We start from the raw sequence: 57,671 nt of genomic DNA, 5'->3' as shown, positions 1-57,671 counted from the left end.
TTTCAACTGATGGTGGCACCGGTTCGGGGATGAGTCCGTTATTGATTGATTTGTTATTGGACCACCTGCCGGGAGTTAAGGTTGGGGCAATCGCGGTTGTACCTGACCGAAACGTATTAGCAGGAAATCGAATCAACGCCGCTGAATGCATCGAAGAAATTTCCAAAATAGACTCACTTTCCTCAGTATTTCTTGTCGACAATGATCAAATGCGAAAATTAAATCCACAATCCAGTAAACATCAAATCTATCTTTCCTCCAACCAACAGGTCATCGAAGCCATCAATCATATTTTGCAGGTCACGAAAAAAAGTTCTTTTTATGGCAACTTTGATGAAACGGATCTCATGAACATTTTGGCCACAAGAGGGGTGACTATGATCGCCTCAACTGCCATTACTGATGCCAAAACTACTGCAGATGTAGCCGGCAAGATTCAACAATCATGGCAAAACTCGATATTTTGTCCGGTGGAGTCCCCCGGTGTTATTCGTGCAGGCTTAATTTATGAAGGTCCCGAAAAAATGGCAAAGCTTATTAATGTCCCCAGTGTTTTTGAACAGGTGGGGGAGCCGTTGGAGTTATTTGAAGGAACGTATATTTCCGAAGCAGATCCGACGGTTACCACCATTTTAGCAGGACTGCCATTCCCGAGCCGGAGGATGTTGACTTTAGAGGAATCCCTTGAGAAAAATAAAGACCGGCTGCAAAATTTAGTCAGCAAAGAGTTTACACAAACGTATGAATCACGGATATCCTGGGCTTCCAGTCTCAAAGCAAGACCGCCGGAACGAAAGCCAGGAAGCATTTCCGCCAAGTTATCCAAATACCAAAAATAAACATCAGGGTCAGCCCTTCCGATGAAGGACTGACCCTTTATGTTTTAAAAGAGTAATTTCCGCTTTCCAATTGGCGGAAAGCGTGCTTCAATTGGCGACAGACACCATTCAATTGGCGGAAAGCGTGCTTTAATTGGCGACAGACACCATCCAATTGGCGGAAAGCGTACACCAATTGGCGACTGACATGATCCAATTGGCGAAAGGTGTACGCCAATTGCGGCGGGAATGTTGTCCGTCCCCACCTATCGTTCTTTTTTATCCAGTCTTTTCCACTAAACAAGGACCAGTCCTTGTTTTATTGAATCGCTGGAAATTTAATTTTAACTGTGAATTCCTCATTTTTATAAACAAAATCTAAAAAGCCGTGGTGCTTGTCAACCGCTTCCTGAATGATTTTTGTCCCGAGACCCTCATGACCTTCTCCTTTTGTTGTCTTTCCATAAGTTTGAAACAATCCATCCAAGATGGAAGTCGGAATTGGCAAGCTGTTATTTTGGCAAATGAGTACATACAACCCGCTCCGTTTGTAAAACTGCAGTGTGATCAAAGCTGATCCCTTATGCTTTTTTTGCCAGGATTCACTGGCATCAATGCTGTTGGACAGTAGATTTCCCAGCAGCTTGACCATCTCGGGATCCGGGAACGGCAAAGTCGAGATTGGCAGGTCAAAGTCATAGACAACGGCAACTCCGGCTGTTTGGGCACGGCGGTACATTTGATGTAATATCCCGGCGACGACTCCTCGTTCTCCTTTAATGGAAAGATTGGTTTCCTTATAGTCATCGACTAATTCATCGAGGTATGCTTTAGCCTCATCAGGATGCCTGTTTTCAAGCATGAAGTGAATCGCGGAAACATGCTTGAGAAAATCATGGCGCTCACTGCGGACCATTCGAAACGTTTCATTCAATTGCGCTGTTTGCTCTTTGTATAAATTATTTTCTTGAACCAAGGCAGCGAGCTTCCGAGCCATCCCCAGCCTTACCCACTCAATCCCGATAAAGACGATAAACAGTGCCAGATCAGTCAATGAAGGCTGTGAATTCAGATAAATTGCGACAAGCAGCAGTTGGATGGCAAAGAGGCTGGCGTTCCACTTTACTCCCAAAATAGAAATAGGAGCGATTATTTTTTTGTAAAAGTAAAAGAGGATGGAAAAAACAAGTAAACCTGTTACATAGATTGGTATATTCCATGGCAGCAAAAGCGTGATCCTGTAAAGATGGACCAAACCTAGAATGGCTAATGCTCCCCAATATAACACGATTGGCTTCAAAGTCTTCCCGCCTTTAAAAATAATTTTCTTGTAAAAATTCGACCTTTTCCTTTGTAATCATCGCCTGCTCCTCAATTCCCTCGAATGTGACGATATAGGAATTTTTGGCGTAAAGGGAAAAGTTTTTGACAAAATGGATATTAATAATGAACGAACGGTGCGAGCGGATGAAATCGCGTTCCCTTAACTCACCTTCCAGTTCATTGAGAGTTTGATAGGTTTTGATTGCACCTGACTTGGTATAAATCGTCGAAGAACGTCCGGATCTTTCGATGAAAATAATATCTTTCTTTTGAATAATATGGATATCGTTTTTTTGCTTAATATAAAGCCTGCCGGCAATTTCTGCCGACCTTGATTTTTCCTTCAAACGCTCAATCGATTGGATTAAGCGGCCCTTTGGATAAGGCTTCATGATGTAATCATGGACATTTAATTCAAAGGCATGAACGGCATAGCCGCTGTTCGCCGTTACAAAAATAACCGAAATATTGAGTGCATGCGAATGAATAATATCTGCCAGCTCATATCCGGATAAACCCGGCATTTCAATATCGGCAATTAACAGATCAATCGATTCCTTTTTAATATGATCATAGGCCTCCTCAGCAGAAGTCGTTGAGAAGACAATCTCGACATCGGATACACCTGAAACAATCGCATTTAATTTATCCAAATCAATCGGGCGGTCATCGACCAGACCTACCTTCATCATCATCGCCACACCTTTTGTCAATTCATAGTTTCATATGGTTATTTTACCATCTTTAAGGAGGGATTTGGCTTTTTCGCGACAGGAAACGGACTTTTCACGACATAATGGCAGATTTTCGTTTCTGTTATTTGTATGATGACAGTAAGAAAATAAACAATTGGAGTGGAGAAGAATGATCGAAATCCATGAGGTAACGAAAAAATTTCAAGATAAAAAGAAGTTTGTCACGGCGCTAAAGTATGTTACTTTTTCTGTAAAGGAAGGGCAGGTAGTTGGTCTGCTTGGGGAAAACGGTGCTGGCAAAACAACATTGCTTAGGACAATTGCCACTTTACTAACGCCAACTGAAGGGACGGTCACAGTTGCCGGCTACGATACGCTCAAGTATCCGAATGAGGTAAAGAAAAGAATGGGTGTCTTGTTTGGCGGTGAAACCGGGCTTTATGATCGCTTAACAGCTAGGGAAAACCTGGAATATTTTGCAGCACTATACGGCTTGAGCAAGCATGAGACAAAGGTACGGATTGATGATTTGTCAAAGATGTTCGGGATGCGCGATTATTTGAACCGAAAAGTCGGCGGCTTCTCCAAGGGGATGCGGCAAAAGGTGGCGATTGCCAGAACCTTGATTCATAACCCGGAAATTATTCTCTTTGATGAACCGACCACTGGGCTCGATATCACATCATCCAATGTTTTCCGCCAGCTTGTCCACCAGCTAAAACGCGAGGGAAAAACAATTGTTTTTTCCAGCCACATTATGGAGGAAGTATCCATGCTGTGCGATTCCGTCGCGATGATGCATAAAGGAGAACTAGTCTATCAAGGAAACCTCGAGGCCCTTTACCAGTCTGAAGGGAGCCGCGATTTGAACTATATTTTCATGAGCAAGCTTGTAAGGGGGAACGAACACTATGCTTCTTAAAATCTATTTGAAAGAACTGAAGGACTGCTTCCGCGACCGCAGGACATTGCTGTTAACGGTATTTCTTCCAGTAATTATGATGACAGGATTAACCTTTTTCTATGAAAAAATGATCTCTGATGGTGAGGGGGAAAACTATAAACTAGCGGTAAATGAATCATTTGATCAACAGGTAGCCAATGCTTTTAACGGTGTTAAAAATATAGAATTGGTTAGGGACGCTGATCCGGAGAAGGTCCTACAGGAAGGAGATGTTCAGGCGGCACTTATACTGGATGCCAATTTTAGCAGCAAGATTGAAAATGGCGAAAAAGCCACTGTCACGATAATCGGTGATTCCTTCAGCCAGAAGTCTTCCAATTTGAACAGTATTGTCCGAAATATTTTGGCAATTTATGAGAAAAAGATTATTTCAGAACGCTTGCAGGCAAATGGCATGAAGCCAGCCGTAATGGAACCGTTTACGATTGAGGAAAAAGAAGTATCCAATCAAAATCCTAATGCCAGCTTGCTGGCAATGCTGATTCCAATGATTTTAGCTATTGCGATCGGGGTGGGGGCGGGTCCGGCTGCATCCGATTTATTTGCCGGTGAAAAAGAGAAGAAGACAATGGAAGCCTTATTGATGACACCGGTAAAACGTTCGACACTTCTGTTATCGAAATGGCTGACGATTGCGACCGTCGGTTCAATTACTGGGATTATTACCTTAGTTGTTGTCGCATTCGAGATTAACTTATTAACAGAGAACCTTAAAAAAGCAATTTCTTTAGGTGATAAGGCTGTTCTGATTGTCATAATTGCCGTATTGGTATCGATTGTCTATGCTATGTTTACTGCATCGCTTCTAATGGTTACGAGTATACTGGGAAAAACAATTAAAGAATCACAGAGTTACAGTACACCGGTTATGATGCTTGCGGTTTTTCCGGCTATGATTCTCGCGGGTATTGGCGTTAACGAACTGTCATTTCAACACTTTGCCATCCCGATCATGAATCTGTTCAGCTTATTAAAAGAACTTGTTTTCGGCATCGTCAACTACGACCATATTGTCGTTACCATTGCCAGCAATCTAATTTCCATGATAGTTTTCTTTATTGTCGGCCGGATCTTGTTCTTAAAGGATAAATGGGTGATGAATTAATAATCCGTTTTGGTTCGCCGATATATACCTGAAATTGCCGATAATAGCGGAAAATTCGCTGAAAAAATCGGTGAAGGTATTCATACTTGATTACCGTCAATTTTTTCTATCACTAGCTGCATTAAAGTAGAGGTAGAAAAAAGGTGAAGGAGGAATTGGATATGACAAAAGCCGTTTTTCAATTAGAACCATTGACATGTCCGTCTTGTATTAAAAAAATCGAAAATGCACTGAACAAAACAGATGGCGTCGACACTGCAAGGGTGTTATTTAACTCAGGCAAGGTCAAAGCTGAATTCGATGAGTCCCAAGTTCAGGCCCAAGAGTTAGAGGAGAAGATTAAGAGCCTGGGTTATCCGGTGTTGTCGGTAAAAGTTTCATAATAGGAAGGAATAAGACTTATAACCACGCTCTTTGTGAGACTGGGTTATAAGTCTTTTTTTTACTGCTGAAGTCAATTGGCGAAAGACGTCCCCCAATTGGCGAAAGACGTCCCCCAATTGGCGAAAGAGCATGCTCAATTGGCGAAAAACAACCTTCAATTGGCGAAAAACAACCTTCAATTGGCGAAAAGTGCCCTCTAATTGGCGAAAAAACTGTTTCTAGTTCTCATGAACAAGGTCATGAGAACAAAATTCAGCAGAATCACCAGCAGCTGTTCTCATGAACAGGTCATATCTCTCAAAAGATTGTAAAACTTGACTGTCGTCAATTCTTTAAGTCAAAAAGGGCCTTATCATTAAAATAAAGAAACAAGGCAGGAGGAATGAACGATGATGGCGGTCATTCATAAATTAAAGAACCAAATTACAGCGGGATCCGGCATGTTAATCGTTATTGGTTTTCTATCAGGTTTGCTGGGGAATGAGCAAATGGAAGAGGCGTTCCTGATTACAGCTACTGTTATCGCCAGTATACCGATTTTCAGCAAAGCGTACCAGGCCCTGCGAATAAAGGCGTTTAGTATCGAATTACTGGTCAGTATTGCGGTGATCGGAGCAATGTTTATCCAAGAGTACACAGAATCAGCAGTTGTTACCTTTTTATTCTTATTTGGCGATTTGTTGGAATCGCGAACATTAGAAAAAACACGTTCTTCCTTGAAGGAGCTGGTTGACATGGCCCCACAGGAAGCCGTCGTCATTCAGGACGGACAACAGCGAACCATTCCTGTTGAAGAGGTGGAAGTTGGAGATCGGATCATCATTCGCTCCGGCGGCAAAGTCCCTGTAGATGGGCGGATTTTATCAGGAAAGGCACTTTTGAATGAATCAGCAGTAACAGGTGAATCTGTTCCAAGGTCAAAAACCGTCCACGAAAAAGTATTTAGTGGTACGATGGTAGATAACGGTTATATTGAGATGATGGCTGAAAAAGTTGGGGATGATACCACTTTTGCAAAAATGATCGAACTGGTTGAGGAAGCACAGGAATCGAAAACAAAAACTGAAAAGTACCTTGATCGGTTTTCTGGGATCTATACACCAGCAGTTGTTTTATTATCGCTCATCGTTTTCGCCCTAACAAGAGATCTTCATTTGGCGATTACCTTTTTGGTGGTAGCCTGCCCAGGTGCCTTGGTCATCGGTGCTCCTGTTTCCAATGTTGCCGGGATTGGCAACGGGGCGAAAAACGGTGTGCTTGTAAAGGGCGGCGAGGTCATGGAGCGATTCGCCAAGGTCGATACGTTTGTATTTGACAAGACCGGAACGTTGACGAAGGGGAACCCGGAAGTAACCGATATAAAGATATTTGCACAAATAGATGCAGAAGAATTATTACGTCTTGCTGCCCGAGCAGAGATGATATCTGAACATCATTTAGGGCAAACGATTGTGAAAGGAGCGAAGGCTAGAAAAATAAACATAAACGGTGAAGTGAAAAACGGGGAAGTCGTGAAAGGACATGGAATCCGTGCTGATGTTGAGGACCATACCTTAGTAGTTGGAAATCGTAAGTTAATGGAACTTGAAAACATGAGCATCTCAAAAGAGGCTTTAGAATACGCCGTAACTCGAGAAAAAGCCGGTAACACCGTTATTTTTGCAGCAATCGATGGGAAGCTTGCTGGTTTGATTTCTATCGCTGACCAAATTCGTGAAGATGCTCTTAACGCCTTAACCGAAATACGAAAAAATGGAGTTAAAAAAATTGTTATGCTAACTGGTGATAATCCTCACTCCGCAAAATTAGTTGCCAAGCAGCTGGGAATCGATGAATATCATGCTGAATTATTACCGGAAGATAAGGTAGAGTATGTAAAAAAATTGAAAACGGCCGGACATGTTGTTGCCATGGCTGGAGATGGAATTAATGATGCCCCGGCAATCGCAACAGCGGATATTGGCTTAGCAATGGGGGAGAGCGGAACGGATATATCAATGGAAACGGCTGACGTTGTTCTTATGGCCGATCAGCTGATGCAATTGTCCCACGCCTATTCACTTTCAAAGGCAACCATCCGTAATATGAAGCAAAATACCTTTGCGGCTTTATCCATTGTATTTGTCCTATTAATGGGAGTTCTTTTCAACACAGTCCATCTGGCATCAGGGATGCTAATCCATGAAGCCAGCGTTTTACTGGTCATTCTGAATGCAATGAGGTTAATGAAATTTAATCCAAAAAACGAAACAGTAGAACCAGGACTGCAAGTGGCATAGGAGGGCTTTATGCTTTCATCAGGTATAGGAAAAAACACACGCTGAATAATAAAGAGGGAGTGAAAAAAGTGGAAATCGACGAAAAGCATGAATTGTGTCATCATCATGATAGAATGTGTGTCTCGCTGGTTCCGATTTTTAACCATTTAGAAACAGAACAAATGGCAGAAATTATGAAAACAGTTCAATCCGTCTCCTATAAAAAAGGAGAAATTATTTATCACGCTGGGGACGAGTCCAATTCTCTTTATATTGTCAGTAAGGGAAAAATCAGAATCTACCGCCTGTCTGAATCGGGAAAAGAGCAGCTCGTCCGCATTTTGCAGCCCGGCGATTTTACCGGAGAACTTGCTTTATTTAAAGCAGCAACTCACGAATCATATGCTGAAGCGATGACTGCAACCCAGGTTTGCATGATTAATCGGTCAGACCTGCAAAAACTTCTTTTAAAGTACCCATCGATTTCACTAAAAATTTTATCTGAGTTCTCGAATCGGCTGGATGAGTCGGAAAAGCAGACAACCCGTTTCGCGACGGAAAAAGTAGAAACCCGGATCGCGCTGTTTTTAGCGGAAGCGTTGGAAGACCCGTCAGAATCGAATGAAGTGGAACTGCCAATGAGCAAAAAGGATCTAGCTTCCTACTTAGGAACCACACCCGAAACGATCAGCCGCAAACTAACCGAACTCGAGCAGCAAGGCCTCATCAAACAAAAGTCTCACAAACGAATCGAAATTTTGGATTTGGATGGGCTGTTGCTTGTTTAAAAATTTTGGTCAGTCCTTGGACTGGCTTATTTTTTTGAAAACCACGTGCACTAGCCCCGCTATAATAAAGAATGAATAATCCTTCAAAAAATTCCCCATACCTTTAAAACTTTTCTCCACTATAATAGTATGAGAGGGGTTGAGAAAGTGAAGTCGGAAGATCGTTGAGTCGTGAAAAAAGCAATCGCAGACAATAAAAAAGTATTTGAAAAGTTAATCAAATCGAACTATGAACAAATCTATCGTACGGCCTATTTATACTTACATAATGAAGAAGATACGCTAGATGTCGTTTAAGAGGCTATCTATCAAGCTTTTACTTCGATCTAATCGTTGAAAAATCCGGAGTATTTCATGACGTGGTTCACAAAAATTATTATTTGTTGTTCGGGACAAATTTTGCAAAGACGTAGTAATGTCGTGCCGCTAAAAGAAGAGTTGATCAGTGAATTGCCGGCAGCTGAGAGAAATCATAAGGAATCGATCGACATTTTACAAGTGCTTAGTCGATTGCAAGAAAATTACCGAACAGCGTTGATCTTATTTTATTATCATGATAACTCGATTAAAATAATTAGCGATATATTGGATATTCCGGAAAGTACGGTTAAAACAAATTTAAGCAGGGGGAAGTTAGCTTTAAAAAAGTTTATGAAGGCGAGGAACAAAGCCGAGCATGAAAAGGAATTAAAAGCAGTGTTTGAAAAAAAGAAGTCCCGAAGGAAAAGGTTTTTCAAGCAATGAATAGGGGAAAAGAGTTGCAAAAAATACAACCTCTTCTCCAAGAAAAAAGAGAGTAATAATCGGATCGATAGCTACTGCAGATTTATCAGGAGTTTGGTGATTCCAGGGGAGTTTATTTAGCAAAACAGAATATGGTACGGATCTTAACCAAGCGATGACAAAGAACGGAGTGACCGTGAAACCACAAGTGCCTACTTTAACGGGACTGTTGTGATGGTAACTGGTCATGTTGATGGTGATTTGCAGAAGGTTCATAATGAACTAGGAGAAGTAAGTTTTGATGTTAACTTTGAAAAATTTCAAGGCGACAACGATCCATGGCTGGATGGAAAGCATCGGATATTAAGAAAAATGGTAAGGGCTATGATTTTTTCTGGGAACTCACATACCCTTATGAAACTTTACAAGAAAATTACTCCCTGCTGATCCCTTAATAGTGGCTTGATAACCTTGAAATCAAATGTGACAAAGTTATGACATTTATTGACATTATCTGAAAATACATCCATGATAGTACTATAGTATGATTTTATACTAACTAACCAAATGCTGTCTTTTACATATTGGGATACAGCAAGATTAGCAGAAGTTAGAACCTTACGGAAGGTTACTTCTGCTATTTTTGTACGATTAAAAAGTAATTCGAAAAATATTACTTGGGGGTTGTTTATGGATTATATTGCGCATATTCGTGAAAAAGATGGTGAAATCCAAACTGTTCAAGAACATTTAGACGGTGTCCGTGGGTTAAGTGAAAAATTTGGTAGCAAAATTGGTGTACAGTATCTAGCCGGTCTATCAGGCCTTCTCCATGACCTAGGGAAAAATACAAAGAAATTTAAAAATTATATTCAAGATGCAATAGCCAACCCTGATAATCCACCACCTAAAGGTTCTGTAGACCATTCAACCGCTGGAGGGAGATTGCTATATCAAAAATTCTATAATAAACAAACAAATTCTATTGAGAATCTAGCTGTCGAGTGGATGGCGATGAGTATTATTTCTCATCATAGTGGTTTAAGGGATTTTTTAACTCCGGATTTATCATCAGACTTTTTACGCAGGGTTATGGAAAAGGAAATTCCAGAGTTTGAAAATGCAGTAGCCTCTTTTTTTGAGCAACAGGTATCGGAAACGGAACTCCAGGAGTATTTTGAAAAGGCGAAAAATGAAGTCATACATATTGTCAAAATAATAAATGATAATAGATTAAAACCAATTACAATGTCACTCATTTTAAAATTTATATTTAGCTCCCTTATAGATGCAGATCGAACAAATACTAGAATGTTTGATGAAAATGAAGATGAAAGCCAAATGGTTGATAGTGCCTCTTTTTTTAAAGAGAGCTATAACGCTTTAATGGATAAAATTGCATCCTTTCGTAACTCAGAACATGCAGGTAAACCTATAAATTTATTAAGAATGGAAATGTCAGATCAATGTGAGGGATTTGCCAGCAATCCCTCAGGAATCTATACCTTATCAATTCCAACTGGTGGAGGTAAAACATTGGCAAGTTTAAGGTATGCACTTAAACATGCGATGGAATATAAAAAAGAGAGAATCATCTATATTGTCCCGTATACGACCATAATAGAGCAAAATGCACAAGAAGTAAGAGATATTTTAAAAAATGATGAGTATATATTGGAGCATCATTCCAATATTATTGAGGATCGTAATTTAGAAAATGACGATGAAGATTATGATTTGATCAAAAAGAAATTGAAGTTAGCTAAAGATAATTGGGACAGTCCAATTATTTTTACTACAATGGTACAATTTTTGAATGTATTTTATTCAAAAGGAACAAGAAACGTCAGAAGGTTGCATAATTTGTCTAATGCTATTCTTATTTTTGATGAGGTACAATCTGTACCTATTAAATGTATTTCACTATTTAATGAAGCATTAAACTTTTTGAGTAGTTTTTGTAATACCAGCATTGTTTTGTGTACAGCAACACAGCCAGCTCTAGACTTTGTAGAGAATAAATTAAAAATATCATCGGATTCAGAAATGATTAAAGATTTGAAGATGGTAGGTCAAAGTTTTAAAAGGGTAAATATTATAGACAAAACAACACCAAAAGGGTTTACTGCTGCAGAGTTAAAGACATTTATATTAGATGAAATGGAACAAGTAAATAATTTGCTCGTTATTTTGAATACGAAAACAGCTGTTAGAAAACTATTCGAAGAACTAAATAATGAAGAAGAACGTGAAAACCATGATTATTTGCTATTTCATCTAAGTACAAATATGTGTCCTGCTCATCGGAAAAAGGTTCTAAAGGATGTTAAGAAAGCGCTATCTAATAAAAAACGGGTGATTTGTTTAAGTACACAATTAATAGAGGCGGGAGTCGATATTAGTTTCGAATGTGTGATTCGCTCGTTGGCAGGACTCGATTCAATTGCACAAGCTGCCGGAAGGTGTAATCGTCATGGAGAATACGGAATTCGAAACGTATATATTATTAAGTCAGCAGACGAGGTGCTTAGTAAATTAAAAGAAATTGAAATTGGCGGGGAGCAAACGGCACGAATATTAGAAGAATTCAAAGTGGAACCTGAATTTTTCGGGAATAACTTATTATCACCTGAAGCAATGAGTGTTTATTTTCAATACTATTACTCTCAAATTAGCAACAAATTAAATTATTCTATTGCCAAGTCAGATAAAACTATATTTGATTTGTTAAATCAAAATCAAGATTACATTGCAGCTTATAACAATAAAAATAATACTAGATTTCCGTTAATTAGCAGGCAGTCATTTGCAACGGCTGAACAGCACTTCCATGTAATTGACAATCTCACTACGTCAGTACTTGTCCCGTACAATGAAGAAGCTAAACAAATTATTGCTGATTTGAATGGAAATTTAGAAATAAGGGAATTAGGTGATTTACTAAAAAAATCTCAGCAATATGTAATAAATGTGTATGACCCTGAACTAAAAAAGCTGGATAAAGAAGGTAATATTGAGCTCTTGCTACATGGAAATGTTTATGCATTAAAAGAACCGGCGTATACAGACGAAATGGGATTGGATCTTAAGGGGGAGGGAAGCTGGTCGCTGGAAATTTGGTGAAAGGAAAAACTCACCATAATGAATAGGTGAGCCCGCAAACAATAATAAATTAATTTCAATCCACGCTATATAAGCGACAGTCATATTTTAGCACGATTTCTCAAAATGTATACCTTTCTTTAAAGTTTAATGATAAAATATATAGGTGTAACACGGATAACTATAATTAATTAGAAGGTATATTTTAAAGGGGAATTATTAAAATGAAGAATCGTTACAAAACAAATTTTAAAAAAGCGATTGTGGAACTTTATACAATGGGGAGATCTGTAAGTTACCTTAGCAAAGAATACTCCGTACCTAAAAGCACCATTTATAACTGGTTACATGAAAAACAACCAGAGGTATTAAAAATTAACATAACAATCGTTAGATTTTCGGAATTTAAAGTTTTAATTTAGTAATAAAGAAATTGTATTAATGAATGTGACAGAGAGATGCTTAATGTTGAGGAAAGAGCTTTTTAATAATTTTCCAAGCTTTCTCTGGCATTTTCAAAATACTTATTGATAAACCTTTGGTCTGGAAACCCAATAATACAACACGCTTATTAAAATTTTGTATTGTTAACGATAAAATATTTGTAACAAATGTTGGAGGTGTTTTTTTGAGAAATCAAATTGAGTTTGAGGTGTATGGTAATTATGCGTTGTTCACAGATCCTTTAACGAAAATTGGCGGGGAAAAGATGTCTTATCAGATCCCAACCTACCAAAGCCTAAAAGGGATTGTAGAATCTATTTACTGGAAACCAACGATTATGTGGATTATTGACGAAGTGCGGATAATGAAACCTATTCAAACAGAGTCGAAAGGGATTCGGCCAATTGAATATAATGGTGGGAACACATTAGCTTATTACACATATTTAAGAGATGTAAAGTATCAAGTTCGTGCCCATTTTGTATTTAATATGTATCGAAAAGATTTAGCATTTGATCGTAATGAACATAAACACCACAATATTGCCAAAAGAGCTGTTGCAGCGGGCGGAAGAAGGGATATATTTCTAGGTGCTAGAGAATGTCAGGGTTACGTCGAGCCATGTAACTTTGGCGAAGGAAAAAGCTACTATGATGATATTCCTGAAGTTGATTTTGGAGTAATGGTTCATGGCATTAATTATCCTGATGAAACTGGGCGGGATTGTTTAGAAACAAGGTTATGGCGGCCGGTGATGAGAAATGGAATTATTCAATTTATTCGCCCGGACGAGTGTACCTTAATTCGTCAAGTGGGAGAATTTTCACCAAAGTCATTTAATAATTCTAATCTGCAGTCTGTAGAGGAGTTATACGAAGAAATAATAAAAGAGGGGGGTGATTAAGTGACTTGGCTTAAGAATTTATTTGAAACGTATGAAAATAACCAACAATTAATAGGTGAATTCGAGGTTAATAAATATGATCAAGAGTATGCACTTATTCCTTTATCACATACAACCCAAAGTGCACAGATTGAAGTTATATTAGGTATGAAAGGTAATTTTATTTCGGCTAAAGTTGTCGATAAGAGTGATGCCAGTACGATTATTCCATGTACTGAGGCTTCAGCCAATAGAACTAGTACACCTGTCCCGCATCCTTTATGCGATAAACTTGTTTATGTGGCAGGAGACTATATTAAGTATGGAGGAACTGCAAAGAAAGGGAACCCTCATGCAGATTATATGAATCAATTAGAAAAATGGTGCGCTTCTGAGTATGCTCATCCAAAGGTTAAAAGTGTATATGAATACTTAGCAAAAGGAAGACTCGTAGAAGATCTAATTAATGAAAAAATTATATACGTTGATGAAAATCATCACTTTATCGAGAAATGGGATAAAGAGAATGAGAAGAAATATGGAGAGAAACCAGATATATATAAAGTGATTTCCTCTAAACTAAGTGATGCTTTTGTTCGATTTTCGGTGAATAAAATTGGGGAACCAGAATCAAGACTGTGGAGAGATAAATCTGTCCATGAATCTTTTATTCATTTTTATGAAAGCACACTTCAAGAAAATGATCTATGTTACGTTTCAGGGAAACATTTACCCGCGACTGAACGACATGCTTCTAGAATACGCTATTCAGCAGATATGGCAAAGTTGATATCTGCCAATGATACGTCCGGATTTACATTTCGGGGACGTTTTAAAAACAGTAAAGATGCAGTATCAATTAGTTATGAAGTATCACAAAAAGCCCATAATGCATTAAAATGGTTGATTGCTAAACAAGGATATTCAATTGATGGAAAAGTCTTTCTCGTGTGGGGATCTAAAAGACCTAAAATGCTATCTCCATTCGAAGACACATTAGGTTTATATAGTGATACTGACACTGAAGCGCTAGGAGATGTTACTCATAAAGAGTTTTCTGAACAAATTAAAAAGGCTATTGGTGGCTACAGACACGATTTAAACTATAAATCTGATGTTAACATTATGATTGTAGATGCTGCAACGCCGGGGCGGATGTCCATTGTCTATTATCGAGATATGAGTGAAGATCTTTTTTTGAAGCGTTTAGAAGCTTGGCATAAAACTTGTTATTGGTTGCATCGTTACCAAAAGGATTCAGATAAAAAAACAATCATATTTACTGGTGCTCCTGCAACAAAAGATATTGCTTTTGCGGCCTATGGGTCAAGAGCAAGTAATGAATTAGTGAAGGGTCTAGTAGAAAGAATGTTACCATCCATTATTGATGGGAGACCGATACCTATTGATATTGTTAGAAGTGCCTATATTAGAGCTTCTAATCCCGTAGGAATGGAAGAATGGGAATGGGAAAAGACCCTAAGTATTACATGTGCATTGATTAATAAAACATATGAGAAGGAGGGCTTTGGTGTGGCATTAGATGTCAATAACGATCATCGTGATTATTTATTTGGGAGAATGCTTGCAATTGCTGATGTAATGGAAAGACGGGCACTTGATAAAAGCGAGACACGGGCGACTAACGCTATTCGCTACATGAATGCTTTTGCTAAACATCCATTTAGGACTTGGAATATTATTCAATCCAGTTTACAACCCTACCAGGCTAAATTAGGAACTCAATTGAATTTTTATAATAATTTACTAGATGAAGTAGGTTCCAAAATGGACCCTCAAAAATTTAATGATAAACCACTTACTGGTTTATATCTTCTTGGTTTTTATAGTCAACGACATGAACTATATAAAAGCAAAAAAGATAAAGAAGCTGAAAAGGGAGAGATGTAAATGAGTACTTTAGACCACAAAATCGACTTTGCAGTAGTGTTATCTGTTCGAAATGCCAATCCAAATGGAGACCCGTTAAATGGTAATCGACCTAGACAAAATTATGATGGTCATGGTGAAATTTCAGATGTATGTCTTAAAAGAAAGATTCGTAATCGTTTACAAGATATGGGAGAGTCTATTCTTGTCCAATCAGATGAAAGAAGAGACGATGGATTTCGCAGCATAAAGGACCGTGTAGATAGCAATGAGGAGTTACAAAAATACTCAAAAGGTAAAACGAGAGATAATTTTCTTTATTCAAAAATTGCTTGTGAGTCTTGGATGGATGTCCGAAGTTTTGGACAAGTATTTGCTTTTAGTGGTTCAGAAATATCTATAGGTATTAGGGGACCAGTCTCTATTCATACTGCTGTTAGCCTTGCACCTATCGATATCTCTAGTATGCAAATTACTAAAAGTGTGAATTCTGTTACAAATAAAACTGATCCCGATAAAAAAACCTCAGATACAATGGGTATGAAGCATCGTGTTGATTTTGGAGTCTATGTTTTTTATGGAAGCATCAACACACAATTAGCTGAAAAAACAGGATTTACTAATGAAGATGCTGAGAAAATCAAGCAAGCTTTGATAACTTTGTTTGAAAATGATACATCGTCCGCAAGGCCAGATGGAAGTATGGAAGTAAATAAAGTTTTTTGGTGGGAACATAATTCAAAATTAGGTCAGTATTCATCTGCTAAGGTGCATCGATCATTAGAAATTAAATCTGAAATAGAAAAACCAAAATCAATAGATGATTACACTATTTATGTAAATGAGTTAGAAGGTCTCAAGGTAGAGATTATTGATGGACTATAATGATGAAGATAGCTATCTAATGTTGTCCGGTATTCAACACTTTCAATTTTGTAAACGTCAATGGGCCCTTATCCACATTGAACAGCAATGGGTTGAAAATGTTAGGACAATTGAAGGACAGTACCTTCATCAAAAAGCCGACCAACCATTTATTCGGGAAAAGCGTGGCGAAAAACTCATTGTCCGTGCCATGCCTATAAAGTCAAATGAACTAAAGATTACAGGTGTTTGTGATGTTGTAGAGTTCATTCAAGATTCCAATGGTGTTGAGATAGAAGGGGCCGAAGGGAAGTACATAGCTTTCCCTATCGAGTACAAGCGCGGCAAACCAAAAATGGATGATGCTGATATTTTGCAACTAACGGCGCAAGCGATGTGTTTAGAGGAAATGCTACTTTGTGAAATTAACAAGGGCTATATGTTTTATAATGAAATAAAACGCAGAGTGGAAGTGTCGCTAACTGCAGATCTGAAAAATAAAGTAAGAGTAATTGTTGCAGAAATGCAAGATTATTATTATCGCAGGCATACACCAAAAGTTAAAACAGGAGCATTTTGTAAAAATTGCTCCCTTCAACATATTTGTTTACCAGAATTGATGAAAAAACGTTCGGTTAAAAGTTATATTGAAGGGAGAATTTTTGAATGAAAAAGCTTTTGAATACATTGTTTATCAACCAGCCTGATGTTTATTTATCGCTTGATGGAGATAATATTGTTCTTCTTAAAGACCAGGAGCAATTAGGCCGGCTGCCGCTTCATAACTTAGAATCGATTGTGTCTTTTGGTTATACAGGTTCAAGCCCTGCTTTAATGGGTTACTGTGCCGATCGAAATATTTCACTAGTGTTTTTTACAATGAGCGGAAGATTCCTCGCCCGAGTAATTGGGGAGAGTAGGGGAAATGTCGTACTAAGAAAGAAGCAATATCGGGTATCAGATGATGAAGTGATGTCTACAAAGGTGGCTCGCAATTTTATTATTGGTAAAATTTATAATAATAAATGGATTATTGAAAGAATGACCCGAGATTATCCATTGCGGGTAGATGTAGCACAATTTAAAGATGTATCTAAACACTTATCGTCAATTATTTTAGAAGTAAGAGTATGTGAAGACTTAGAAAGATTAAGAGGTTTAGAGGGACAGGCAGCAATTAGCTACAATAAATTAATGGGTCAAATGATTTTACAGCAAAAAGAGGACTTCTATTTTCGTTCTCGTTCACGTAGGCCTCCATTAGATAATGTGAATGCTATGCTATCGTTTGCTTATACTTTATTAGCAAACGATATGGCATCTGCCTTAGAAGGTGTTGGACTTGATGCATATGTTGGTTTTTTACACCGTGACCGACCTGGAAGAGCATCGTTAGCATTAGATGTAATGGAAGAATTACGTGGTGTTTATGCCGACCGGTTTGTATTGGCGTTAATTAATAAGAAGGTCATTAATAAAGAGGACTTTCTAAAAAAGGAGAATGGCGCCGTTATCATGACGGATGAGGGTAGAAAGAAATTCTTAACTGCTTGGCAAAATAAAAAGCAAGAAAAGATCACTCATCCTTTTTTAGGAGAAAAGATTCCATGGGGCTTGGTGCCACATGCTCAAGCATTATTGTTGGCCAGATATTTGCGTAATGACTTAGATGAGTACCCACCGTTTCTATGGAAGTAGGTGTTACAGTTGTTAGTATTAATTACGTATGATGTGTCGACTGTAAGTAGTGGAGGAAAGAAAAGATTAAGGAAAGTATCAAAGGAATGTCAAAATTATGGTCAGCGTGTTCAAAATTCGGTATTTGAATGTAAAGTTGATGCTACTCAATTTACTGCTTTAAAACTTAGGCTTGCTGATATTATTGATAAGGACCAAGATAGTCTTAGATTTTATCAGCTGGGTAATAATTACAAGAATAAGGTAGAACATATTGGTGTAAAGGAATCCGTCGATTTAGACAGTCCTTTGATATTTTAGTGCGAATATATAGTGTACATAGATTTGTAGTAACATTCGCACCTCAGTTTTTGTTTTTTAATGTCGTGTTTTGTTGTTTTATCTATTAAGTTCTTTATTTTATAAAGAAAATAGCGGTTTTATTCGTTGAAAATTAGGCATTTTACTTATTTTCGACTGAAAATCGCGGTCGCATCCTTCATGGATGCGTGGATTGAAATTTGGAATGTCCAAACCCCGGACAATTTGCCAACCGGTCGCATCCTTCATGGATGCGTGGATTGAAATCACTTGATGCATGATCGACTCATACAGCAAGCACCGTCGCATCCTTCATGGATGCGTGGATTGAAATCAAGCTTTCATAATAGGAAGGATACTTTCTAAAGTCGCATCCTTCATGGATGCGTGGATTGAAATACGACGATTGAAGCCATTAATCGAATCATTCACGTCGCATCCTTCATGGATGCGTGGATTGAAATCCCTTCTGCTGGTGGACTTTCTTTCTCGCTGTTCGTCGCATCCTTCATGGATGCGTGGATTGAAATACAACGTCTAAATTGTCGACCACCACATGACCAAGTCGCATCCTTCATGGATGCGTGGATTGAAATATCCTTTTTTTCCTCCTATGCCGGGGACGGACCAGTCGCATCCTTCATGGATGCGTGGATTGAAATCATCCACCAATTTTTTTCTGTCTTGGGGCAATTGGTCGCATCCTTCATGGATGCGTGGATTGAAATTGGACGATTGCATTTTTGTCAACAATAATGTTGCCGTCGCATCCTTCATGGATGCGTGGATTGAAATGTTCAACTCCTGATATAAGGTATTAAGTTCCAAGTCGCATCCTTCATGGATGCGTGGATTGAAATATAGTTATCGCCCCTGTAGTGTTTTGATCCCGCTAGTCGCATCCTTCATGGATGCGTGGATTGAAATACAACGTCTAAATTGTCGACCACCACATGACCAATGTCGCATCCTTCATGGATGCGTGGATTGAAATACCTTTTTTATATTCGGCTGTTCGCATGGTGACAGTCGCATCCTTCATGGATGCGTGGATTGAAATTTATTTTCCTCCTTTAACTTTTTTGACGGGATTGTCGCATCCTTCATGGATGCGTGGATTGAAATATGTTATAAAGAAAAATGTCCTGACCGGAAACCAGTCGCATCCTTCATGGATGCGTGGATTGAAATTAAATCTTTGTATGAAAAACTATCAAACTCATCGTCGCATCCTTCATGGATGCGTGGATTGAAATTATTTTTTTGGAAGCCGCCGCCTTAGCGGCGACTCGTCGCATCCTTCATGGATGCGTGGATTGAAATAACACCTTTTATCAGATAATCATTTACATTCGCTCGTCGCATCCTTCATGGATGCGTGGATTGAAATAAAAATTCTTTCAAAGGCTCAGGAACCTCTAAATGTCGCATCCTTCATGGATGCGTGGATTGAAATAGATCGTATGGATTGGATCAAATTTCTAACTCAGGTCGCATCCTTCATGGATGCGTGGATTGAAATAATTTTTTATGCACCACTTCGTACTCACAAAGAGGTCGCATCCTTCATGGATGCGTGGATTGAAATCTGGACATCTTTTGCCACGTCTGCGGCTTCGCCAGTCGCATCCTTCATGGATGCGTGGATTGAAATTAAGATAACCAGCACATTATCAGTTGTTTTTGAGTCGCATCCTTCATGGATGCGTGGATTGAAATCTTTACTCGCATCACGCAACGGATCCGTGCAGTGGGTCGCATCCTTCATGGATGCGTGGATTGAAATATTGACGATGTAACCGTCGTCAGTTATTCGCGGAGTCGCATCCTTCATGGATGCGTGGATTGAAATACGCACGCGGGCCAACGCCGGTCACGTGTTAACGGTCGCATCCTTCATGGATGCGTGGATTGAAATAAAAAGTCGACAATGGAAACCCCACGGTAATGAGGTCGCATCCTTCATGGATGCGTGGATTGAAATGATAATCAATTAACGATTGTTAACGCAAAGTCAGGTCGCATCCTTCATGGATGCGTGGATTGAAATACCCCACTCCCCCAAATAGCGACTACTACAAGCGTCGCATCCTTCATGGATGCGTGGATTGAAATCAAATTTTTTGGGCATGTGGTGCTAATGATTGAAGTCGCATCCTTCATGGATGCGTGGATTGAAATCTGCCGCATGCGACCGACACCTATCCGCAAATGCGTCGCATCCTTCATGGATGCGTGGATTGAAATTTATTATGAGGAGGTTTAAAAATTATGCCAATGGTAGTCGCATCCTTCATGGATGCGTGGATTGAAATTCCGCTCGGATATTTTTGCTGAACATACTGGACAAGTCGCATCCTTCATGGATGCGTGGATTGAAATCCCAAACCCCTCACGCTTTTAAGTGGGGCCAGCCGTCGCATCCTTCATGGATGCGTGGATTGAAATCCATTTGGTACCAAATACTTTTGTGGCCAATTCAGTCGCATCCTTCATGGATGCGTGGATTGAAATTCATTTAAAACATCTCCTTTAATAAGTGATAATTGTCGCATCCTTCATGGATGCGTGGATTGAAATTAAAATTGCCAAACAAATATTGCCGTCCGCTATTGTCGCATCCTTCATGGATGCGTGGATTGAAATCAAAAAATTCATCCAAAATCACCCATAGACAAAACGTCGCATCCTTCATGGATGCGTGGATTGAAATCAATGTCGGACTTATATCCGGGGATGGCATTTGCGTCGCATCCTTCATGGATGCGTGGATTGAAATCCTCCTTATACGCCAGTGGCAATATTTTGCACGGTCGCATCCTTCATGGATGCGTGGATTGAAATATATTTTAGACCTCCCATAATTTTTTCCACTTTTGTCGCATCCTTCATGGATGCGTGGATTGAAATACAATGGCGGACTTGGCGCACGAAACGGAACAACGTCGCATCCTTCATGGATGCGTGGATTGAAATTAAAATTGCCAAACAAATATTGCCGTCCGCTATTGTCGCATCCTTCATGGATGCGTGGATTGAAATTTTTTGGTACTCCCTGCTGGTCGTCCCCTTTTCTGTCGCATCCTTCATGGATGCGTGGATTGAAATCTGATCCGCTATATGAATAACCATATATTTCTAAGTCGCATCCTTCATGGATGCGTGGATTGAAATCAAACGGTGCCCATGATGATGATGTGGATGCGATGTCGCATCCTTCATGGATGCGTGGATTGAAATAGACTTGGTGTATTTGGTGTCATTTTCTCCGCAAGTCGCATCCTTCATGGATGCGTGGATTGAAATGCACCTAATCCATTCACATTAATTGTGGCTGCTCGTCGCATCCTTCATGGATGCGTGGATTGAAATCCCGGCAGGAGTTTTCTGCGGCTGGCCAGCTAGAGTCGCATCCTTCATGGATGCGTGGATTGAAATGCTTAATGGGTTAAGAAATCAATTAACCAATATGCAGAGTCGCATCCTTCATGGATGCGTGGATTGAAATAAGCGATATTTGAAAAAGGGATAGATGTAAAGTCGTCGCATCCTTCATGGATGCGTGGATTGAAATAGCAATGAACGGTGTAAAAACTGCTATTCAAACGTCGCATCCTTCATGGATGCGTGGATTGAAATTTTTATCAAAAAAATTTATGGAATAAAGCTCAAGTCGCATCCTTCATGGATGCGTGGATTGAAATAACCAGTATCAGTCATGGTACCAACAGTATACGGGTCGCATCCTTCATGGATGCGTGGATTGAAATCTCATCAAGCAATTTTAGAAGATATTCCGCCAACAGTCGCATCCTTCATGGATGCGTGGATTGAAATGCCTTATTGATGATGAAAGAGACGAAAACGACGAGTCGCATCCTTCATGGATGCGTGGATTGAAATAATCGGAAGTATATCTCAACAGGCAAATGCTATGGTCGCATCCTTCATGGATGCGTGGATTGAAATTGTGAACGGGGACAGGCGATACAAAGCAGAGGATGTCGCATCCTTCATGGATGCGTGGATTGAAATAAACGGCATGATTAACACGTCCTTAAACGGTTTGTCGCATCCTTCATGGATGCGTGGATTGAAATCAACATTTACCATACCTTTGGTTGAATCCAACCCAGTCGCATCCTTCATGGATGCGTGGATTGAAATACAATTAAGAAACGGAAAAACACAATCTTGTGGAGTCGCATCCTTCATGGATGCGTGGATTGAAATATTTCCAGGTACTGCAGAAGGAGTATCCATGGACCGTCGCATCCTTCATGGATGCGTGGATTGAAATACGGACGATAGGAAGAAGCGTACCAGAGCAATATGTCGCATCCTTCATGGATGCGTGGATTGAAATGGGACAAAGATCGTGATGCAGGCAAACAATAGCGTCGCATCCTTCATGGATGCGTGGATTGAAATTCTTGGGTTGTCCCAGTCACAACAATCAGATTCAGTCGCATCCTTCATGGATGCGTGGATTGAAATATCAATCGCCATTGCTTGATAGTAAGGATTTTCCGTCGCATCCTTCATGGATGCGTGGATTGAAATTTTCACCGCGTCATCCAATGCAGAACGGATGTTGGTCGCATCCTTCATGGATGCGTGGATTGAAATGCGGACACACTATCGATTATTTAGTTACCGACGAGTCGCATCCTTCATGGATGCGTGGATTGAAATTCTTCGGTAAGTAAACGGAAAAGTCTGGCATTACGTCGCATCCTTCATGGATGCGTGGATTGAAATGTTTCGAGTTTGAGCCATATGTTAATCGTAAGGAGTCGCATCCTTCATGGATGCGTGGATTGAAATGGTTAGGGTCTTTGATTTTATTTTTGTCTGCAATGTCGCATCCTTCATGGATGCGTGGATTGAAATGACGTTGTTGAGTGTTTCACCGTTGCTGGTCGCGTCGCATCCTTCATGGATGCGTGGATTGAAATCCCTTTTTCCACTTGATGCATGATAGATTCATAGAGGTCGCATCCTTCATGGATGCGTGGATTGAAATAAGAACTGAATTTATGTCACGTCAGGAAAGAGCAGTCGCATCCTTCATGGATGCGTGGATTGAAATTTGTGAAAGAAGATAGCTTAGACGAGGCGGCATATGTCGCATCCTTCATGGATGCGTGGATTGAAATGCAAGAAGGGGCGGCTAATTTTTATGATGCCCTAGTCGCATCCTTCATGGATGCGTGGATTGAAATTAGTCGGGGCGTAACTGCTCCGGCTCTCTAATAGTCGCATCCTTCATGGATGCGTGGATTGAAATTAATAGAGTATTGATAAGCCGGAGGGTCTCCAGGGTCGCATCCTTCATGGATGCGTGGATTGAAATAGGCAATGAAATGAGTACGGAAGAGGTGGCAGATGTCGCATCCTTCATGGATGCGTGGATTGAAATTACAATATCTATTAGATAGTTTCTAACTTTGTCACGTCGCATCCTTCATGGATGCGTGGATTGAAATACCTAATGGAGTTACTAAAAGTGGTAAACAGCGCGTCGCATCCTTCATGGATGCGTGGATTGAAATTTTGGGGAACTGGACGGATCAGCGGGGATGTGTAGTCGCATCCTTCATGGATGCGTGGATTGAAATAAGCTGAACAGCGTATCTTGGATGCCTGCAAGCGGTCGCATCCTTCATGGATGCGTGGATTGAAATCGATTGTTACGGAGTGCCAGCGTGATCGTTTCCTGTCGCATCCTTCATGGATGCGTGGATTGAAATAGGAGTAACATCAGGATCCGGATTCGGACCAGGAGTCGCATCCTTCATGGATGCGTGGATTGAAATATGCAATCTTTCCCAATCATAAGTAATCAACATGGTCGCATCCTTCATGGATGCGTGGATTGAAATTGTCGTACTTTGTGAAGCGGAAATTGACGCGCTTGTCGCATCCTTCATGGATGCGTGGATTGAAATACGCCAAAATGCACGTATTAATATATGAATGGGTGTCGCATCCTTCATGGATGCGTGGATTGAAATCTACCAATACGACCACAATACGCTAGTTGTTGAGTCGCATCCTTCATGGATGCGTGGATTGAAATTCTGATTTAGCTTATGAAATTGTGACGAAATGTACGTCGCATCCTTCATGGATGCGTGGATTGAAATTTCCTTGATTACAACAAGACTTCCAAAGCGCTCGTCGCATCCTTCATGGATGCGTGGATTGAAATGACCCAGGGGACAGCATCGATGCCGACGACCTCGAGTCGCATCCTTCATGGATGCGTGGATTGAAATGAAGTATATAACCGTGAACTTATGCGTAAAGTGTTTGTCGCATCCTTCATGGATGCGTGGATTGAAATTACCGTAATAATATCAAATATTATTGTCTATTGTCGTCGCATCCTTCATGGATGCGTGGATTGAAATCATTATAAGGAGGTGTTAAATAGTGGCAAATAAAGTCGCATCCTTCATGGATGCGTGGATTGAAATATAACGAATTTGGAACAATATGGGATGTACTGAAGTCGCATCCTTCATGGATGCGTGGATTGAAATCGCAATCCCAAGAAATGGTGGGAGCCGGAGCCGAGGTCGCATCCTTCATGGATGCGTGGATTGAAATCGGGATATGGCACACGGTTGTTTCCCCGTATGACGTCGCATCCTTCATGGATGCGTGGATTGAAATCCTATATTTTGAATAATATTCAATAGTTTTATCCGTCGCATCCTTCATGGATGCGTGGATTGAAATTTTACAACATGAATCGCTTGAATCCAAATATTGTCGTCGCATCCTTCATGGATGCGTGGATTGAAATATTTCGTCCAACTGGTCTAATAAAAGTTGAAGCAAGTCGCATCCTTCATGGATGCGTGGATTGAAATACCCATCAGTTTTTTTGTTTTGTTTACATTCCCGTCGCATCCTTCATGGATGCGTGGATTGAAATATCAATCGGGCAAAAGCTGGAAGAACCTTTATGGAGTCGCATCCTTCATGGATGCGTGGATTGAAATAATGGTTGGAAAGTCAAAACGGCAGATGCAAATGGTCGCATCCTTCATGGATGCGTGGATTGAAATCTAGCCATTGCAACAATAACGGGTTGTTCATTCCGTCGTATCCTTCATGGATGCGTGGATTGAAATTTTGTGGTCTGGTTAAGCCCCCAATAATGGACCGGTCGCATCCTTCATGGATGCGTGGATTGAAATCAGGCTTGTATCAATATTCCTCCGGTGCCACAAGCGTCGCATCCTTCATGGATGCGTGGATTGAAATAAAAAACATTGTTTGGATTTCTGTTGCACAAGTTCGTCGCATCCTTCATGGATGCGTGGATTGAAATTCAGATAAGTACGGTTTGACGTAGAACAACTTGGTCGCATCCTTCATGGATGCGTGGATTGAAATTTTTGTGGTATCACTCGGTTTTTTGCCTTCTTTTGTCGCATCCTTCATGGATGCGTGGATTGAAATCACAATTGGTGCAGGTTGCCTGTATCTATATTTGACGTCGCATCCTTCATGGATGCGTGGATTGAAATTACTGCGGCTATCCAAATAAATTATGTCAATTGGCGTGTCGCATCCTTCATGGATGCGTGGATTGAAAATCCGAATGGGTTAACTAAAAATGGTAAACAGCGTGTCGCATCCTTCATGGATGCGTGGATTGAAATAAAAGTAATCGTGTATTTCGCAGTCTCCAATCCTTGTCGCATCCTTCATGGATGCGTGGATTGAAAATCCGAATGGGTTAACTAAAAATGGTAAACAGCGTGTCGCATCCTTCATGGATGCGTGGATTGAAATAAAAGTAATCGTGTATTTCGCAGTCTCCAATCCTTGTCGCATCCTTCATGGATGCGTGGATTGAAATAAGATTCCGCCGGAGTGACAATTGAGGAAGTGAGTCGCATCCTTCATGGATGCGTGGATTGAAATAGGCACAACATAGTCAAAGCCGCCGCTCCGATCGCGTCGCATCCTTCATGGATGCGTGGATTGAAATAAAATCCTATAATGGACCCAAGAAACTAGACACGAAATGAGGAGATGTTAAAGTAGGTTTATGAAGAGAAAACGATATACACCAGAGTTTAAATCTCAAATCGTGCTAGAGGTCCTAAAGGAAGAAAAGACCATGAATGAAATTGCCTCATCTCATGGAATTCATGTTAATCAAATTCGACAATGGAGGAATAGGTTTCTTGAACAAATGCCTGTGATCTTCGCTAAAGAAAATAAAAAAGCGGATCAAATGAAGGCTGATTATGAAAATCAAATTGAAAACCTCTACGTCGAGGTTGGCCGTTTAACCACGCAATTGTCGTGGATTAAAAAAAATCTGGAATCAAGGAGTAGGGCCGAACGCATTCAAATGATTGATTGGGATGATAAAGAGCTGCCAATCACTACCCAGGCTGAGCTGCTTGGGCTCAATCGTACTAGCTTGTATTATAAGCCTGTAGAGCCTTCTCCTGAGGAAATATTTATCAAGCACAAGATTGATGAAATTTATACCAAGCATCCCTATTTTGGGTTCAGGCGAATCACTGTTGTTCTAAACAGCAATGGATTAAACATTAATCGCAAGGCTGTACAACGCCATATGAGGGAAATGGGCATTGCAGGGATTTCTCCTGGCCCTAACCTTAGTAAACGCAATCTTGAGCACCGAATCTATCCGTATCTCCTCAGAAATTTGGCCATTACCTGTCCTAATCACGTCTGGGGTATTGATTATTCCGATTAAAAAGTTATTCCGACTTTTGAAATTGGTATGCTTGAAAGCCTGATCAATTCAAACAAAACTATCGGAATAACTTTTTGCCGTTTACCTTAATCCGTAGAGCCTCTTGAGAGTATCATCGTCCAAGGCGACACTTTCAAATCCTTTAGTTTTTCGAACAGGATGGTTGGTATTAGTTGCCTCTTCAATTGCAGCCCTTTTCATTTCGGTATCTGCATAGGCATAAATCAATGTTGTCTCAAGATTTGAATGCCCTAGCCATTCGGAAATGAGCGGCAAGGGTACACCTTTACGATAAAGGTTCAATGCTCTGCTATGACGGAACATGTGAGGTGTCACTCTTGCAGGAACATCTGCACAGGTTGACCTAGCCAAAGACGCATACTTTCCAATGAAACGGGCAACGTTATCGTCAGACATAGTGTGCTTTGCCCCGTGGATTTCTGTATAAAATACGGGAACATCATTTTCCTTCTCTTGGTGAAACCGTTTCATGTAACTTTTATAATGCTGGACAGTTTCCTTCATAATGGGTATCATTCGTATTTTCTTTCCCTTTCCATGAACAATGATATATGGAGATCCTGTTTCCGTGATAACATCCTTTGGCATCAGATTTAGGATTTCACAGTCCCGTGCTCCGGTATCATACAAAAGGATCATATAAAACAGATCGCGATGTCCCTTCCTAGTCTTGGGATCAGGCTGGCTAAGTATTACATTCAGTGCTTCCTCACTAAAATGGTCTACCGTCAGTTTTCTTTCGGGTTTACGTTTGGCGACCTGACTTGCTGATAGGTAATAATCATTGTATGTTGGCACTTTCATTCCAACATATTTCAAAAATGCTCGTATCACTGACAAACGATGGTTAAGTGTTGTTAATCCGCAATGACGTTCATCCTCCAGCCATTTTAAAAAGGCATTGATACTGCCGACTGAAATATTTTTAAAGGAGATGTTCTTTAGCTGTAGTGCATTACTAATGCAAAGAAATTCCATATAAAGGTTTAGGGTCTCCCTGTAGGATTTAACTGTGTTAGGGCTCACAGCCTTTTGTAATGGTAGATAGACCGTAAGATATTCCTTTAACAGTTCGAATAATCGCTTGTCCTTAATCTTCATAATTGGGAACCTCCTGATTACAAATCCAGTCGGTCGAAATCGAAGATTTGAGATGTTCCGGGACAAGATGAATATAATAAGCCGTATACTCTAAAGATGAATGCCCCATATATGTGCTTAGATAAGGAAGAAGGTTCATAACATCCTTCTTTTCATTCATCCAACCAATGATTACCCGGGTGGCAAAATTATGACGCCAATCGTATACCCTCGGTTTGTGATCCTGCGAGAATGAAATCCTTGCGGATTTCCAGCATTTATAGAAATACTTCTGAATACAGGCTGAACGGTAAGGCCCGCCGTTAGGATTCTGAAAGAAATACTCCCTGCCTGGGAGAACTGTCTGGATAAGGCAATTATATTTGCGGCATAATTCAAGCAGTTCCGGCGACATTGCCACAATGCGATCCTTTTTTCTTTTGGAGTCTTCAATGTAAAAAGAACCATCCTCAAGGTTGATATCGCTAAGCTTTAGATGTCTTACTTCCTGAGGGCGGAGACCGCAGCAATAGAGCACCCGGAACATAACGGGTATAACGTATTCTCTGTATGGTGATAAAGGATGGGGCGACAGGCGATCCGCCCCATTAAAAAAACTACTCAGTTCCACATCATTATATAGATACGGCATAAAAGCTACCCCTTTGCCAGCGAAACCATCCGGTAGGACATAGGTGTTTTTACCAATGCTGACAAGGTATTTTGAAAAATTGCGGAGTATGTTGGTACGGAGTCGCAAGGTATTCTCTTTCTCATTTTGTCTTAAGGAACACCAGCTCTCAGCCCTTTCCTGTGAAAGTTCAGCACTGTCAGGATACTTTTCAGTGCAGAAAACGTCAAAGGAATGGAGCCTGCGGGCAAAGGTATCTTCTTTGTTTCCCAGAGAGCAGCGCAACTTTATATATGCAAGAATGTCATCGGCGAACAGGCTGTTGAACTGGTATCTCATCTGTACACCTCCGACTCTACCTGTATCCCATCAAATCCAAGGGCACAGATGCTGAGTTTGGAAGGAGATAGCGGCAGATATCTTTTGAGGACATCCTTACTTTGATGGCCCAAAATCTGTGAAATCATTTCTGGTGAAGATACTGTGTCAAGCAACCAGATACCCATACTCCGCCGGAAAGCATGAAAGGATTTTCCGTCATGCCTTTTCTTTTCAATACCAGAGATTTTAATATACTTATTAAGAACATTCGCAACACTGGATTTGTCACTGAGCCTTCTGTAAGGGGCTATTTCAGTGAGAAAGATATATGGGCTGTCCACTTCAGGACGGGCATTTAATATATAGTCGGCAACGGCTGCAGCAGCATTAGGAACTAAAGGAAGAGATAAACCAAATCCTGTCTTGTGCTGAACAAAGTGGATAGTCATTTCCCTCCAGTTGATATCTTCTAGTTTTATGTTTGCTATATCAACGGCCCTGATACCAGTAAATGAAGCCAGCATGAGTATGGCGTAATCTCTTTTTCCTGTAGGTGTGCTGATGTCTGGCTGGGCAAGGATGTACTCCATATCCTTCCGTTCAAAAGATGGGAGGATTTTGCTCCTAGAAGGCGGAAGCGAAAATGGCATCAGTTCTAATGGGAAGTTATGAAACCCTTTGCTCCGAAAATGTTCGCAAATCAGCCGAAGAACGTAGGTGACATTATTCATGCAGCCCTGATGATCTTTATATTCCATCATAAGAAAATCATAAAGAATTTCCTGATTTATAGCTGCAAGGTCAGTAACCGACAGTTGCTGTAGGTGATAGAAAAAATCCCTTGCAATGGAGTAAAGCATAGCTACGGTATTTTTCTTTACCGCTAAGCTAGCCCGAAACTCTTCCGCAAGATTTTGATAAAAAGGTTCAAGCCGATGCTTGTATCGGCTTATGGCAGGATATGTTACCTTGAAAGGGTGGTTATCATAATAATCATTCAACATACCAAGCACACGAAATGTGTATCTGTCTCCAGAGTATTTTACGGACTGTTTCTCCTCGGAAAGTAGTTGAAGTCCATCTCTAATCTGGTTGTTGATGCTCTTTGTAGAAAGTTAGGATTACATCGCATGCCTTAGAGTACTCTTTGATAGTTTCCGGACTACGGAAATCGTTGCAGAATTTCACGACAGTTTCAATTCCTTCGACTATAGGTCTTGATTGCATATTGAATTCTCCTTTCTGATTTTGAAGATTAACTACAAATTCAGAATAGGATATCAACCAATTCCTGGCTATAAGTTATTCCGATTTTTCTGCTAGCAGAATAGCAATAAGCCCATGATTGAGTTAAAATATCGGGATAATTTTTTAATCGGAATAATCCGTTTTATCCCGATGTCGTAATAAAACGGACATCACGTATATTCCGACCAATGAGGGCTGGTTGTATTTGGCGAGCGTTATGGACTTATATTCTCGTAAAATAGTAGGTTGGGCCATGGACAAGACCATGACAAAGGAATCGGTCATCTCCGCATTAAAGATGGCTTACAAGCGCCAGCGGCCAGGGAAAGGCGTTATTCATCACTCAGACCGAGGTGTTCAGTATGCCTCACTGGAGTATCAGAAACTATTAAACAAGTACAGTATGGTAGGCAGCATGAGCCGAAAAGGAAACTGTTACGACAATGCTTGTATTGAATCCTTTCACGGTATTCTTAAGCGTGAACTTGTTTATCAAACGAAGTTTAAAACTAGGGAAGACGCGAAGAAGGCGCTGTTTGAGTATATTGAATTCTTCTACAATTCTAAGAGGATCCATTCAACTTTGGGCTACTTTACACCCAACGAATTTGAGCAGATGTATGGAAAATCAGTGGCTTAATTTCACCTTGATAAAAAAGTTTAAATCGCTCTTTATTTAAACTTTTTTATCAAGGCCACCAAGCGAAGCGCGGTAGAAAAATCTGTGTCTATTTTCTTGACATAGTATCAAATCGATATTTGAAGGAGGCTGTTTTAAAGTGCCCTCACTGCTCAAAGACCCTAGAGAAAATCAAGGAGCGAAAAGACTTTGACGTTTATAAATGTAAGAATAACGACTGTCCTTACTACCAACAGAAACTAAACGGAATGTCTTCAAAGGAGAAGAAACAGTTTCAAAAAGACCCCCAATCCTTTAAGTTGAGATACATTTTCCGGCAGTTTCGCATTGACTTTCAGCCATTGTCTAAGTCTTCTCCTATAAGGCCCAAGGTAGAGATTTAGCAAAGCTTTATGTTTCGCCTCACACATTGGGGCTTATTTTAACTTACCATGTTAATTACGGCCTTTCGGCCCGAAAGACAGCTGCACTCATGAAGGATGTTCACGGGGTTTCTATATCACATCAGAGTATTTTGAATTACGAGAATGCCGTAGCCCTTGTCCTCAAGCCTTATGTTGATAACTATCCTTACGAACTATCAGATCAATTCTGTGGGGACGAAACCTATATAAGGGTGAATGGGCGTTGGCACTACCTGTTCTTCTTCTTTGATGCGGTGAAAAAGATTATCCTGTCTTATCCAGTGTCGCCTAATCGCGATACCGTGTCAGCTATACGTGCCATTGATAATGTCCTAATAAAGCTGAAAGAGATTCCAAATGACCTAACATTTGTCGTGGACGGTAATCCAATTTACCTTTTAGCTCAGCACTTTTTTGCCCAACACGACATTCATTTCGACATTAAGCAAGTTATAGGGCTTACAAACGAAGATCCAGTGTCAACAGAGTATAGACCACTAAAACAAGTGATAGAATGGTTAAATCGCACGTTTAAAGGCAATTATCGCTCCACACACGGTTTTGGTTCTGAACATGGGTCTGTTTCTTTTGTGACCTTGTTTGTAGCTTACTTTAACTTTTTACGGCCTCACGCCGCACTAGAAGGTAAGGTGCCAGTGGTCAATCCGGAGTTACTACAGCTGCCGAACACGCCTGCACGATGGTCTAAACTCATTGGTTTGGCACAAGACTGGATTATTGAACAATTAGCCTAACTTTTTGTTTAGCAGAGCCCTTGAAGGTTCGAACACCCAAACAGCAATCGGCGAAGCGAAATCTTGACAAACCGAACTAGCCAATGGTTTAAAATGGAAAAACCAAGGGCTATTTAGCATGCCTTCTTTTTGTCCCCGTCGCCCTTGTTAAACTTACCTAAAACCATTGGCGTGTTTGTCAAGAGCGATTGCGTGGCCTTTCCACCAAATATTTGGCAGAAAAAGCTGAACGCCTAATGAGTTTTCATAGAACTTTTGACACTACCGTCACTTCAATTCCCTTGAAGCTGAGAGCACATGCCATCAAATGTTTTTCATCTGTTGAAAGATATACCTTGCTGGAAGACATGGATCCATGTCCCAATGAATTGGATATCACAGGAAGTGGTATTTCCTCTGAAAGCATTCTTGCTGCTACAGTATGTCTGAAGATATGGAATCCTTTCCGTTGCTGGCCCGACTGTCGGATGTCTGCCTTTTTCATGATGCTACAGCTGATGGCATAACAGGTGGAACGGGACAATTTCGTGTAGGGTGGCTGACTTTTAAGAAAAACATAGGGAAGACCGCCTTTGGGTCTTGCATTGAGTATATAATCAGACAATGCATTACCAACATCTGAAAGAATGGGTAGCGATAAGGGCCGGCCATTTTTCTGTTGAACAATAACAATTGTCTTATTCCGCCAGTCTATATTCGATAATTTCAGGTTTATAATGTCAATGCTTCTTAGGCCTGCCCGCATTGCCAAAAGTACCATGGCATAGTTGCGTTTTCCTAAATGGGAAGAACGGTCGATTGGCTGAAGCAATAGGTTCTCTTCGTCCTTTGTAATAGTTGGTACAACTGTGTTTTTTCTGGAACCACTGCTTGGAACTGCCAGAACCAATTTTTCTTTAGTCATCCCATCTTTATAGAGAAACTTTAGAAAGGAGCGAAGTGCAGAAAGAACTGTTCGCATACTGGTGCTTTGATAGGATTTTGCTATATAAGGTATAAAATTTCGAACGTCATCGAGCCGTAGGTCAGATATGTTTTTATTGAGTTCTGTCTGTACATATTTTAAAAATTGCCTTGCAAGTGTCTCATAGCACCTGCGTGTACCATTACCTTTACCAGAACGGTTAAGTGTTTCCATATATTTCTACATGCAGCTGTTTCATTTCGGTTGAAAGGCAGGCATTGGCATCCGAATAATGGAGCCTCCAGCTATAATTGCCTGTTTCCAGGACCTCAAGAAGAATTAGTACTGAAAGGCGTCTGAGTTTGTAACGCCAGTTCTTGATCAGTCTATTATCAAGACTATCCTTTGACTTCTGCACAAAACGATTTGCTAATTCTTCTGAAAAGTATATTTGCCCGTTGGATTCAAAAAAATGAATTAGTTCATCCCATGCCAATCCATACTGATAGATAGTAGATGCACTATGTTGGATTGGTTTTATTGCTTCTTTAGCCTGGGTAATCAGCTCTGTCAGTAAAATTTCTTTCATCGTATTTCGCCTCCATTATTATATTAGGGAATATCCCGATTTAATTATGGGATGAGCGAAAAAAATGAACAACAATTATCCCGAATATTTAACCCCCTTAACGTGATAGATAAGGAAAATCAGTTAAATGTTCGGGATAATAAAAACTTCGGAATAATCCCTTTTATCCCGAATTCGGGATAAAAGGGATAAGGCTAGTGTCGAAGATACTGTTGGCTACATTTCACGACAGATCATCGCCTCGTTAAGAAACTATCAATGTTTTCACATAGAGGATTTAAATCAAAGAATCCATGAAAAGCTGGAAGAAATCAATACGATTGATTTTCAGAAACGTCCCGGCTCACGTAAAAAGGTGTTTGAGGAAGAAGAGAAATCCCACCTTCAACAGCTTCCCCAAACACGTTACAAACTTGCGGAATGGAAAACAGCAAAAGTTCAATTGAACTACCACATCCAAGTTGAACGAATGTATTATTCCGTCCCATATGATTATGTCCGTGAACAAGTCGATGTACGGCTGACCACTGACCTAATTGAAGTTTACTTTAAGGAAGTGCGAATTGCATCCCATAAACGGTTAATTGGAGAAGTTGGACAGTTTTCCACGAATAGGGATCACATGCCTGATAATCATAGATTATACCTTGAGCATAACCCTGAAAACAATCTTAAATGGGCAGATACAATTGGGCCCTCCATGGTGCGGTTTGTCTCCTATATCCTAGAAACGAATGCGGAAAAGAAGGCATTAAACATCCTTAGTGCTTTAAGAAATTTATCAACCAAGCATACAAGGGATGAACTAGAGACCGCAACACATACATTACTTGAAATATCAACAAATCCGACCATTCCCGTTTTAAAAGGGATATTGGATAGGCGAAAACAGCGTGAACAAAAATCTAATGTTGATAATCATCGAATCAATACTGATAACCATGGCTTTACCCGTGGCGCTAAATACTTTGGAGGGGACAAAAAATGATGAACCAAGAAACATTACGTAAATTAACTGAAATGAAAATGGGTGCAATGGCAGAATTATATCAGCAACAAAGCCAGAACAAAGACTATCAAGATATGGATTTCGATGATCGATTTAATCTTTTAGTAGACTATGAGTTTGACCGTCGAAAATCAAATAGATTAGAAAGGTTGATTAAACAGGCAAACTTCGAAGATCCTATGGCAGCTATTGAAGACATCGAGTATCATCCTGATCGTAACTTGGACAAAAAACTAATCTTGGAGCTAGCGACAGGGAATTATATACAAAACCACCACCACATTATTTTAATGGGTGCATCAGGGAACGGAAAAACGTGGATATCCAATGCCTTTGGCGTTCATGCCTTCGCCAATTTTACAATGTTAAGTATATCAGATTGCCAGAATTGCTTGATGAACTAGCTGTCGCAAAGTATGAAGCCGATGGTAGCTTCCGTAAAATCATCCAAAAATATAAGAAAATCGATCTATTAATACTTGATGAATGGCTATTAACTGAGCTCTCGGAGGAGCATGCCCTTCACGTCTTAGAAATTATTGAATCAAGAATAAAGAGGACTTCTACTATATTCTGTTCCCAATTCTCACCCGAAGGGTGGCACTCTAAATTGGGACAGGCGCAGATAGCAGATGCAATTCTTGACCGCATAGTGCATGATTCCTATAAGATTCTAGTCGATGGTGAAGTATCAATGAGAGAACGTCATGGTTTGGTGGTTAGAAGATGATCCCAACAGAAGTTGAAAACCGTGTAGCTAAGTACTCATTTCACAGATTTTTACCGGAAGAAGTGATGGTGAAAATAGTAGATAGGTTACTAACCGCTTGTGTATGGGACGAGGAAGAGGATTTAGATTTTGATGAACTTGTCCGTTGGGCAATTGAGATTATAGACGAAGAATTAGAAGATAAACGAATTAGATAGAATCAGCAGCCATTGAAATTAAGGGAAAAACCATTTCAATGGCTGTTCCCCCTTTAATAGCCAGTGGCTCTCTCTCCGCAATCGTTGGCTCTGATGTCCGCAAACAATGGCTCAAAACTCCGCATAGCCGGCTCATTCTGTCCGCAATACTCAAGAATCGATTGAGGATGTAAGAAAACAAATTACCTCTGCCGAAGCCCATGCTGCCAAGCGGTATTGGAAGGCAGTGAAGATGATATTAACAGAAAAAGGCGTTGCATTCCCTGGAAGAGCCTGGCATTTGCAAGATCCCGTAAACTCGATGTTGAACTATGGATATGCCATTTTACGTTCACGGGTCACATCTGCCATAATTAGGGCTGGCCTTGAGACGTATGCTGGATTTTTCCATGTCGATCGGTCGGGACGAATTTCTTTTGTATTAGATGTAATGGAAATTTTTCGTCCGTCTATTGTTGACCGTCCAATAATTTCATTAATAACGAGAGGGCATAAACCAGGTACCGAAGAAAAGGAAGATGGCTCTATGTTTCTCGATAATAAATCGATAAAGTTGGTGAGGGAGTATATAAACGAACGTCTGGAAGCCAAAGAGGAGTTTAAGGGGAATGATTATCATCTCAGGACCATTATTCAATTGCAGGCAAGAGACATTGCCACCTTCTTTAGGGAAGGGAAAAAGTTTAAAGGATATATTTCTAGGTGGTAAATATGAAGATTCTTTTAATTTATGATATTACCGAAGACAAGCTTAGGAACAAAACGGCTAATATGTGCAAGGATTATGGATTATTTCGAGTTCAATACAGTGCATTTTTTGGAGAAATAAGCAGGAATCTCCATGGTGAATTAACGAGAAGATTAAAAGATTTATTAAAGGAAAGCGGACGAAGTAGTGTTATTATCTTTCCTTTAAGTCAAGATAGCCTTGAAAATGTCGTAAAACTTGACTTTAACTATTCTGAAGAAGCTATTTAGTGGAGGTAAAGCTATGTCTATTACAATTAGCGATATTAAACAATTTGTCTATTGCCCGCGTGTTATTTATTACAATTATGTGGAACCGGTTCCTCGAAAAACAACCTTTAAAATGGAGTATGCCAGAAGTCAGCATTATGAGTTGAACCAAAAGGAAAAGCGAAGGAAGCTTCGGAGGTATGATTTGTTAGAAGGAAAAAGATTCTATGGGGTTACGGTTTCTTCTGAAACTCTTAATTTGTCTGGAAAAGTTGATATTCTGATTGATACCGAAAATAAAACTGGACAGCGCTACTTTCCCATTGAGTGTAAAGATACAGATCAAAAAATCCATAAAAATATTTTATTTCAATTGTCGGCTTATGCCATGTGTATTGAAGAAATGACAAAGACGCCTGTAAAAAAGGGATTTATTTATATCATTCCTGAACAAAAGGCATATCCAATTATGATTACCGATGCACAAAAACAATATATTAGAAAAATGGTATCAATGATTAAAAAAATTATTGATGACGAACACTACTCTGAACCCCGGTCAAAGAAAAGATGCCGGGATTGTGAATTCAAGCGGTATTGTAATGATTGTGATCTCCCGAACTTTCAGACAATAAAGGAACGTAATATGACCCTTATAAAAGAATTGTTTGGTAAATAAGGTAAAACTAATCCTTACTACGAAAAATTAAAAAAAGCCCATCTAACTATCTTATAGTTGTGGACTCTGTGGCGAAAACTTATAAAATGCTTAAATATATTTTTGGAAAACTTCGAAAAAAGCAGCAAAAAAGTCAAGAAGGACAGCCGCCGGGACTGTCCTTCTCTTCTAATTCAACTGTAGAAAATTTGCTACATGCGCTGCTAATGTCACCCTATTCCGACCATTTTCCTTAGAGGCATATAAAGCTTTATCAGCTTCCTGCAAAAGCGCGTCCAGTGTCTGAATTTCATTAGTTACTTCAGCGACACCGAAACTGGAGGTGATTGGGATCGCCCCTTTCTCTGTTTCAAGGGGATTTGCTTCAATTTCTGCCCGAATGGTTTCTGCTATTTCACCGGCTCTGTTTAAATCGACATCCGGCAGACAAACGACAAATTCCTCACCGCCGTAGCGGGCAAAAATATACTCTGGAGCCAAACAGCTTTTACATAGATCCACTATATGACAAAGGGCTAAATCTCCAATACTGTGACCGTAGCCATCATTAATTTTTTTGAAAAAGTCAATATCAAACAAAAATAAGGACAGAGAGGTCACTTTATTGATGGCCCTGTTAAGCTCCTGTTGGCTTTTCTCGAGAAAATATGTGCGGTTATGAGCTTTTGTTAATCCATCCGTGTAGGCAAGCAGCTTTAATTGTTGCTCGAGTTTTTTCTTTTCTGTCACATCACTCAGGACAATCGTTTTTCCCGCTATTTCGTTATTCTTTTTTCGAACATCGGTTATTCGAATTTGATAGTATTTTCCTTTATTGCACCACTCGATTTCTCTATTTTCAGGCAGAGGATCAAAACTAGCCCAGTCCGACCAGACAGAATCAAGCTTTTCTCCGATAGCGGCAAACTTGAGTTTTTCAATCATCCCTCTGGCCCCCTGGTTAAAATCGACAATCCGACTGACCTCGTCAATCACAAGGACACCGTCACGCATACTTTCGAATATTCGATTCCTGGCAATGGGAGCAAGCATAAACAGTTTGGCAGAAAAAATCGCCCAGAAATAAAGAGTGGAAGTAAGACACATGACAATTGGCACCGGATCCATCCCCATCGGTGATAGACCAATTAAGTATAGAAACGAGGCTGTCATTGGGATAACCTGGCCCAAAATTAACGTTAAAATCTGTTTCCAATAGGCTGTTCGGGTTTGAATCCAGTACCAAAGCAAAATAAAGGTTCCAAGCACCATGGTCGCAAAAGTATAACTGCCGTGAACAAGATACCAAGGACCAGCTGTGATGTCGGCTAGTGGTACACTTTCATTTGGGCGTAAATAAACGGAGCGATAAAACAAATGATGAAAATCATTGGTTACGCTCATTAAAAAGGTAATGAGCGGTACCAGAAATACTGGGATCATGATTTTAGGCTTGATAAATCGGTCCAGCCCGGCAAATTGTAAAATTAATACAAGACATGTCGGCGTAATAAATGGTAAACCGGCATATTGAACTTTTAGCCAGAATTTAATTTCCACCAGGGAACTGCTTGATAATTCAAATGCATGTCCAAAAACATAGATAGCAGAAAAACAAGACATTAAAATGAAGAGTTTGCTGCCTGAAAAGACATTCCTTTTGACGAAGGCGTAGATGGCCAGTAAGGATGATAAGACTCCCGATATACAAACAATAACAACATATGTGAAAATTTCGAGATTCATCCTTTCACCTCCCAGCCGTCTTTTTTAGCTACCATGAAAGTATAACTATTTTCATTCTTTGTGGTGCGGCGCTAATTTTGCGCTGCATGGTGGACTAATAGGAAAGTACAAAATTTTTCCGAATTTTATCCTTTCCCATGTCGCATAAATCAACTGCGCCTCATGAACCGTCCTTTCGGATTCGCCAACCGGCGAGTTTTCATTTATATACCCATTAGAGTATTATACCAAAATTACTAAATTTCGTAATTAATAATTGCTGAAAAATTTTTTATTTTAAAGTTCATCCGCTAGTCCAAGCAGGGCAATCCCAATCATTACAAACACAATCACTGCATAGTGCTGTTTGCTGAGTTTTTCCTTTAAGAAAATACGTGAAAGGATCACCGATACAATACTATAAGAAGCAATCAGCGGTGCGGCGATAATGGCATTTTTCGCCATGGCGAACACGTAAAAGAATTGCCCCGCTGTTTCCAATATAGCGGCACAGCCTTTGTCGCGTTCTCTGAAAATTTGAAAGGGCTCGTTTTTGATAAATTTGAGATACACATAAGATGCCACGGCACATATGAGAAAAGTATATTCATAAGCAATCAATGCAGCATCTTCGCTGATCAGCTTTAGTTCATCAAGATAAATACCGTCGGCAAAGGTTCCTAACCCATCAAGAATACAATACATTATCGGAAATGTTATGGCCAAAAAGCTAATTTGATATTTTTTATCAATATGTACGTTGTTTGCTCTGAGTTCTGCTGTCTCAGCTCTTTTTTCCAAAATGGCCAGCCCAATCACGCCTAAACTGACAATTATCACCCCAACGATATGCATAATGCCCAGTTCTCGGGGAAAAAAGATAAATAATAAAATGGCTGTAATGGCCCCGGAAGAATTTTGCACAGGCGAAGCAATAGAAAGTTCAATATACCTTAGCCCAACATAGCCAATTGCCATTGATAGGATGTAGAAAGCGGAAACAGGCAAGTATTTTACAAGATCAATAGGGTCAAAAGTTAATCCTTTTATTAACATGTACGCCGTTGCGTGAATTCCCATGACCAAGCCAACCATGACCACAATTTTCAAATGGCTGTATGGATCGTTACTGTCGGTCCCCCGCTTATAAAACAGGTCAGCACCGCCCCAAGCAAAAGTCGTTAATAGTGCAAAAACAAACCACATTGTACCTTCTCCTTACAAAATAATTAAAAAACCCTATAATTATATACATATTCAGGAGTTAAGTCCATGAAAACTATGGAAGCTTCGGGGTTTCTTTTTAACTATGAATATTCTAAAATTATACCTAAGATTTTCAATGGAGACAGGGGGATTAATGGTGAGAGGGAAGATAAAGATATTAACAGCGATGCTGATATGGGGTAGCATTGGGATATTTGTCAAAAATATCGATCTGTCATCCAGCGAAATTGCTTTGCTCCGGGGAGTCATCGGAAGCTTATTTTTACTCGGTGCAAGTATGCTGATAAAACAAAAGATTTCGTTGCAAGCGATCAGGAAAAACGCGCTGCTGTTAATTCTGTCTGGAGCGGCGATCGGCTTCAATTGGATTTTGCTGTTCCAAGCTTATCGTTATACAACCGTTTCTAATGCAACATTAAGCTATTACTTCGCCCCTATTTTTGTGATGATCGCCGCGCCTTTTGTGCTAAAGGAAAAATTGGCGAGGTTTCATGTCATCAGTATTATCACAGCAATGATCGGCTTGTTTTTAGTCAACCTCGGAGGGACAAGCGGCGGTGCTTCAGGAAACAATGCAGTCGGAATTCTTTATGGCTTGTCGGCGGCGGCCCTCTATGCAAGTGTCGTGCTAATCAATAAATTTATTAAAAACTTGCCAGGCTTTGAGACAACGGTGATTCAATTAATCATCGCAAGTATTGTGTTGTTTCCTTATGTCCTATTTAGGGACCAGCTTGATTTTTCAGGCCTTAACGGACAGTCGATTTTGTTTATTTTAATCGTCGGTATTCTTCATACGGGCATTGCCTATTTTCTTTATTTTACTTCGATAAAGGATTTAAAAGGGCAGACTATTGCGGTGTTAAGCTATCTGGACCCAGTGTCAGCGGTTATTTTTGCGGCGGTTATTCTAGGCGAGAACATGGGCATGCTGCAAATATTGGGGGGGCTCCTTATTCTAGGATCCACCTATTTAAGTGAAAGAATGGAAGTAAGGGTAAACAGGTTGAACAATAGTAATGCTTAAAAAATGAGGCGGTCCTTCTTGGTGTCAGGCACCACAAAACAGGTTTTTTTCTGTGGTGTTTGACACTATCTCTTTCAGGACGGCCTCAGGAATTTTTTTAAATATAGTAGATATAATCCTCCGGCAATACTCTTTTGAGGAATTGCTTTGTCCGCTCTTCTTTCGGATTGGAGAAAATTTCGTTTGGCGGCCCTTCTTCTACAATCATTCCGCCATCCATAAACACGACTCGATTGGCAACATCTCGGGCAAACGATATTTCATGGGTGACCACCAGCATCGTCGTGCCTTCTTTGGCAATGTTCTTCATGACGGTTAACACCTCGCCGACCAGCTCGGGATCAAGGGCAGAGGTCGGTTCATCGAATAAGATGATATCCGGATTAAGGGCTACAGCTCTGGCGATGCCAACCCGCTGCTGCTGTCCGCCGGATAATTGGCTCGGATAAGCGTCGTATTTTTCCGACAGACCGACTTTATCCAATGCTTTTTTGCCAATTTCAGCTGCTTCAGCTTTCGGAACCTTTCTGCCAATGATCAGCCCCTCCGTTACATTTTCGAGCGCTGTTTTATTGTTAAACAGATTATAGTTTTGAAAAACAAAAGCGGTTTTTTGCCGGATCACATGAATTTGTTTTTTCGATGCCGTTTTTAGATGAACATTGATATCACCGAAATTGGCATAGCCTTCATCCGCTTTTTCGAGGAAATTGATACAGCGTAGCAGGGTTGTCTTTCCGGAACCGCTGGGGCCAAGGATGACGACTACATCCCCTTTATCAATTTGTAAATCTACCCCTTTTAAAATCTCATTTTGACCAAATGATTTATGAATGTTTTTAATCTCTAACATTTTCTGCCTCCAGTTTCATTTAGGCATGTGCGATTTTATATTTGCTTAAGCGTTTTTCATAACGTTTAAAAAGATATTCTACTAAACTGCATAAAATCAGGTAGACTAGAAAAATATCGATGTACGCCTCTACATAGTTGTAGCCGACATTTGCCGCTACTTTTGCCCGGAGCGTGATTTCCTGCAGTGACATCGCATACCCCAGTGATGTGGCTTTGATCAGATTGACGGTGGCGGTACAAATATTGGGCAGGGCCGTAACCAGGACTTGAGGGATGATGATCCGCCGCAATGCCTGCACATTGGTTAAGCCGACGGAATAGGCCGCCTCCAGCTGACCTTTGCTGACAGTGCTGATAGCTGAACGGAAAATTTCTATCATGATGGCCGTCGTATTAATGGAAAACACGATAAAGGCATACCAAATCGGATTGATATCATAAACATTTTTATCAATATGATATTTTTCAAAAATGGATGTTAAAAATAACGGGACACTGCTATAAACAATAAAGATTTGGACAATGACAGGCGTTCCTCTGATAAACGAAACATACACTTGGGCAAACCGCTGCAGGACGGGAATTTGATTAATCCTCGTTAAGGCAAGTAAAAAGCCAAGCGGCAGGGCAATGAGCAGCGAGATAATTGTAATAATTAGTGCTGTGGGTACACCTGATAATGCGACAAAAAAAGTATCCACCAAAAACTTAAAATCCACTCTGTCACCACCTTATGTTGTCTTAATGACTTGCTTACCTTTGCTAAAGATTTTTTCTAATTTGAAGAAGACTTGTTCGATCACGATTGAGATTACCCAATAAATGACCGATAGGGCGATATAGGTTTCGAGTGCGTGGGCATTAAATCTGCCGTCGATTATCAGGCTGGCTTTTCCCATGACATCGATTAGCCCTATGGTATAGGCCAATGAGCCCTCTTTGATTAATTCCAATAAACTGTTGCCGAAATTTGGCAAGGCGACAACAAGGGCTTGCGGAAAAACAATTCTTCGGTAGGCTTGGAAATTGCTAAGTCCGACACTTACCGCCGCTTCAAATTGTCCTTTATCGATAGATTGATAGGCAGAACGGATCACCTCTGCCATGGCTGCGGCAAATTGCAGTGAAAACGTAATGACAATAAAAAACAGTTTATCGACATTATCGAGCAGTAAACCAAAGTTTTCCGCCAAAGCCGGCAAACCATAATAAACTAAAAAAAGCAGGACAATCGATGGTGTACACCGTAATGCTGTTATATAGGCGTTGGCGATTTTTCGGGCAACCTTGTTATTTCCAATTTTCATTGCAGCCAATATAAAGCCGAGCAGTGTACCAAACAGAACCGACAAACCGGCAACCAGGAAGGTTACTTTAACATAAGGGAGTAACATAGGAAATGACTCCCATATATAGCTGGCGTTAAAATATTTCTCCATGTTTTACCCCCAACTTTTCATTGTAATAATCGCAGGGAAATGGTGTCAGACACCATGAAAAAGGAGACTAGTTGAATGACAACTAGATATAAGTATGTGATAACTTCACAAACTGTCCACTCCACACGGACATTTGTCCACGAGTGGTGCCTGACACCACTCATTACTAACACCATTCATTACCGTTTGACTGTATCCAATACTTCGAATAAATCGCGGCCGTAGAATTTTTTGCTTAGTTCATTTGGTTTCTTTTGTTCTTTTAACTTTTTCACGGCTTGATCATAGGCATCGGCGAATTTTTGTTCTTTTTTATTAAATAGCGGCCATGTTTTGATAACGGCGAACTCATTATAGATAACTTCATTTTTCAATTTATAATAGGGGCCATTTTTGTCGAGAACTTGTTGTTTAAACGGTCCTTCGATCATGACGCCGCCGTCAACCCGGCCTTCGTTGACCCATTGAACGACATCCACGGTAAACGAATCCCCAGCCTTAAGCTTTACCTTATTATTTGGATTAGCTTGATTGTATTCATCAATAATCGTATATTGCGCATTGTTTGCAGCAATTGGCGCTAAGGTTAATCCCGCTGAAGCGAAGTCCTTGAGTGATTTAATGTTTTCATTCTTTTTCTTTAATACAAGTCCGGCACTGCTTAGGCCAAGGAATTCTTTTGGATAAATAAACTTTTCAGTTCTTTCTTTTGTCCAGAAGGCATTTTTAACCCCAACTTGATACTTCCCTTGCTCCACACCCAACAATAAGTCATCGCTGGATGTACCGACGAATTCAAATTCGTAGTCTGGTAGCAATTCATCGACCTGTTTCATCATTTCAACGTCATAACCAGTCGGTTTGCCGTTTTCATCCAAATAGGAAATTGGTTTTGAAGCCTGATCAAATGCTACCTTTACTTTTCGAACCTTTGAATCGCTGTTATCAGATGATGCTGAACTGTTGGCGCAGCCAGCCAAAAGCGTCATTAACGCAAGCCCAGTTATTGCTGCTTTAAAAAAATTTCTAGTTTTCATTTCCATACCCCTTTGTATATAAATATTTTTAAATACTAGTTTGTATATTTGATCTATGTGAATACTTGGTTTTAATCCCGAAAAGTGCCCTTCTGTGGCAAGAAGGGCCCCTCCTAAAAGTTAAGAGACCGTTTCTTTGAAACAGGTGCTAAGAACTACACCTGCTCGGCTGATTTGCTTTTTTCTTGTTCGATAGCGGTCAAGGCCAATTTTTTTATCGTCATATCGTCCATAGGCGGGTTATGCAGTCCGGCTCTTACATCCCGATAATATCGCTGCAATGGATTCGATCGCTGCAAGCTTTTTGCTCCGACAACCCTCATCGCTTTATCCACAATGGAAATGGCCGAATTGGTGACCACATGCTTCACCACACCAAGTTCATTTGTAAGCAAGTCCCGCTGTGTCTCGTCATCATATGCGGCTGCTACGCTATAAATGAGATGTCGGGCATTGATTAGTTCCAGGTCAATCTCGCCTAGCAGCTGTTGAACGTTTGGCAGCTGACTGATGGGCCCGTTTAAACTATTTGGTGAATGATGATTAGCAAAATGGACAGCATAATCACGGGCCGCCTGGGCGATGCCGAGATAACAGGCCGGGATGTGCAGGATCCAGCCGTTGATGGCGGCGCCGCTAGGTAATTCCGGAAGCTCCACCAGTTTTGCTTCATCCACTCTTACGTTATTCAACACAAGGTCATGACTGCCGGTTCCCCGCATCGCAATCACATCCCATGTTTCATCAATGGAAAGCCCGGGAGTATCTTGATGAATAAGGAAAAAGCCCACTCTTTGTTTTTCTTCAATCCACGCAGAGGTAAGAAAATAGGTTAAGACAGGTGACATCGTGGTGAAGATTTTTCGACCATTGAGGATCCAGGCGCCATCTTTTTTAACTGCGCTTGTTCCGGGGCGGCCGCCTCTTGTCGGACTGCCTGTCTGGGCTTCGCTGACAGCCCTGTTGACCAATGCGCCGTTAAGGATTTCTGTTGCGAAAAATTGCAGGTTCTCTTTAGACCACAGTTTTTTTTCAAAAATTTCTCCGGTTACCCCGAGGCTCCAGCCTATTGAGAGGGCAGTGCTGGGATCAATGCTGGCCAACTTTTCTTGAAAAAGGACCATGTCGTAAACTTTTAATCCTTCACCGCCATAGGCTTTCGGAAGTGTGATACTCGAATAACCCATTTTCACCAGATCATGAATATTTTCTTCTGGGAAGATAGCCAGGTCATCAGCGATAATGCCTCTTTTATGAAACACTGTTTCATTCTTTTTCAATCTATCGACCCATTTTCGTTGGTTTGCTGTTTTAACGAATAGATTATTCACATTACGACCCCTTTATAAAAGTGTATAATTCCGATTGGATTTATTGGATAATATTAGCTAAGGTTTATAAAACTGTCAAGAGTTTTAATTGATTTTTATAATAATTCGGAATATTAGCCTCGTAGTTAACGTCTGTATGGGCAGTTTCATTGTTATAGTATTGATAATTAATGAGTCTGATACCAAGATAGCTAAATTAAAGTTGGGTTCGCAAAAGGAAAATTAATGAAACTTAGTCTCAATTGGTTAATTATATTCATTATTATGATAAAATAATATTAGATTTTTCAACACCATCAGGGAGGAGAGAAATGAATGAGAGAAGAAACCTTTGCATCTCCACGAATGGATGTCAAGGCGGCCCTGGGTAATAAACGAGATATTTCTGCTTTTGTTTCTGATATAAAATTATTGTTTAAAGGGCCGGTTTTACTTGCAAATGCCTTGCCCGTAATTACCGGATTTTGGCTGGCGATTTATTTCAGCGGCGCCTCTTTTAGTGAGCATTTGTCACTGTTTTTCTTGACATTTGCTGGCAGTACGTTGGTAATGGCTGGGGCGCTTGCGTTTAATAATTGGTACGATGTTGATATCGATTCGATTATGGAACGAACGAAAAAGCGACCGACAGTAACGGGGCATTTTTCGCTTAAAGCTGTCCTTATTTTGGGGATTTTGCTGACACTCCTTGGTTTTGGGCTACTGCTGTTTACTACTTGGGAGGCAGTCGTTTATGCTTTTATTGGCTGGTTTACCTACTGTATCTTGTATACAATGTGGTCGAAACGAAGGTATACATTGAATACAGTAATTGGCAGCATTTCAGGAGCAGTAACGCCACTGATTGGCTGGTCAGCTGTTGAACCAAGTGGGCATATCGTTCCGATTATGCTGGCCTTGATCATTTTTGTTTTTCAAATGCCGCATACATTTGCGATTGCGATGAAAAAATATGATGAATATAAAGCAGCGGGAGTTGCAATGCTTCCGGTTGTTTATGGATTTGCGATGACGAAGCGGCAAATGGCCGTTTATATCGCCTGTCTTCTGCCCCTGCCATTTTATCTCGGGGCTCTGGGGATTCCCTTCGTAGTTTTGGCAACGTTGATGAATGTTGGCTGGTTAGCTGTCAGCATCTACGGTTTCTTCACAAGGGATGACAAGAAATGGGCGAATGTGATGTTCCTATGTTCGGTCAATTATATTACCATTTTGTTTCTCATGGCGATTGTCCTGACTTTACCGGTATTTCATTAAAAAAGAGGCTGTCCTAAATGGTGCCTGACACCATTGCTTGGGACCGCCTCTTTTTTAAGATAATAGGAAAACTAAACTGTGACCCCTGGAAGCAGACGGCGCAGTGCTTGCTCCTCTTCCTCGGTTAAAGGCACTAATGGCAAGCGAACACCGCCAACCGGAATGCCGCTCATATTTAATACTGCTTTTACCGGAGTGGGGTTTGGAGCAGCAAATAAGCCCTTCATAAGCGGCAGCAAACGACGATGAGCCGCAGCGGCGCCTCGAACATCACCGCTCTTAAATAGGTTGATCATTTCTTGCATTTCATTCCCAATAATATGCGAAGCAACGGAAATCACTCCTGCTCCGCCAATCGATAGGACGGGGATGGTTAGGGCATCGTCGCCGCTAAACAGCAGGAAATCATCCGATGTCCGGCTGATGATTTCCGCCATCGCATCTAGATTACCGCTCGCTTCTTTAACAGCAACGATATTTTCAATTTGTGACAGGCAGACGATGGTCTCCACCGACATGTTTACAGAAGTCCGACCTGGGATATTATAAAGGATGATTGGTAAAGCTGTTGATTTGGCAATCGTTTTAAAGTGTTGATAAAGTCCTTCTTGAGAAGGCTTATTGTAATACGGAACCACCAGCATAATTCCGTCAACACCGGCTTCCTCTGCCTTCCTGGTCAGTGCAATGGATGCATAGGTGTTATTGGAGCCGGTTCCAGCAATGACCGGCACTCTTCCGGCGGCTGTCTCCACGACCAATTTAAATAACTCTACTTTTTCTTCAGTCGATAGAGTTGGGGACTCCCCGGTTGTCCCGGACACGACTAATCCGTCTGTCCCATTGGCAATTAAGTGATTGACTAAGTTTTTTACAGCGTTAACATCTACCTTACCCTGTTGATCAAATGGTGTGACCATAGCGGTTAATACTTGGCCAAATTTCATCATTCTCACCCTTTTTCATTTTTTTAGCCGATAGGAAAGTTAAACTTTCCTATTCTGCAACTACGCCTCATGAACCGCCTTAAAGGCTCGCCAATCGGCGAGTTTTCATTAAAAATAGAGGTGGTCAGGCCGTATGAAATCAACGCAAAAAAGCAGCAGTGAAGGGGATCCTCGCTGCTGCAATAGAAACATTTTAAAAACTTAAGTTCCCATGCGTGAGATAGCCCTCCATATAGTTTCCTATATGACAATTCTGTGCTTGTTCAGCAGCAGAACCAGCATCAAGAACAATGAGTTTCTTGATACTTCGGCAAATCCCCCTTTCCTCAATTTTCCTAGGACCTCATTATCCTCGAATTGAGTACTAATGGTCTCTGCGCCTCTATCCTCACTTCAAAAGGTTATTGAAGTAAGAAAATATGTAATTATATGTAATATAACAGATTATCATTGGAAAATCAAGGAACCTATGAAACTGATAAACAGTAAATAGTGAAAAATTTGGATATTCAGAGAATTACTTTATGGTTACGACGGTCTCAATATTTGTATTTTACACTGTAGGGGAGTAAAGTGATAAAAGGAAAAACTGTTAGAGGGAAGGTTCAGGAATGAGTAAGCTGCAGCAAGGGACATCAGCATTTCGGAAAGCAAATTTTTCACTGTTTGCCGGGGGATTTATCACATTTTCAATTCTTTATGATGTACAGCCGTTAATGCCGATTTTTACCAAGGAATTTGATATTTCCGCGGCTGCAGGGAGTTTGACACTATCGGTTACCACCTTTACACTGGCGGTCTCAATGCTGATCACCAGCTCATTGTCGGAAGCATGGGGTCGAAAAATGATCATGTCCGTTTCATTATTGCTGTCATCGTTAATTGTTATCTTTACCGCCTTCAGCCTAAATTTCGGTTCACTAATCGGCTTTCGCATATTGCAGGGGATTGTTCTTGCCGGGCTTCCGGCGATAGCGATGGCCTATTTGAGTGAAGAAGTAGATCCCAATAGTTTAGGCGTCGCGATGGGGTTATATATTAGCGGGAATTCCATTGGCGGGATGGCAGGGCGAATTATTACCGGTTCGGTGACGGACTTTTTTTCCTGGCGGATTGCCATGGGAAGTATCGGGGTCATCAGTTTAATCCTCAGTATTTGGTTCTGGCTGAATCTGCCAAACTCTAAATATTTCACCTCAAAGCCGCTAAAATTTAAGAATCTATTTACGTCTATGTTCCGGCACTTGCGTGACCCGGCGCTGTTATGTTTATATGGTATTGCTTTTATTTTAATGGGCAGCTTTGTTACCTTATATAATTATATCGGTTTTCAGCTGTTGGCCCCGCCCTATCGATTAAGCCAAACGATCGTCGGCTGGATTTTTATCGTTTACATAATGGGAACATTCAGTTCTACTTGGATGGGACGGCTGTCTGATCAGCACGGCCGTAAGAAAGTATTGTGGCTTGGTCTGATTATTATGGTCATTGGGGCGGTACTGACACTTTCCGCTCCATTAGCGATAAAAATTATTGGGATTGCGATTTTTACATTTGGTTTTTTTGGTTCTCACTCCATTGCTTCCAGCTGGGTGGGACGACGGGCGAAAACGGAAAAAGCCCAGGCGTCCTCCTTGTATTTGTTTTTTTACTATAGCGGTTCAAGCTTAGCTGGGACAACCGGAGGATTCTTCTGGACACATTTTGGCTGGGAGGGAGTCATTGGTTTTATTCTTGTCCTGCTCTTCTGTGCCTTTCCATTATCGGTCAAGTTATCCTCCATTCCGGTAAAAAATGTGCAGGTGAAATGATTGCAGCATCCTTGATGGGGCTGCTACTTTTTTGCTGTTGGCCCAGCACGGGAAGCTTGTTTTTCTGATTGGCAAATTTTTTTAAAAAAGTTTACTATATGGATTGACAAAGACTGAAATGATTCGAGGTGAGCCAACATGGAACTGCCCAAGGATTTTACCGCGAAAATGCAGGTCCTGCTAAAAAGTGAATACGATGCATTTATCAACAGTTATGATCATCCTAAAGCTCAGGGGCTGAGGGTGAATACCTTAAAGATCTCACTTGCTGATTTTGAAAAAATCAATCCTTTCTCTATCACTAAAATCCCCTGGACAAGAAAAGGCTTTTATTATCGTGCTGCCGACCGGCCGGGTAAGCATCCTTACCATGAAGCAGGGCTATATTATATGCAGGAGCCAAGTGCGATGGCGGCTGCCGAGCTTCTCGACCCCCAGCCGGGAGAAAAGGTGTTGGATTTGTGTGCGGCGCCTGGCGGCAAAACAACTCATATTGCTGAAAAAATGGGCCAGCAGGGCTTTTTATTAACAAATGAAATCATTCCTTCACGGGCAAGGATTTTATCGCAAAATGTGGAGCGAATGGGAATAAAAAATGCTGTCGTCACCAATGAGGCGCCGGCTCGTTTGGCAGAAAGATTTCCAGCCTATTTTGACCGGGTAATGGTGGATGCGCCATGCTCCGGTGAGGGGATGTTCCGCAAAGACCCGGAAGCCCGCACAGAATGGAGTTTAGCCAGTGTTAAGCAGTGTGCGGTACGGCAGCTTGATATCTTACGGCAGGCAGCGGCGATGCTTCGGCCGGGGGGCCGGCTTGTTTATTCGACTTGCACCTTTGCACCAGAAGAAAATGAAGGAGTCATCAGCCAATTTTTACAGCAGGAGCACCATTTTGAAATCGAAGCGGTTCAGGGATATCAAGGATTTAGCGGCGGCCGAAAGGAATGGGTGGAAGACCCGGCTGTGGGAATTGAAAAGACGTTCAGGCTTTGGCCGCATCAGCTGCAAGGTGAGGGGCACTATGTTGCAGTGTTAAGGAGGACAGACGGAGAGGAACCGGGAAAGCGGAAATATGTTAAACCAATGTCCGACCCCAAGCTGTTAAAAAGTTATCTTCGGTTTGCCGAGGAGCATCTATCGGAAGTACCTATGGGTGAATTCCTGTTATTTGGGGACCAATTATATCTCGTACCGAAAGAGATGTTGGCATTGGAAAAGCTTAAGGTAGTGAGGCCGGGCTGGCATTTGGGGACAATCAAGAAAAATCGCTTTGAACCGTCACATGCTTTGGCACTTGCCTTGACAAGCGAACAGGTCCAATATCGCTGGAGCTTGAGCAAGGATTCCCTTGATGTCTTAGCTTATTTAAAAGGTGAATCGCTGTCAGCAAATGGTCCAAAAGGTTGGTACTTGGTAGACGTTGACGGCTATTCGCTGGGTTGGGGAAAAGTATCTGATCAGGTACTGAAAAACCATTATCCAAAAGGTTTGAGATGGGCGTCTGTGTAAGAAAAGCAGCGATGTCCGGAATTAAATTGGAAGAGCAGGGATCTACTATAAATAGATCCTGCTTGTTAGGAGCTTTTTGATGAAGGAACATTATTATGATCAATTGTTGGGCATCCAAACACAAGGAGACAGAATGGAAGGGCCGGCACCAAAACCCTTCCGTTACTACCCGTACGAGCCAACACCATATGGTGCCCTTGAGGTATTGTTTGAAAACTACGAAGTAACGCGAACCGACCGGGTGGTTGATTTTGGCTGCGGCAAGGGACGGTTAGTTTTTTACATTCATTATTTTTTTCATGCCTCAGCAGCCGGGATTGAAATGAATGAAATATTGTACAGGAAGGCGCTTGACAACCGCGAAGCGTATGCGAGAAAAACCAAGAATCATTTACAAAGGCTGCAGTTTTACTGCTGTTTGGCAGAGGAATATAAAATTGACCCAATGGATAACCGTTTTTATTTTTTTAATCCATTTTCCATTCAGGTGTTTAGGAGTATCATTAACAATGTATTGAACTCAGTTGAGGAATGTGAGCGGAGTGCTGAATTAATTTTGTACTATCCTTCGGAGGATTATATTTTTTATTTGGGAAACGATAGCCCTTTTGAATTGAAAAAGGAGATCGTACTGCCACACGAATATTTACGGGATGCAAATGAAAGATTTCTAATCTACCGGCTTGGGTAGCCGGGCTGTCTGGAGGGTTCCGCAGAAAATTCCATTTGACCGCCGCCATGATCTTTTTGGCCTTGTTTATCATACCTATGCTTGTGCTGATATCGTAAAGTGGTGTTGGAGATTGGTGCTTGATACCGACGTTGACACTAAAGTGGAGGTGTATAGTGTTGGAAAGTATTACGGTTGTTTCGCTTTTGGATGTGATTAGTGAACTTTTTTCGGAAGAAATTTCGCTTGCCGTTTCGAACACCTATGAGTATATTTACTATCGGCCTAGCAAGCGGATTGATTTGAAGATTCGCCCCGGTGATCCTTTAAGGGAAGGGACGATTGCTTATAAAGCGATCCATTCGAAGCAAAAGGTGTCGGAGTTCATCAATCGGGACGTTTTTGGGGTTCCTTATCATGGGATGGCAGTCCCGCTTTTTCATACGGGAAAGCTTGAGGGCTGTGTGACGGCGATCTTCCCTGCGCTGACAAACGGAAAATTGGTTGTTACCCTAAAGACAGATGATGGCTGGATCCCCTTGCCATTTTCACAAGTAATCTATCTTGAATCGAAGGAAAAAAAGACCTATGTCCACACGAACGAGCACTGTGGGACACATAAATATTCGCTGCAGGAATTTGAGTTTGTCTTACCGAAGGATTATTTTATCCGCTGCCATCGTTCCTTTATTGTGAATGTCAATCATATTAAGGAGATTTTCCCTGATACTCACTCTACCTTTATTCTATCAATGGATAATGGCGACCGAGTTCCTGTAAGCCAGTCATATTCAAGTTATTTTCGCAGGCTGTTAGGGTTTTAATCGATTTTTCTCTGGCTCATCTATATTGCCTGGAAAGCTTGTAGTAATGTGATGATTCTAAATTATAAAACTATTAAATTAAATCATTCTGCTTTAGAAGAAAAAAATGCTGCTTTGTCTTAATTTTACGTAATATATCCCAGAAATCCCTAATTAATAAGTTATTTAAGGTAAAATTAATGTAATTTCATATTTTGGGAGAGGGATGGAATATGGAAAATAAATACGAACGGATTCGCGATAAGCGGCTCTTGGATCGTGTTGTGTCGCCGGAAGAAGCGGCGTCATGGATTCAAGACGGAATGACTCTGGGGTTGAGCGGATTCACACGTGCGGGTGACGTGAAAGCGGTGCCATTTGCGCTGGTGAAACGTGCTGAAACAGAGTCTTTTAAAGTGAATGTCTATACAGGGGCTTCGTTAGGTTCGGATGTGGACAAGCTTTTTGCAGAGGCGGGGATTCTGGGAAAAAGACTTCCATTTCAAGCCGATCCAACAATGCGAAAAAAAATTAACAATGGGGAAATGTTGTTTGTTGATCAGCACTTGTCGCATACAGCAGAACTGGTCCGTGCGGGGGTAATGGAGCCGGTTGATTTTGCGATTTTGGAAGCGTATTCAGTTACAGAGGATGGAATGGTGATTCCAACAACATCGGTTGGAAACTCTTTATCGTTTGCTTTGAATGCAAAAGCAATTATTATTGAGGTGAATTTGGCACATCAAGTGAACCTAGAAGGATTGCATGATTTGTATGATCCGGGAAAACAGGGGGAAAGAGGTCCGATTCCATTAACCAAGCCGGATGATCGGATAGGTACGATTGGAATTCCAGTGGATATTGACAAGGTCAAAGGCATCGTATTTACCAATCAGCTTGATTCTCCTTCGACGATCGTACCGCCTGATGAAGAAACATTTATTATGGCCAATCACTTAATCAACTTTTTACGTAAAGAAGTGGAAGCCGGCCGGCTGACAAAGCGTCTCGCCCCGCTTCAATCGGGAATTGGTTCGGTAGCAAATGCCGTTCTTCATGGCATGCTGGAATCAGAGTTTGAAGATTTAGATGTGTATTCGGAAGTGTTACAGGATGCGGTATTTGATTTAATTGATGCCGGCAAGGTGAATTTTGCCTCCTGCTGTTCGCTTACTCTTTCTGAGGAAAAAATGAAACAGGTATTCGGAAACTTTGATAAATACCGTGATAAAATATTGATGCGGCCGCAGGAGATTTCCAATCATCCGGAAATTATTCGCCGTCTCGGATTGATCTCTATTAATACAGCATTGGAATTAGACATATACGGAAATGTGAACTCAACACATGTCTTAGGGACAAAAATGATGAATGGCATTGGCGGTTCAGGGGATTTCGCCCGTAATGCACGTTTGGCTATTTTTGTGACTAAGTCGATGGCAAAGGGCGGGAAGATTTCTAGTATTGTTCCATTTGTTTCGCATGTTGACCATACGGAGCATGATGTCGATGTCATTGTGACGGAGCAAGGATATGCCGACTTACGCGGGTTAGCGCCTAGAGAGCGGGCAGAACTAATTATTGAGAACTGCGCTCACCCAATGTACCGTGAGCAGCTGCGGGAATATTACCAAGAGGCTCTTACGAGGGGCGGTCAAACACCACATGTGTTGGAAAAAGCCCTATCCTGGCACATTAACTTCGCGAACACAGGGACAATGCTGCAGTCAGTAACAGCAACGGTTTAATTGTTTTATTAGCTATTCTATAATGGGAGAAATAAAATATAGAGAAAAGCGCTTTGATTGGGGGATCAAAGCGCTTTTTGCTGTAAGAGGTTAGCTAATCAAATGATCATTAGCCTCTGATTCGATCCGCGATGCTAGATACTAAGTGTGATGGAAGAAGGAATGTGCTATCATGCTATTGAATTTAACAGAGATTTTAGTATCTTTAAATAAACAGTGTGAAGAATAGTTATGGTGTTGGGGGACCGTGGGAGGTGCAGACAATGGATCTGAATAAACGAATTGATATCCTTGATTATTTGCGCGGCTTTGCGTTAATGGGGATTATTTTGGTGAATGTGGGACCGTTGTTGGAGATTCGTCAGCCAGCTTCAGATTCTACCGATTTTTTATATTGGAAATTTTTGTATTTATTTGTAGAAGGCCGCTTCTATACAATTTTCACCTTTTTATTTGGGATTGGGTTCTATATCTTCATCACACGGGCTAATGCCAGGGGAAAGAATGGTTATGTTCTATTTTTAAGGCGGATTGCCGTCCTTTTCTTAATCGGTCTTGTTCATGTAAAGTTTCACCCGGGGGAAGCACTGACAGTGTATGCCATTTCCGGCTTGATAATCTTGCCCTTTTATAAAGCCAACAAAGTAATGAATCTTATATTCGGGGGGATCATGCTCTTCTTCTTAGCCCTTTTTTCGATAAAAATCTTTATGGTGGTACCGCTGATGCTATTAGGAGTTGCCGCGGGGCAGTATCGCATCTTTGAAAATATTCCGTTAAAAAAGACAGCCGTTTTTACAGTAATGATGTTCTTATTAGGTGTCGTTGGCATATCCTATCAAGCCTACTATGCTCCGACACAGTTTGGCATGAAGTCGGAAGCCATAAGTTTGCAAACAGAGCGCTTTTTTAGTATCGGAATTGCTATTGGTCCACTTGTGTCTGCTTTTTATGCTGGCCTGCTGGTATTACTTTTGCGATTTTCCTTTTTTCAAAAATTGTTATCCCCATTAAAAAGTTATGGGCGGCTGGCCTTGACAAACTATCTCTGCCAAACTGTGTTCATATTACTCTTGGGGAATAGGTTTCATTTATTTGGCAACATTACCTACCTGCAATCTCTCAATCTTTGCCTCGCTATCTATATTATCCAACTTATTTTCAGCTGTGTATGGCTGCGGTATTTCCGTTTCGGTCCGATTGAATGGCTGTGGCGGATGATAACCTACCGGGAAATTCCACCAATGCGTCAATAATTAGCGATTCATTGGTGGAACTTTTGAGATCTCTTCTCCGTTTACTAAAAATCCAGAAAATTAAATGATAAAAATTCTCAATTAGCATTGACTTAAAATACAAGGATGATATAATCAAAATCGTAAGGTTAAATGATAATGATTTTCAATATCACTGATAAAAAGCTTAAATGAAAACTCGTTGACTGGCGAGCCCTTAAGGACGGTTCATGAGGCGTAGTTGAATTTATGCGACAAAGGAAAGTATAAAATTTGGAAAAATTTTATACCTTTTTATTAGCCAAAAAGAGAAGTGTTGGGAAGCTATGAAGATGAAATATTTACTGCTGGGATTATTGGTATTATCGGCTGCCTCTTTGTTCGTAGGAGTAAGCACTGTATCACCATTGGATTTGTTGAACCTCCAGTCAGAGGACACCCAAATATTCCTAATTAGCCGGCTGCCAAGGCTTATCGCGATTTTGCTTGCTGGAGCTGGAATGAGCATTGCAGGACTAATTATGCAGCAGCTAAGCCGAAACAAGTTTGTTTCGCCGACTACAGCTGGGACATTAGATGCTACGAGGCTGGGAATACTCGTCTCGATGCTGGTATTTGCGAACGCATCAATGCTCCAAAAAATGGCGGTTGCTTTTGCCTTTGCCCTTGCCGGGACCTTTCTATTCATGCAGATCCTTGACCGCATCAAGTTTAAAGATGCAATATTCATTCCGCTTGTAGGGTTGATGTTTGGCAATATTTTGTCTTCGGTAACAACCTTCTTTGCCTACAAAGCAGATGTAATTCAAAATATGTCGGCATGGCTCCAGGGTGATTTTTCGATGATCATGAAAGGCCGCTATGAATTACTCTACATAAGTGTTCCGATTATTATCATTGCCTATTTCTATGCCAACCGCTTTACCATAGCGGGAATGGGGGAGGATTTCTCGAAAAATCTCGGACTTGCTTACCGGCGAATTGTGAATATTGGCTTGATTCTTGTGGCACTGATCACAGCAACTGTTGTTTTAACTGTTGGGATTATCCCATTTCTTGGTTTAATCATTCCTAACATTATCTCGATTTTTAAAGGAGATCATTTGAAAAAAACCTTACCGCATACGGCACTGCTTGGTGCTATTTTCCTTCTCATTTGTGACATTCTTGGCAGGGTAATCATTTACCCCTATGAGATTTCGATCAGTCTCATGGTCGGTGTCATCGGAAGCGGCATTTTTTTATATTTGTTGTTCCGGAGGAAAAGATATGCGTAATTCGATGAAACTGGCCCTTCTTGCATTGATCGCTGCAGGATGCTGTGCCATCTACCTGTTTCATGATTTAAACGGAAGTTTTGATTATGCATTGCCAAGGCGTATCGTAAAAGTCATTGCCATGGTGATAACTGGCTTTACCATTGCCTATGCGACCGTTGTTTTTCAAACGATTACCCATAATAAAATTTTAACCCCCAGCATTATGGGATTAGATTCACTTTATTTGCTCTTACAAACATTGATGATTTTCTTTCTTGGGTCTGACCATCTGATGGCAGTCAATAAACAAATTAATTTTTTGATCTCGGTTGCCGTCATGATTGTGTTTTCCCTGTTGCTATATCGCTTTTTGTTTAAAAAGGCCGGTCAGCAGATTTACTTTTTATTGCTTGTCGGCATTATTGTCGGGACGTTTTTTTCGAGCATTTCGACATTCTTTCAAGTATTGATCGATCCGAACGAGTTTCAGATTGTCCAAGACCGGATGTTTGCCAGTTTTAATAATATCAACTCAGATTTGGTTTGGTTGTCCGCGGGAATTGTTGTCGTTGTAACCATTTTCGCCTGGCGCTATGTGAAATATTTAGATGTGCTTTCACTGGGACGGGAGACTGCCATTAACTTAGGGGTGC

48 protein-coding genes, 4 pseudogenes, 1 CRISPR repeat array and 1 riboswitch (2 of these 54 only partly in view) are annotated in these 57,671 nt (G+C 40.7%); of the genes and pseudogenes, 37 read left to right on the top strand and 15 right to left on the bottom strand.

All coding sequences use genetic code 11. The annotated features are described in order from the left end of the window. Window positions 1–839, top strand: partial view of an FtsZ/tubulin family protein gene (locus tag JK635_RS05460; protein WP_235887897.1) — the 3' portion only. 274 nt of this gene lie to the left of the window's left edge; 839 of the gene's 1,113 nt are visible here — the last part of the coding sequence; the start codon falls outside the window, past its left edge; its stop codon occupies window positions 837–839. A 298-nt stretch (window positions 840–1,137) separates the two neighbouring features. Here JK635_RS05460 and JK635_RS05455 read toward each other — a convergent pair whose 3' ends face one another. Together JK635_RS05455 and JK635_RS05450 are read right to left on the bottom strand one after the other, a co-directional pair. Then, the gene (locus JK635_RS05455) at window positions 1,138–2,118 is read right to left on the bottom strand and encodes a sensor histidine kinase (RefSeq protein ID WP_235887896.1); all 981 of its coding nucleotides are present in this window, start codon (window positions 2,116–2,118) and stop codon (window positions 1,138–1,140) included. Between the two features lie 13 nt (window positions 2,119–2,131). Further along, window positions 2,132–2,833 carry a LytR/AlgR family response regulator transcription factor gene (locus JK635_RS05450; RefSeq protein ID WP_202652983.1) on the bottom strand — a complete coding sequence of 234 codons (702 nt, stop codon included), beginning with the start codon at window positions 2,831–2,833 and terminating at the stop codon, window positions 2,132–2,134. 172 nt (window positions 2,834–3,005) lie between these two features. Here JK635_RS05450 and JK635_RS05445 point away from each other — a divergent pair, with 172 nt between their 5' ends. From JK635_RS05445 to JK635_RS05370, 17 genes and pseudogenes are all read left to right on the top strand, one after another. Next, window positions 3,006–3,758 (top strand): ABC transporter ATP-binding protein, encoded by a 753-nt coding sequence (locus JK635_RS05445; protein ID WP_202652962.1) that lies wholly within the window; start codon window positions 3,006–3,008, stop codon window positions 3,756–3,758. Further along, complete coding sequence (locus tag JK635_RS05440) at window positions 3,748–4,905, top strand: ABC transporter permease (RefSeq protein WP_202652961.1); 1,158 nt, start codon at window positions 3,748–3,750, stop codon at window positions 4,903–4,905. Before JK635_RS05445 ends, JK635_RS05440 begins: the two co-directional genes overlap by 11 nt. 161 nt (window positions 4,906–5,066) lie before the next feature. Continuing rightward, a complete protein-coding gene (locus JK635_RS05435; RefSeq protein ID WP_202652960.1) occupies window positions 5,067–5,288 on the top strand; it encodes a heavy-metal-associated domain-containing protein in 222 nt (73 codons plus the stop codon). 390 nt (window positions 5,289–5,678) lie between these two features. Continuing rightward, the gene (locus tag JK635_RS05430) at window positions 5,679–7,568 is read left to right on the top strand and encodes a heavy metal translocating P-type ATPase (protein ID WP_202652959.1); all 1,890 of its coding nucleotides are present in this window, start codon (window positions 5,679–5,681) and stop codon (window positions 7,566–7,568) included. 113 nt (window positions 7,569–7,681) lie between these two features. Continuing rightward, window positions 7,682–8,335, top strand: a complete 654-nt coding sequence (locus JK635_RS05425) for a Crp/Fnr family transcriptional regulator (RefSeq protein WP_202652982.1) — start codon at window positions 7,682–7,684, stop codon at window positions 8,333–8,335. Window positions 8,336–8,506: 171 nt separating this feature from the next. Beyond that, on the top strand, window positions 8,507–8,632 hold the full coding sequence (locus JK635_RS24640; protein ID WP_306792909.1) for an RNA polymerase sigma factor: 126 nt from the start codon (window positions 8,507–8,509) through the stop codon (window positions 8,630–8,632). 57 nt (window positions 8,633–8,689) lie between these two features. Further along, window positions 8,690–9,079, top strand: coding sequence for a sigma factor-like helix-turn-helix DNA-binding protein (locus JK635_RS05420; RefSeq protein ID WP_202652958.1), 390 nt, complete (start codon window positions 8,690–8,692; stop codon window positions 9,077–9,079). Window positions 9,080–9,292: 213 nt separating this feature from the next. Next, window positions 9,293–9,505 (top strand): hypothetical protein, encoded by a 213-nt coding sequence (locus JK635_RS05415; protein ID WP_202652957.1) that lies wholly within the window; start codon window positions 9,293–9,295, stop codon window positions 9,503–9,505. A 243-nt stretch (window positions 9,506–9,748) separates the two neighbouring features. After that, window positions 9,749–12,181, top strand: a complete 2,433-nt coding sequence (cas3, locus tag JK635_RS05410; RefSeq protein ID WP_202652956.1) for a CRISPR-associated helicase Cas3' — start codon at window positions 9,749–9,751, stop codon at window positions 12,179–12,181. A 203-nt stretch (window positions 12,182–12,384) separates the two neighbouring features. Next, on the top strand, window positions 12,385–12,582 hold the full coding sequence (locus JK635_RS05405) for a transposase (RefSeq protein WP_202652955.1): 198 nt from the start codon (window positions 12,385–12,387) through the stop codon (window positions 12,580–12,582). A gap of 206 nt (window positions 12,583–12,788) precedes the next feature. Then, entirely contained in the window at window positions 12,789–13,508 is a 720-nt protein-coding gene (cas5c, locus tag JK635_RS05400; RefSeq protein ID WP_202652954.1) for a type I-C CRISPR-associated protein Cas5c, read from the top strand. Further along, window positions 13,509–15,398 carry a type I-C CRISPR-associated protein Cas8c/Csd1 gene (gene cas8c, locus JK635_RS05395; protein ID WP_202652953.1) on the top strand — a complete coding sequence of 630 codons (1,890 nt, stop codon included), beginning with the start codon at window positions 13,509–13,511 and terminating at the stop codon, window positions 15,396–15,398. It begins immediately after the preceding gene. Further along, window positions 15,399–16,262 (top strand): type I-C CRISPR-associated protein Cas7/Csd2, encoded by an 864-nt coding sequence (cas7c, locus tag JK635_RS05390; protein ID WP_202652952.1) that lies wholly within the window; start codon window positions 15,399–15,401, stop codon window positions 16,260–16,262. Continuing rightward, window positions 16,252–16,911 (top strand): CRISPR-associated protein Cas4, encoded by a 660-nt coding sequence (cas4, locus tag JK635_RS05385; RefSeq protein WP_202652951.1) that lies wholly within the window; start codon window positions 16,252–16,254, stop codon window positions 16,909–16,911. The genes cas7c and cas4 (JK635_RS05385) overlap by 11 nt, the downstream gene beginning before the upstream one ends. After that, window positions 16,908–17,939 (top strand): type I-C CRISPR-associated endonuclease Cas1c, encoded by a 1,032-nt coding sequence (gene cas1c / locus JK635_RS05380; RefSeq protein ID WP_202652950.1) that lies wholly within the window; start codon window positions 16,908–16,910, stop codon window positions 17,937–17,939. The genes cas4 (JK635_RS05385) and cas1c overlap by 4 nt, the downstream gene beginning before the upstream one ends. A 9-nt stretch (window positions 17,940–17,948) precedes the next feature. Continuing rightward, entirely contained in the window at window positions 17,949–18,239 is a 291-nt protein-coding gene (gene cas2, locus JK635_RS05375) for a CRISPR-associated endonuclease Cas2 (RefSeq protein WP_202652949.1), read from the top strand. A 168-nt stretch (window positions 18,240–18,407) separates the two neighbouring features. After that, window positions 18,408–26,250: a CRISPR direct-repeat array (repeat unit 32 nt; unit sequence GTCGCATCCTTCATGGATGCGTGGATTGAAAT). 60 nt (window positions 26,251–26,310) lie between these two features. Continuing rightward, window positions 26,311–26,982 (top strand): annotated as a pseudogene (locus JK635_RS05370) (IS3 family transposase); the annotation flags it as partial. A 93-nt stretch (window positions 26,983–27,075) separates the two neighbouring features. Here JK635_RS05370 and JK635_RS05365 read toward each other — a convergent pair. The 3 genes from JK635_RS05365 to JK635_RS05355 are packed head-to-tail and all read right to left on the bottom strand — an operon-like array spanning window position 27,076 to window position 30,051. Next, window positions 27,076–28,116 carry a tyrosine-type recombinase/integrase gene (locus JK635_RS05365; RefSeq protein WP_202652947.1) on the bottom strand — a complete coding sequence of 347 codons (1,041 nt, stop codon included), beginning with the start codon at window positions 28,114–28,116 and terminating at the stop codon, window positions 27,076–27,078. Continuing rightward, entirely contained in the window at window positions 28,106–29,065 is a 960-nt protein-coding gene (locus tag JK635_RS05360; protein WP_202652946.1) for a tyrosine-type recombinase/integrase, read from the bottom strand. The genes JK635_RS05365 and JK635_RS05360 overlap by 11 nt, the downstream gene beginning before the upstream one ends. Further along, entirely contained in the window at window positions 29,062–30,051 is a 990-nt protein-coding gene (locus JK635_RS05355; RefSeq protein WP_202652945.1) for a tyrosine-type recombinase/integrase, read from the bottom strand. Before JK635_RS05355 ends, JK635_RS05360 begins: the two co-directional genes overlap by 4 nt. Window positions 30,052–30,461: 410 nt before the next feature. On the opposite strand from JK635_RS05355, the pseudogene JK635_RS05350 reads away from it, so the two are divergent. Both JK635_RS05350 and JK635_RS05345 read left to right on the top strand, forming a co-directional pair. Beyond that, window positions 30,462–30,935 (top strand): annotated as a pseudogene (locus JK635_RS05350) (IS3 family transposase); the annotation flags it as partial. A 110-nt stretch (window positions 30,936–31,045) separates the two neighbouring features. Beyond that, window positions 31,046–32,094 (top strand): annotated as a pseudogene (locus JK635_RS05345) (IS6 family transposase); the annotation flags it as partial. Between the two features lie 244 nt (window positions 32,095–32,338). Here the strand turns inward: JK635_RS05345 and JK635_RS05340 are convergent. Beyond that, window positions 32,339–33,232 carry a site-specific integrase gene (locus JK635_RS05340; RefSeq protein WP_202652944.1) on the bottom strand — a complete coding sequence of 298 codons (894 nt, stop codon included), beginning with the start codon at window positions 33,230–33,232 and terminating at the stop codon, window positions 32,339–32,341. Continuing rightward, window positions 33,219–33,587, bottom strand: a complete 369-nt coding sequence (locus JK635_RS05335) for a hypothetical protein (protein WP_202652943.1) — start codon at window positions 33,585–33,587, stop codon at window positions 33,219–33,221. Before JK635_RS05335 ends, JK635_RS05340 begins: the two co-directional genes overlap by 14 nt. 355 nt (window positions 33,588–33,942) lie before the next feature. Here JK635_RS05335 and JK635_RS05330 point away from each other — a divergent pair, with 355 nt between their 5' ends. The 6 genes and pseudogenes from JK635_RS05330 to cas4 (JK635_RS05305) all read left to right on the top strand — a co-directional run bounded on the left by JK635_RS05330 (window position 33,943) and on the right by cas4 (JK635_RS05305) (window position 37,159). Then, entirely contained in the window at window positions 33,943–34,575 is a 633-nt protein-coding gene (locus tag JK635_RS05330; protein WP_438803821.1) for a Mu transposase domain-containing protein, read from the top strand. Then, a pseudogene (gene istB, locus JK635_RS05325) lies at window positions 34,572–35,326 on the top strand (IS21-like element helper ATPase IstB). The gene JK635_RS05330 and the pseudogene istB overlap by 4 nt, the downstream one beginning before the upstream one ends. Next, entirely contained in the window at window positions 35,323–35,523 is a 201-nt protein-coding gene (locus JK635_RS05320; protein WP_202652941.1) for a hypothetical protein, read from the top strand. The pseudogene istB and the gene JK635_RS05320 overlap by 4 nt, the downstream one beginning before the upstream one ends. 160 nt (window positions 35,524–35,683) lie before the next feature. Continuing rightward, entirely contained in the window at window positions 35,684–36,232 is a 549-nt protein-coding gene (cas1, locus tag JK635_RS05315; protein WP_368857074.1) for a CRISPR-associated endonuclease Cas1, read from the top strand. 2 nt (window positions 36,233–36,234) lie between these two features. Continuing rightward, window positions 36,235–36,501, top strand: a complete 267-nt coding sequence (gene cas2, locus JK635_RS05310) for a CRISPR-associated endonuclease Cas2 (RefSeq protein WP_202652940.1) — start codon at window positions 36,235–36,237, stop codon at window positions 36,499–36,501. 13 nt (window positions 36,502–36,514) lie between these two features. Next, entirely contained in the window at window positions 36,515–37,159 is a 645-nt protein-coding gene (cas4, locus tag JK635_RS05305) for a CRISPR-associated protein Cas4 (protein WP_202652939.1), read from the top strand. 168 nt (window positions 37,160–37,327) lie between these two features. Here the strand turns inward: cas4 (JK635_RS05305) and JK635_RS05300 are convergent, their stop codons facing one another. After that, window positions 37,328–38,884, bottom strand: coding sequence for a histidine kinase N-terminal 7TM domain-containing diguanylate cyclase (locus tag JK635_RS05300; RefSeq protein WP_202652938.1), 1,557 nt, complete (start codon window positions 38,882–38,884; stop codon window positions 37,328–37,330). A 276-nt stretch (window positions 38,885–39,160) separates the two neighbouring features. Continuing rightward, window positions 39,161–40,069: an EamA family transporter gene (locus JK635_RS05295; RefSeq protein ID WP_202652937.1), complete on the bottom strand. Its 909-nt coding sequence runs from the start codon at window positions 40,067–40,069 to the stop codon at window positions 39,161–39,163. Between the two features lie 66 nt (window positions 40,070–40,135). Here JK635_RS05295 and JK635_RS05290 point away from each other — a divergent pair, with 66 nt between their 5' ends. Both JK635_RS05290 and JK635_RS05285 read left to right on the top strand, forming a co-directional pair. Further along, a complete protein-coding gene (locus JK635_RS05290; RefSeq protein ID WP_202652936.1) occupies window positions 40,136–40,273 on the top strand; it encodes a hypothetical protein in 138 nt (45 codons plus the stop codon). Continuing rightward, window positions 40,224–41,117, top strand: coding sequence for a DMT family transporter (locus JK635_RS05285; protein ID WP_235887895.1), 894 nt, complete (start codon window positions 40,224–40,226; stop codon window positions 41,115–41,117). Before JK635_RS05290 ends, JK635_RS05285 begins: the two co-directional genes overlap by 50 nt. A gap of 97 nt (window positions 41,118–41,214) precedes the next feature. On the opposite strand, the gene JK635_RS05280 is transcribed toward JK635_RS05285, so the two are convergent. The 5 genes from JK635_RS05280 to JK635_RS05260 all read right to left on the bottom strand — a co-directional run bounded on the left by JK635_RS05280 (window position 41,215) and on the right by JK635_RS05260 (window position 45,779). Next, the gene (locus JK635_RS05280) at window positions 41,215–41,970 is read right to left on the bottom strand and encodes an amino acid ABC transporter ATP-binding protein (protein ID WP_202652935.1); all 756 of its coding nucleotides are present in this window, start codon (window positions 41,968–41,970) and stop codon (window positions 41,215–41,217) included. 19 nt (window positions 41,971–41,989) lie between these two features. Then, window positions 41,990–42,691 carry an amino acid ABC transporter permease gene (locus JK635_RS05275; protein WP_202652934.1) on the bottom strand — a complete coding sequence of 234 codons (702 nt, stop codon included), beginning with the start codon at window positions 42,689–42,691 and terminating at the stop codon, window positions 41,990–41,992. A 12-nt stretch (window positions 42,692–42,703) separates the two neighbouring features. Then, window positions 42,704–43,411: an amino acid ABC transporter permease gene (locus tag JK635_RS05270; RefSeq protein WP_202652933.1), complete on the bottom strand. Its 708-nt coding sequence runs from the start codon at window positions 43,409–43,411 to the stop codon at window positions 42,704–42,706. 179 nt (window positions 43,412–43,590) lie between these two features. Then, entirely contained in the window at window positions 43,591–44,448 is an 858-nt protein-coding gene (locus JK635_RS05265; RefSeq protein WP_202652932.1) for a transporter substrate-binding domain-containing protein, read from the bottom strand. 155 nt (window positions 44,449–44,603) lie between these two features. Next, a complete protein-coding gene (locus JK635_RS05260) occupies window positions 44,604–45,779 on the bottom strand; it encodes an acyl-CoA dehydrogenase family protein (protein ID WP_202652931.1) in 1,176 nt (391 codons plus the stop codon). A 315-nt stretch (window positions 45,780–46,094) separates the two neighbouring features. On the opposite strand from JK635_RS05260, the gene cyoE reads away from it, so the two are divergent. Beyond that, on the top strand, window positions 46,095–47,036 hold the full coding sequence (gene cyoE, locus JK635_RS05255; protein ID WP_202652930.1) for a heme o synthase: 942 nt from the start codon (window positions 46,095–46,097) through the stop codon (window positions 47,034–47,036). Between the two features lie 71 nt (window positions 47,037–47,107). Here the strand turns inward: cyoE and dapA are convergent, their stop codons facing one another. Beyond that, a complete protein-coding gene (gene dapA, locus JK635_RS05250; protein ID WP_202652980.1) occupies window positions 47,108–47,983 on the bottom strand; it encodes a 4-hydroxy-tetrahydrodipicolinate synthase in 876 nt (291 codons plus the stop codon). A 213-nt stretch (window positions 47,984–48,196) separates the two neighbouring features. Beyond that, window positions 48,197–48,376, bottom strand: a riboswitch (Lysine riboswitch). A gap of 218 nt (window positions 48,377–48,594) precedes the next feature. Between dapA and JK635_RS05245 the strand changes: the two genes are divergently transcribed. The 8 genes from JK635_RS05245 to JK635_RS05210 all read left to right on the top strand — a co-directional run. Further along, window positions 48,595–49,794 (top strand): MFS transporter, encoded by a 1,200-nt coding sequence (locus JK635_RS05245; RefSeq protein ID WP_202652929.1) that lies wholly within the window; start codon window positions 48,595–48,597, stop codon window positions 49,792–49,794. A gap of 138 nt (window positions 49,795–49,932) precedes the next feature. After that, entirely contained in the window at window positions 49,933–51,303 is a 1,371-nt protein-coding gene (locus JK635_RS05240) for an RsmF rRNA methyltransferase first C-terminal domain-containing protein (RefSeq protein WP_202652928.1), read from the top strand. Between the two features lie 79 nt (window positions 51,304–51,382). Beyond that, on the top strand, window positions 51,383–51,994 hold the full coding sequence (locus tag JK635_RS05235; RefSeq protein WP_202652927.1) for a methyltransferase: 612 nt from the start codon (window positions 51,383–51,385) through the stop codon (window positions 51,992–51,994). 158 nt (window positions 51,995–52,152) lie between these two features. Next, entirely contained in the window at window positions 52,153–52,797 is a 645-nt protein-coding gene (locus tag JK635_RS05230) for a LytTR family DNA-binding domain-containing protein (RefSeq protein ID WP_202652979.1), read from the top strand. A gap of 212 nt (window positions 52,798–53,009) precedes the next feature. After that, window positions 53,010–54,524: a succinyl-CoA:acetate CoA-transferase ScpC gene (gene scpC / locus JK635_RS05225; RefSeq protein WP_202652926.1), complete on the top strand. Its 1,515-nt coding sequence runs from the start codon at window positions 53,010–53,012 to the stop codon at window positions 54,522–54,524. 263 nt (window positions 54,525–54,787) lie between these two features. Next, window positions 54,788–55,780, top strand: a complete 993-nt coding sequence (locus tag JK635_RS05220) for a DUF418 domain-containing protein (protein WP_202652925.1) — start codon at window positions 54,788–54,790, stop codon at window positions 55,778–55,780. A gap of 305 nt (window positions 55,781–56,085) precedes the next feature. Continuing rightward, entirely contained in the window at window positions 56,086–57,036 is a 951-nt protein-coding gene (locus JK635_RS05215) for an ABC transporter permease (RefSeq protein ID WP_202652924.1), read from the top strand. Continuing rightward, on the top strand, window positions 57,029–57,671 hold the 5' portion of the coding sequence (locus JK635_RS05210) for an iron chelate uptake ABC transporter family permease subunit (protein ID WP_202652923.1). Its footprint extends 305 nt past the window's final position; the window shows 643 of its 948 coding nt (coding positions 1–643); it begins with the start codon at window positions 57,029–57,031; its stop codon lies beyond the right edge, outside the window. Before JK635_RS05215 ends, JK635_RS05210 begins: the two co-directional genes overlap by 8 nt.

Source organism: Neobacillus paridis (genome assembly GCF_016765675.1).
GTDB lineage: Bacteria > Bacillota > Bacilli > Bacillales > Cytobacillaceae > Neobacillus > Neobacillus paridis.
This window is presented reverse-complemented; position numbering and strand designations above follow the sequence as displayed.

What these genes read in the sequence shown, in the direction of transcription:
- JK635_RS05450 (WP_202652983.1), bottom strand. Translation starts at nt 2,833, where the DNA reads ATGATGAAGGTAGGTCTGGTCGATGACCGCCCGATTGATTTGGATAAA.
- JK635_RS05445 (WP_202652962.1), top strand. Translation starts at nt 3,006, where the DNA reads ATGATCGAAATCCATGAGGTAACGAAAAAATTTCAAGATAAAAAGAAG.
- JK635_RS05440 (WP_202652961.1), top strand. Translation starts at nt 3,748, where the DNA reads ATGCTTCTTAAAATCTATTTGAAAGAACTGAAGGACTGCTTCCGCGAC.
- JK635_RS05435 (WP_202652960.1), top strand. Translation starts at nt 5,067, where the DNA reads ATGACAAAAGCCGTTTTTCAATTAGAACCATTGACATGTCCGTCTTGT.
- JK635_RS05430 (WP_202652959.1), top strand. Translation starts at nt 5,679, where the DNA reads ATGATGGCGGTCATTCATAAATTAAAGAACCAAATTACAGCGGGATCC.
- JK635_RS05425 (WP_202652982.1), top strand. Translation starts at nt 7,682, where the DNA reads ATGTGTGTCTCGCTGGTTCCGATTTTTAACCATTTAGAAACAGAACAA.
- JK635_RS05420 (WP_202652958.1), top strand. Translation starts at nt 8,690, where the DNA reads ATGACGTGGTTCACAAAAATTATTATTTGTTGTTCGGGACAAATTTTG.
- JK635_RS05415 (WP_202652957.1), top strand. Translation starts at nt 9,293, where the DNA reads ATGGTAACTGGTCATGTTGATGGTGATTTGCAGAAGGTTCATAATGAA.
- cas3 (WP_202652956.1), top strand. Translation starts at nt 9,749, where the DNA reads ATGGATTATATTGCGCATATTCGTGAAAAAGATGGTGAAATCCAAACT.
- JK635_RS05405 (WP_202652955.1), top strand. Translation starts at nt 12,385, where the DNA reads ATGAAGAATCGTTACAAAACAAATTTTAAAAAAGCGATTGTGGAACTT.
- cas7c (WP_202652952.1), top strand. Translation starts at nt 15,399, where the DNA reads ATGAGTACTTTAGACCACAAAATCGACTTTGCAGTAGTGTTATCTGTT.
- cas4 (WP_202652951.1), top strand. Translation starts at nt 16,252, where the DNA reads ATGGACTATAATGATGAAGATAGCTATCTAATGTTGTCCGGTATTCAA.
- cas1c (WP_202652950.1), top strand. Translation starts at nt 16,908, where the DNA reads ATGAAAAAGCTTTTGAATACATTGTTTATCAACCAGCCTGATGTTTAT.
- JK635_RS05365 (WP_202652947.1), bottom strand. Translation starts at nt 28,116, where the DNA reads ATGAAGATTAAGGACAAGCGATTATTCGAACTGTTAAAGGAATATCTT.
- JK635_RS05360 (WP_202652946.1), bottom strand. Translation starts at nt 29,065, where the DNA reads ATGAGATACCAGTTCAACAGCCTGTTCGCCGATGACATTCTTGCATAT.
- JK635_RS05355 (WP_202652945.1), bottom strand. Translation starts at nt 30,051, where the DNA reads ATGTTGAATGATTATTATGATAACCACCCTTTCAAGGTAACATATCCT.
- JK635_RS05340 (WP_202652944.1), bottom strand. Translation starts at nt 33,232, where the DNA reads ATGGAAACACTTAACCGTTCTGGTAAAGGTAATGGTACACGCAGGTGC.
- JK635_RS05335 (WP_202652943.1), bottom strand. Translation starts at nt 33,587, where the DNA reads ATGAAAGAAATTTTACTGACAGAGCTGATTACCCAGGCTAAAGAAGCA.
- JK635_RS05320 (WP_202652941.1), top strand. Translation starts at nt 35,323, where the DNA reads ATGATCCCAACAGAAGTTGAAAACCGTGTAGCTAAGTACTCATTTCAC.
- cas2 (WP_202652940.1), top strand. Translation starts at nt 36,235, where the DNA reads ATGAAGATTCTTTTAATTTATGATATTACCGAAGACAAGCTTAGGAAC.
- cas4 (WP_202652939.1), top strand. Translation starts at nt 36,515, where the DNA reads ATGTCTATTACAATTAGCGATATTAAACAATTTGTCTATTGCCCGCGT.
- JK635_RS05300 (WP_202652938.1), bottom strand. Translation starts at nt 38,884, where the DNA reads ATGAATCTCGAAATTTTCACATATGTTGTTATTGTTTGTATATCGGGA.
- JK635_RS05295 (WP_202652937.1), bottom strand. Translation starts at nt 40,069, where the DNA reads ATGTGGTTTGTTTTTGCACTATTAACGACTTTTGCTTGGGGCGGTGCT.
- JK635_RS05290 (WP_202652936.1), top strand. Translation starts at nt 40,136, where the DNA reads ATGAAAACTATGGAAGCTTCGGGGTTTCTTTTTAACTATGAATATTCT.
- JK635_RS05285 (WP_235887895.1), top strand. Translation starts at nt 40,224, where the DNA reads ATGGTGAGAGGGAAGATAAAGATATTAACAGCGATGCTGATATGGGGT.
- JK635_RS05280 (WP_202652935.1), bottom strand. Translation starts at nt 41,970, where the DNA reads ATGTTAGAGATTAAAAACATTCATAAATCATTTGGTCAAAATGAGATT.
- JK635_RS05270 (WP_202652933.1), bottom strand. Translation starts at nt 43,411, where the DNA reads ATGGAGAAATATTTTAACGCCAGCTATATATGGGAGTCATTTCCTATG.
- JK635_RS05265 (WP_202652932.1), bottom strand. Translation starts at nt 44,448, where the DNA reads ATGAAAACTAGAAATTTTTTTAAAGCAGCAATAACTGGGCTTGCGTTA.
- cyoE (WP_202652930.1), top strand. Translation starts at nt 46,095, where the DNA reads ATGAGAGAAGAAACCTTTGCATCTCCACGAATGGATGTCAAGGCGGCC.
- dapA (WP_202652980.1), bottom strand. Translation starts at nt 47,983, where the DNA reads ATGAAATTTGGCCAAGTATTAACCGCTATGGTCACACCATTTGATCAA.
- JK635_RS05245 (WP_202652929.1), top strand. Translation starts at nt 48,595, where the DNA reads ATGAGTAAGCTGCAGCAAGGGACATCAGCATTTCGGAAAGCAAATTTT.
- JK635_RS05240 (WP_202652928.1), top strand. Translation starts at nt 49,933, where the DNA reads ATGGAACTGCCCAAGGATTTTACCGCGAAAATGCAGGTCCTGCTAAAA.
- JK635_RS05235 (WP_202652927.1), top strand. Translation starts at nt 51,383, where the DNA reads ATGAAGGAACATTATTATGATCAATTGTTGGGCATCCAAACACAAGGA.
- scpC (WP_202652926.1), top strand. Translation starts at nt 53,010, where the DNA reads ATGGAAAATAAATACGAACGGATTCGCGATAAGCGGCTCTTGGATCGT.
- JK635_RS05220 (WP_202652925.1), top strand. Translation starts at nt 54,788, where the DNA reads ATGGATCTGAATAAACGAATTGATATCCTTGATTATTTGCGCGGCTTT.
- JK635_RS05215 (WP_202652924.1), top strand. Translation starts at nt 56,086, where the DNA reads ATGAAGATGAAATATTTACTGCTGGGATTATTGGTATTATCGGCTGCC.